Source organism: Actinomycetospora aurantiaca (assembly GCF_037401875.1).
GTDB lineage: Bacteria > Actinomycetota > Actinomycetes > Mycobacteriales > Pseudonocardiaceae > Actinomycetospora > Actinomycetospora aurantiaca.
Genome location: NZ_JBBEGN010000019.1, coordinates 1 through 55991 on the forward strand (window position 1 = coordinate 1; position 55991 = coordinate 55991).

54 protein-coding genes, 1 tRNA gene and 1 pseudogene (1 of these 56 running past the window's edge) are annotated in these 55991 nt (G+C 75.1%); 26 read left to right on the forward strand and 30 right to left on the reverse strand.

Annotated elements, in window-relative coordinates:
* Positions 1-1485, reverse strand: coding sequence for a HAMP domain-containing sensor histidine kinase (locus WCD74_RS25295; RefSeq protein ID WP_337697674.1), 1485 nt, complete (start codon positions 1483-1485; stop codon positions 1-3).
* An 86-nt stretch (positions 1486-1571) separates the two neighbouring features.
* Between WCD74_RS25295 and WCD74_RS25300 the strand changes: the two genes are divergently transcribed.
* Entirely contained in the window at positions 1572-3026 is a 1455-nt protein-coding gene (locus WCD74_RS25300; protein ID WP_337697675.1) for a S1C family serine protease, read from the forward strand.
* Here WCD74_RS25300 and WCD74_RS25305 read toward each other — a convergent pair.
* From WCD74_RS25305 to WCD74_RS25315, 3 genes are read right to left on the reverse strand one after another with little or no spacing between them, the layout of a single operon-like run.
* Positions 3023-3784, reverse strand: a complete 762-nt coding sequence (locus WCD74_RS25305; protein WP_337697676.1) for a class I SAM-dependent methyltransferase — start codon at positions 3782-3784, stop codon at positions 3023-3025. The two genes, WCD74_RS25300 and WCD74_RS25305, sit on opposite strands and share 4 nt — an antisense overlap.
* Complete coding sequence (locus WCD74_RS25310; RefSeq protein ID WP_337697677.1) at positions 3781-4545, reverse strand: TIGR04282 family arsenosugar biosynthesis glycosyltransferase; 765 nt, start codon at positions 4543-4545, stop codon at positions 3781-3783. The genes WCD74_RS25305 and WCD74_RS25310 overlap by 4 nt, the downstream gene beginning before the upstream one ends.
* Entirely contained in the window at positions 4542-5213 is a 672-nt protein-coding gene (locus tag WCD74_RS25315) for a glycosyltransferase family 2 protein (protein WP_373696132.1), read from the reverse strand. The genes WCD74_RS25310 and WCD74_RS25315 overlap by 4 nt, the downstream gene beginning before the upstream one ends.
* Before the next feature lie 172 nt (positions 5214-5385).
* On the opposite strand from WCD74_RS25315, the gene WCD74_RS25320 reads away from it, so the two are divergent.
* On the forward strand, positions 5386-6822 hold the full coding sequence (locus WCD74_RS25320) for a hypothetical protein (protein ID WP_337697679.1): 1437 nt from the start codon (positions 5386-5388) through the stop codon (positions 6820-6822).
* A 117-nt stretch (positions 6823-6939) separates the two neighbouring features.
* Here WCD74_RS25320 and WCD74_RS25325 read toward each other — a convergent pair whose 3' ends face one another.
* Positions 6940-8010: an NAD-dependent epimerase/dehydratase family protein gene (locus WCD74_RS25325; RefSeq protein WP_337697680.1), complete on the reverse strand. Its 1071-nt coding sequence runs from the start codon at positions 8008-8010 to the stop codon at positions 6940-6942.
* 46 nt (positions 8011-8056) lie between these two features.
* On the opposite strand from WCD74_RS25325, the gene WCD74_RS25330 reads away from it, so the two are divergent.
* Positions 8057-8599 (forward strand): MogA/MoaB family molybdenum cofactor biosynthesis protein, encoded by a 543-nt coding sequence (locus WCD74_RS25330; RefSeq protein WP_337697681.1) that lies wholly within the window; start codon positions 8057-8059, stop codon positions 8597-8599.
* A gap of 167 nt (positions 8600-8766) precedes the next feature.
* On the opposite strand, the gene WCD74_RS25335 is transcribed toward WCD74_RS25330, so the two are convergent.
* Positions 8767-9420, reverse strand: a complete 654-nt coding sequence (locus WCD74_RS25335) for an SAF domain-containing protein (protein ID WP_337697682.1) — start codon at positions 9418-9420, stop codon at positions 8767-8769.
* A 136-nt stretch (positions 9421-9556) separates the two neighbouring features.
* On the opposite strand from WCD74_RS25335, the gene WCD74_RS25340 reads away from it, so the two are divergent.
* A complete protein-coding gene (locus WCD74_RS25340; RefSeq protein WP_337697683.1) occupies positions 9557-10459 on the forward strand; it encodes a DMT family transporter in 903 nt (300 codons plus the stop codon).
* Positions 10460-10632: 173 nt separating this feature from the next.
* Here the strand turns inward: WCD74_RS25340 and WCD74_RS25345 are convergent, their stop codons facing one another.
* The 3 genes from WCD74_RS25345 to WCD74_RS25355 all read right to left on the reverse strand — a co-directional run bounded on the left by WCD74_RS25345 (position 10633) and on the right by WCD74_RS25355 (position 13109).
* Complete coding sequence (locus WCD74_RS25345) at positions 10633-11046, reverse strand: FmdB family zinc ribbon protein (RefSeq protein WP_337697684.1); 414 nt, start codon at positions 11044-11046, stop codon at positions 10633-10635.
* Positions 11047-11127: 81 nt separating this feature from the next.
* The gene (locus WCD74_RS25350; protein WP_337697685.1) at positions 11128-11754 is read right to left on the reverse strand and encodes a 5-formyltetrahydrofolate cyclo-ligase; all 627 of its coding nucleotides are present in this window, start codon (positions 11752-11754) and stop codon (positions 11128-11130) included.
* Positions 11754-13109 carry a UTP--glucose-1-phosphate uridylyltransferase gene (locus WCD74_RS25355; RefSeq protein WP_337697686.1) on the reverse strand — a complete coding sequence of 452 codons (1356 nt, stop codon included), beginning with the start codon at positions 13107-13109 and terminating at the stop codon, positions 11754-11756. The genes WCD74_RS25350 and WCD74_RS25355 overlap by 1 nt, the downstream gene beginning before the upstream one ends.
* A gap of 135 nt (positions 13110-13244) precedes the next feature.
* Between WCD74_RS25355 and glp the strand changes: the two genes are divergently transcribed.
* The 5 genes from glp to WCD74_RS25380 all read left to right on the forward strand — a co-directional run bounded on the left by glp (position 13245) and on the right by WCD74_RS25380 (position 17572).
* The gene (gene glp, locus WCD74_RS25360) at positions 13245-14477 is read left to right on the forward strand and encodes a molybdotransferase-like divisome protein Glp (protein WP_337697687.1); all 1233 of its coding nucleotides are present in this window, start codon (positions 13245-13247) and stop codon (positions 14475-14477) included.
* 14 nt (positions 14478-14491) lie between these two features.
* The gene (locus tag WCD74_RS25365; RefSeq protein ID WP_337697688.1) at positions 14492-15163 is read left to right on the forward strand and encodes a GNAT family N-acetyltransferase; all 672 of its coding nucleotides are present in this window, start codon (positions 14492-14494) and stop codon (positions 15161-15163) included.
* A 242-nt stretch (positions 15164-15405) separates the two neighbouring features.
* Positions 15406-16401 (forward strand): divisome protein SepX/GlpR, encoded by a 996-nt coding sequence (gene sepX, locus WCD74_RS25370; protein WP_337697689.1) that lies wholly within the window; start codon positions 15406-15408, stop codon positions 16399-16401.
* 84 nt (positions 16402-16485) lie between these two features.
* Positions 16486-17460: an NAD-dependent epimerase/dehydratase family protein gene (locus WCD74_RS25375; protein ID WP_337697690.1), complete on the forward strand. Its 975-nt coding sequence runs from the start codon at positions 16486-16488 to the stop codon at positions 17458-17460.
* A 39-nt stretch (positions 17461-17499) separates the two neighbouring features.
* A tRNA-Ala gene (locus WCD74_RS25380) sits at positions 17500-17572 on the forward strand.
* Positions 17573-17579: 7 nt separating this feature from the next.
* Here the strand turns inward: WCD74_RS25380 and WCD74_RS25385 are convergent.
* Positions 17580-18194, reverse strand: a complete 615-nt coding sequence (locus WCD74_RS25385; RefSeq protein ID WP_337697691.1) for a TetR/AcrR family transcriptional regulator — start codon at positions 18192-18194, stop codon at positions 17580-17582.
* 3 nt (positions 18195-18197) lie between these two features.
* A complete protein-coding gene (locus WCD74_RS25390; protein ID WP_337697692.1) occupies positions 18198-19097 on the reverse strand; it encodes an alpha/beta hydrolase family protein in 900 nt (299 codons plus the stop codon).
* A 92-nt stretch (positions 19098-19189) separates the two neighbouring features.
* On the opposite strand from WCD74_RS25390, the gene WCD74_RS25395 reads away from it, so the two are divergent.
* Positions 19190-19891: a VOC family protein gene (locus WCD74_RS25395; protein WP_337697693.1), complete on the forward strand. Its 702-nt coding sequence runs from the start codon at positions 19190-19192 to the stop codon at positions 19889-19891.
* On the opposite strand, the gene WCD74_RS25400 is transcribed toward WCD74_RS25395, so the two are convergent.
* Positions 19842-21437, reverse strand: coding sequence for a dolichyl-phosphate-mannose--protein mannosyltransferase (locus WCD74_RS25400; protein ID WP_373696127.1), 1596 nt, complete (start codon positions 21435-21437; stop codon positions 19842-19844). The genes WCD74_RS25395 and WCD74_RS25400 overlap by 50 nt on opposite strands.
* An 86-nt stretch (positions 21438-21523) precedes the next feature.
* On the opposite strand from WCD74_RS25400, the gene WCD74_RS25405 reads away from it, so the two are divergent.
* Both WCD74_RS25405 and rsmI read left to right on the forward strand, forming a co-directional pair.
* Positions 21524-22087 (forward strand): Uma2 family endonuclease, encoded by a 564-nt coding sequence (locus tag WCD74_RS25405; protein WP_337697694.1) that lies wholly within the window; start codon positions 21524-21526, stop codon positions 22085-22087.
* A gap of 27 nt (positions 22088-22114) precedes the next feature.
* A complete protein-coding gene (gene rsmI / locus WCD74_RS25410) occupies positions 22115-22954 on the forward strand; it encodes a 16S rRNA (cytidine(1402)-2'-O)-methyltransferase (RefSeq protein ID WP_337697695.1) in 840 nt (279 codons plus the stop codon).
* Here rsmI and WCD74_RS25415 read toward each other — a convergent pair.
* Genes WCD74_RS25415 through WCD74_RS25430 form a run of 4 tightly spaced genes read right to left on the reverse strand, consistent with a single transcriptional unit; the run spans position 22944 to position 28042 of the window.
* On the reverse strand, positions 22944-23864 hold the full coding sequence (locus WCD74_RS25415; RefSeq protein ID WP_337697696.1) for an NADP-dependent oxidoreductase: 921 nt from the start codon (positions 23862-23864) through the stop codon (positions 22944-22946). The two genes, rsmI and WCD74_RS25415, sit on opposite strands and share 11 nt — an antisense overlap.
* Before the next feature lie 29 nt (positions 23865-23893).
* Entirely contained in the window at positions 23894-24355 is a 462-nt protein-coding gene (locus WCD74_RS25420; RefSeq protein ID WP_337697697.1) for a flavodoxin family protein, read from the reverse strand.
* Positions 24352-25140 (reverse strand): purine-nucleoside phosphorylase, encoded by a 789-nt coding sequence (locus WCD74_RS25425; protein ID WP_337697698.1) that lies wholly within the window; start codon positions 25138-25140, stop codon positions 24352-24354. The genes WCD74_RS25420 and WCD74_RS25425 overlap by 4 nt, the downstream gene beginning before the upstream one ends.
* 13 nt (positions 25141-25153) lie before the next feature.
* Positions 25154-28042: a serine/threonine-protein kinase gene (locus WCD74_RS25430; protein WP_337697699.1), complete on the reverse strand. Its 2889-nt coding sequence runs from the start codon at positions 28040-28042 to the stop codon at positions 25154-25156.
* Between the two features lie 223 nt (positions 28043-28265).
* Here WCD74_RS25430 and WCD74_RS25435 point away from each other — a divergent pair, with 223 nt between their 5' ends.
* On the forward strand, positions 28266-29549 hold the full coding sequence (locus WCD74_RS25435) for an amidohydrolase (RefSeq protein ID WP_373696128.1): 1284 nt from the start codon (positions 28266-28268) through the stop codon (positions 29547-29549).
* A 6-nt stretch (positions 29550-29555) separates the two neighbouring features.
* Here WCD74_RS25435 and WCD74_RS25440 read toward each other — a convergent pair whose 3' ends face one another.
* Positions 29556-29753, reverse strand: coding sequence for a hypothetical protein (locus tag WCD74_RS25440; RefSeq protein ID WP_337697701.1), 198 nt, complete (start codon positions 29751-29753; stop codon positions 29556-29558).
* Between the two features lie 136 nt (positions 29754-29889).
* Here WCD74_RS25440 and WCD74_RS25445 point away from each other — a divergent pair, with 136 nt between their 5' ends.
* The gene (locus tag WCD74_RS25445; RefSeq protein WP_337697702.1) at positions 29890-30954 is read left to right on the forward strand and encodes a LacI family DNA-binding transcriptional regulator; all 1065 of its coding nucleotides are present in this window, start codon (positions 29890-29892) and stop codon (positions 30952-30954) included.
* Positions 30955-31024: 70 nt separating this feature from the next.
* A complete protein-coding gene (locus WCD74_RS25450; RefSeq protein WP_373696129.1) occupies positions 31025-33433 on the forward strand; it encodes a Tex family protein in 2409 nt (802 codons plus the stop codon).
* Positions 33434-33620: 187 nt separating this feature from the next.
* Here the strand turns inward: WCD74_RS25450 and WCD74_RS25455 are convergent, their stop codons facing one another.
* Positions 33621-34088 carry a gamma-glutamylcyclotransferase family protein gene (locus tag WCD74_RS25455; RefSeq protein WP_337697704.1) on the reverse strand — a complete coding sequence of 156 codons (468 nt, stop codon included), beginning with the start codon at positions 34086-34088 and terminating at the stop codon, positions 33621-33623.
* Positions 34089-34267: 179 nt separating this feature from the next.
* On the opposite strand from WCD74_RS25455, the gene WCD74_RS25460 reads away from it, so the two are divergent.
* Positions 34268-35671 carry an NAD(P)H-quinone dehydrogenase gene (locus WCD74_RS25460; RefSeq protein ID WP_337697705.1) on the forward strand — a complete coding sequence of 468 codons (1404 nt, stop codon included), beginning with the start codon at positions 34268-34270 and terminating at the stop codon, positions 35669-35671.
* A gap of 70 nt (positions 35672-35741) precedes the next feature.
* On the opposite strand, the gene glpK is transcribed toward WCD74_RS25460, so the two are convergent.
* Together glpK and WCD74_RS25470 are read right to left on the reverse strand one after the other, a co-directional pair.
* Complete coding sequence (gene glpK, locus WCD74_RS25465) at positions 35742-37244, reverse strand: glycerol kinase GlpK (RefSeq protein ID WP_337697706.1); 1503 nt, start codon at positions 37242-37244, stop codon at positions 35742-35744.
* A gap of 43 nt (positions 37245-37287) precedes the next feature.
* On the reverse strand, positions 37288-38019 hold the full coding sequence (locus WCD74_RS25470; protein WP_337697707.1) for an MIP/aquaporin family protein: 732 nt from the start codon (positions 38017-38019) through the stop codon (positions 37288-37290).
* 280 nt (positions 38020-38299) lie between these two features.
* On the opposite strand from WCD74_RS25470, the gene WCD74_RS25475 reads away from it, so the two are divergent.
* Positions 38300-40075, forward strand: coding sequence for a glycerol-3-phosphate dehydrogenase/oxidase (locus WCD74_RS25475; RefSeq protein ID WP_373696130.1), 1776 nt, complete (start codon positions 38300-38302; stop codon positions 40073-40075).
* A gap of 456 nt (positions 40076-40531) precedes the next feature.
* On the opposite strand, the pseudogene WCD74_RS25480 reads toward WCD74_RS25475, so the two are convergent.
* The 3 genes and pseudogenes from WCD74_RS25480 to WCD74_RS25490 form a co-directional block, all read right to left on the reverse strand.
* Positions 40532-42034: pseudogene (locus WCD74_RS25480) on the reverse strand (DHA2 family efflux MFS transporter permease subunit); the annotation flags it as partial.
* A 127-nt stretch (positions 42035-42161) separates the two neighbouring features.
* A complete protein-coding gene (locus tag WCD74_RS25485; RefSeq protein ID WP_337697708.1) occupies positions 42162-42614 on the reverse strand; it encodes a DUF1707 SHOCT-like domain-containing protein in 453 nt (150 codons plus the stop codon).
* A gap of 27 nt (positions 42615-42641) precedes the next feature.
* Positions 42642-44447: an acetyl/propionyl/methylcrotonyl-CoA carboxylase subunit alpha gene (locus WCD74_RS25490; RefSeq protein ID WP_337697709.1), complete on the reverse strand. Its 1806-nt coding sequence runs from the start codon at positions 44445-44447 to the stop codon at positions 42642-42644.
* Positions 44448-44680: 233 nt separating this feature from the next.
* On the opposite strand from WCD74_RS25490, the gene WCD74_RS25495 reads away from it, so the two are divergent.
* Entirely contained in the window at positions 44681-45439 is a 759-nt protein-coding gene (locus WCD74_RS25495) for a hypothetical protein (protein ID WP_337697710.1), read from the forward strand.
* Here the strand turns inward: WCD74_RS25495 and WCD74_RS25500 are convergent.
* From WCD74_RS25500 to WCD74_RS25510, 3 genes are read right to left on the reverse strand one after another with little or no spacing between them, the layout of a single operon-like run.
* Complete coding sequence (locus WCD74_RS25500; RefSeq protein WP_337697711.1) at positions 45405-46037, reverse strand: Maf family protein; 633 nt, start codon at positions 46035-46037, stop codon at positions 45405-45407. The two genes, WCD74_RS25495 and WCD74_RS25500, sit on opposite strands and share 35 nt — an antisense overlap.
* Before the next feature lie 25 nt (positions 46038-46062).
* Positions 46063-46296: an acyl-CoA carboxylase subunit epsilon gene (locus tag WCD74_RS25505; protein WP_337697712.1), complete on the reverse strand. Its 234-nt coding sequence runs from the start codon at positions 46294-46296 to the stop codon at positions 46063-46065.
* A gap of 34 nt (positions 46297-46330) precedes the next feature.
* Entirely contained in the window at positions 46331-47974 is a 1644-nt protein-coding gene (locus tag WCD74_RS25510) for an acyl-CoA carboxylase subunit beta (protein ID WP_337697713.1), read from the reverse strand.
* 80 nt (positions 47975-48054) lie between these two features.
* Between WCD74_RS25510 and WCD74_RS25515 the strand changes: the two genes are divergently transcribed.
* The 3 genes from WCD74_RS25515 to WCD74_RS25525 all read left to right on the forward strand — a co-directional run bounded on the left by WCD74_RS25515 (position 48055) and on the right by WCD74_RS25525 (position 49993).
* Entirely contained in the window at positions 48055-48897 is an 843-nt protein-coding gene (locus WCD74_RS25515) for a biotin--[acetyl-CoA-carboxylase] ligase (RefSeq protein WP_337697714.1), read from the forward strand.
* An 87-nt stretch (positions 48898-48984) separates the two neighbouring features.
* Entirely contained in the window at positions 48985-49695 is a 711-nt protein-coding gene (locus WCD74_RS25520; RefSeq protein ID WP_337697715.1) for a PH domain-containing protein, read from the forward strand.
* 37 nt (positions 49696-49732) lie between these two features.
* Positions 49733-49993: a hypothetical protein gene (locus tag WCD74_RS25525; protein WP_337697716.1), complete on the forward strand. Its 261-nt coding sequence runs from the start codon at positions 49733-49735 to the stop codon at positions 49991-49993.
* Here the strand turns inward: WCD74_RS25525 and WCD74_RS25530 are convergent.
* Positions 49980-50771: an inositol monophosphatase family protein gene (locus WCD74_RS25530; RefSeq protein WP_337697717.1), complete on the reverse strand. Its 792-nt coding sequence runs from the start codon at positions 50769-50771 to the stop codon at positions 49980-49982. The genes WCD74_RS25525 and WCD74_RS25530 overlap by 14 nt on opposite strands.
* Positions 50772-50809: 38 nt before the next feature.
* On the opposite strand from WCD74_RS25530, the gene WCD74_RS25535 reads away from it, so the two are divergent.
* The gene (locus tag WCD74_RS25535; RefSeq protein WP_337697718.1) at positions 50810-51484 is read left to right on the forward strand and encodes a response regulator transcription factor; all 675 of its coding nucleotides are present in this window, start codon (positions 50810-50812) and stop codon (positions 51482-51484) included.
* Positions 51485-51491: 7 nt separating this feature from the next.
* Entirely contained in the window at positions 51492-52772 is a 1281-nt protein-coding gene (locus WCD74_RS25540) for a sensor histidine kinase (protein WP_337697719.1), read from the forward strand.
* A 64-nt stretch (positions 52773-52836) separates the two neighbouring features.
* Here WCD74_RS25540 and WCD74_RS25545 read toward each other — a convergent pair whose 3' ends face one another.
* The gene (locus WCD74_RS25545; RefSeq protein WP_337697720.1) at positions 52837-53310 is read right to left on the reverse strand and encodes a GtrA family protein; all 474 of its coding nucleotides are present in this window, start codon (positions 53308-53310) and stop codon (positions 52837-52839) included.
* 95 nt (positions 53311-53405) lie between these two features.
* Between WCD74_RS25545 and WCD74_RS25550 the strand changes: the two genes are divergently transcribed.
* Positions 53406-53807, forward strand: coding sequence for a hypothetical protein (locus WCD74_RS25550; protein WP_337697721.1), 402 nt, complete (start codon positions 53406-53408; stop codon positions 53805-53807).
* Here WCD74_RS25550 and WCD74_RS25555 read toward each other — a convergent pair.
* Positions 53792-54079: a DUF1540 domain-containing protein gene (locus WCD74_RS25555; RefSeq protein ID WP_337697722.1), complete on the reverse strand. Its 288-nt coding sequence runs from the start codon at positions 54077-54079 to the stop codon at positions 53792-53794. The two genes, WCD74_RS25550 and WCD74_RS25555, sit on opposite strands and share 16 nt — an antisense overlap.
* A 297-nt stretch (positions 54080-54376) precedes the next feature.
* Here WCD74_RS25555 and WCD74_RS25560 point away from each other — a divergent pair, with 297 nt between their 5' ends.
* Both WCD74_RS25560 and WCD74_RS25565 read left to right on the forward strand, forming a co-directional pair.
* Positions 54377-54838 carry a hypothetical protein gene (locus WCD74_RS25560; protein ID WP_337697723.1) on the forward strand — a complete coding sequence of 154 codons (462 nt, stop codon included), beginning with the start codon at positions 54377-54379 and terminating at the stop codon, positions 54836-54838.
* The gene (locus WCD74_RS25565) at positions 54835-55164 is read left to right on the forward strand and encodes a winged helix-turn-helix domain-containing protein (RefSeq protein WP_337697724.1); all 330 of its coding nucleotides are present in this window, start codon (positions 54835-54837) and stop codon (positions 55162-55164) included. Before WCD74_RS25560 ends, WCD74_RS25565 begins: the two co-directional genes overlap by 4 nt.
* On the opposite strand, the gene WCD74_RS25570 is transcribed toward WCD74_RS25565, so the two are convergent.
* Positions 55127-55991 carry the 3' portion of a class I SAM-dependent methyltransferase gene (locus WCD74_RS25570; protein ID WP_337697725.1) on the reverse strand. The gene runs 17 nt beyond the window's last position, so 865 of the gene's 882 nt are visible here — the last part of the coding sequence; the start codon falls outside the window, past its right edge — the gene reads right to left on this strand; it ends in the stop codon at positions 55127-55129. The genes WCD74_RS25565 and WCD74_RS25570 overlap by 38 nt on opposite strands.

A 55991-nucleotide genomic window follows, 5' to 3' on the forward strand; every position in this document is an offset into this window, starting at 1 on the left:
CTAGGCCCGGGGGAGCCAGAGCCGCAGCAGCGCCCCGCCCGAGGGTGCCTCGTGGGCCGAGACGCCGCCGTGGTGCCGCGCGACGGTCTGCGCGACGATCGACAGGCCGAGCCCGGAGCCCGGCATGGTGCGCGCGTCGGCGGACCGGAAGAAGCGGTCGAACACCAGCGCCCGCTCCTCCGGGGCGATGCCCGGCCCCTCGTCGGCGATCTCGAGCACGGCGGTCCCGGGCCGCTCCGGGGCGACGCCCTCGCGCAGGACCACCGTCACCGTGGCGTCCGACGGGCTCCACTTCGCGGCGTTGTCGAGCAGGTTGAGCACGGCGCGCTCGAGGGCGCTCGCGTCGCCGACGACCTCCAGGGGGACCAGCTCGACGGCGAAGGTCACGCCGGGCGCGCGGGGCCGGGCGCGGTCGAGGGCCCGCTCGACGACCTCGGAGAGGTCCAGGTGCTCCGCGGCGACCTCGGGCGGGTCGTCGCGCGCCAGCTCCACGACGTCGCCGACCAGCGTGGCCAGCTCGTCGATCTGCGCGCGCAGGTCCGCGGTGAGCTCGGCCCGGTCCTCGGCCGACAGGCGGGGCGCGTCCGGACGTCCCGACGCGGCACCCTCCTCGGCGGCCACCAGCAGCTCGAGGTTGGTGCGCAGCGAGGTCAGCGGGGTGCGCAGCTCGTGCCCGGCGTCGGCGACGAGGCGCCGCTGGCGGTCGATGGACGAGGCGAGGGCCGCGAGCATGGCGTTGAAGCTGCGGGTCAGCCGGGCGATCTCGTCCCCGCCGGTGACCGTGATGGGCTGCAGGTCTCCGGTCCGGGCGACCCGCTCGGTCGCCGAGATCAGCCGCTCCACGGGGCGCAGGCCCGCCCGGGCGATCGCGACCCCGACCAGCGCGGCCAGCACCACCCCGATCATGCCCACGACGACGAGCACGATCGCCAGGCGGGACAGCGTGCGGCGGGTCGGCTCCAGCTCCTGGGCGAGCACCAGCGCGCGGCCGTTCCCGGACTGCACCGCGACCACGCGGTACGGGGCGCCGTCGACGAACCCGGTGCGCGGCGCCTGCGGGGTGCCGGTGGCCACCGCGTACTCCGGGGCGCCCACCGGGGGTTCGTTGCCCTGGATGAACAGTGCCCGGTTCGTCGTGGCCGACACGATCGCCACCCGGAAGTCGCCGGCGGCGAGCGCGTCGGAGGAGACCACCCGGAACAGCAGGGCCGGGTCGGCGAGGTCGCTGGACGACGCCGCGGTGGCCCGCTCGACGAGGCTCTCGTCGAGCTGGTCGTACAGCGCGCGGTACGCGGTGAAGAACACCGCGACCGCGATCAGGGCGACGAGCAGCCCGGCCCCGACCGACACCAGGATCGCCACCCGGCGCCGCAGCGGGATCTCGAGCAGGACGTGCCATCCCGACGGCGGGGCGGGCCGGTCGGGCTGCTCGGGCTGCTCGGGCTGGCCGGACTGCTCGGTCCCGGCCGGTACGGACGTGCTCATCACCCCCGATCCTCCCCGACGCCGGGCGGGGCCACCGTGACCTCCCCGGCGGGCCCGCGCCCCGGCGATGAGGAAGGCTGGTGCCCATGAGCGAGACGCCCCGTCGGGACGACGAGCCGGGCCGCGTCGGGGACCCGGGGGCCGCCGGGGATCCCGCGACGGTGGAGCGCCCGGGGCTCGGCACCGGCTACGGGCGCGGCGGGGTGCGGTGGGCCGACGAGCAGCAGGCGGCGCCCGCGCCGCGTTCCTGGTCCGGGGCGCCGTTCGGCGGGTCGGGGTCGGGAGCTCAGGGGGCGGGCGAGCAGGCCGACTACGGCTGGGGTCGCGGCCCCGACCCGTCGTCGGGAACGGCCATGACCCCGACCCCGCCCGGCGGGTTCCCCGCGGACAGCGGTGCCGGGTGGAGCACGCCCGGGCCGGGGCAGCCGCCGGCGCCCGACGAGGGCCGGCGCGGGGGGCTGCGCGGGGCCGCGGGGTCCGTCACCCGGACCGGCCTCGTCCTCGTCGCGGTGATCGCGCTCGTCGCCGGGCTCGTCGGCGGGGGGATCGCCGGGGCGCTGTTCTCGTCGTCGTCCTCGACGACGTCGCTCGGGTCCCTCGGCGACTCCGAGCCGCTGCCGCCCGCGCCCGCGGGGTCGGTGGAGGCGATCGCGGCGACCGTGCTGCCCAGCACCGTGCAGATCATCGGCGCCACCGGTGCGGGCTCCGGGGTCGTGATCTCGGCCGACGGCCTGATCATGACGAACAACCACGTGCTCGCCGCGGGCGCCCGCAGCGGGCTGCAGGCGGTGTTCGCGGACGGGACGGCCGCCCCGGTGACCCTGGTGGGGGCGGCGCCGGCGGCCGACATCGCCGTCGTGCGGGCGAGCGGGGTGTCGAACCTGCGCCCGGCCGCGCTCGGCGACTCGACGCAGCTGCGCCAGGGCCAGGCCGTGGTGGCGGTCGGCTCGCCGCTGGGGCTCTCGGGGACCGTGACCACGGGCATCGTCTCGGCCCTGCGCCGGCCGGTCGCCGCGGGCGGCTCCGGCGCGGGCCAGGAGAGCACCCTCGACGCGATCCAGACCGACGCCGCCATCAACCCCGGCAACTCCGGCGGGCCGCTGGCCGACGCGGCCGGGCGGGTGGTCGGGATCAACACCGCGATCGCGAGCGTGACCGGCGGCGGAGCCGGCCAGGAGGGCGGGTCGATCGGCCTGGGCTTCGCGATCCCGATGAACCACGCGCGCCGGATCGCGACCGAGCTCGTCGAGACCGGGCGGGCGACCCAGGCCATCATCGGGGTGCAGGTCACCGACGGCGGGGCCCGCGGCGCCACCGTCGCCAGCGTGACGCCGGGCTCACCGGCCGGCTCGGCGGGCCTGCAGGCCGGCGACCTGGTCACCCGCGTCGACGACCGGGCCATCGAGGACGCGAACGCGCTGGTGGCCGCGGTCCAGTCCAGCGCGCCGGGTCAGGTCGTGACGCTGACCGTCAGCTCCGGCGGCGGGGCACCGCGACAGGTCCAGGTGACGCTGGGCGGCCGGGTGATCGGGGGCCGCTAGGAGCGGGTCAGCACCGCGAAGGCGCGGTCGGGGAGGATCCGCTCGACGGCCGGGCCGCGCGCCCCGTCGTCGTCCCCGGAGCGCTCCACCACCCGCAACCCGGCTGCGGCGGCGACCTCGTCGACCGCGTCCGGTCCGAGCACGGCCCAGGGGAAGCGCGTGGGTGGGGTGTCGGCGGCGTCGTCGTCGATGTCCTCGCGCTCGAGGTGCGCCGCCCCCTGCCAGAGACCCGCCCCGGGCTCCAGCTCGAGCAGCACCGTGCCGGTGTCGGTGAGCAGGTCGCGGCACCGGCGCAGCAGGGCCACCGGGTCCCCGCCGATGCCGATGTTGCCGTCCGCGAGCACCACGTGCTGCCACCGGCCCTCGCCGGGCAGCCGCTCGAAGGCGTCCCGATGGAGCACGGCCGCCCCGCGCTGCAGGCAGCGCTGGATGGCCTGCACGGAGACGTCCACGCCGAGGGCGGGGACCCCGCGGTCGGCGAGGGCGACGACGAGCCGTCCGGGCCCGCAGCCGAGGTCCAGCGTGGCGCCGGTGCACCGCTCGAGCAGCCACCCGTCGCGGTCGTCGGCGTCGTCCTGCCAGCGCTGCACGGCGAGGGGCAGCACGACGCCGTCGGTGCGCACCAGGCGGTGCGAGAAGCCGGCCAGTGCGGCGTCGAAGACGGTCGCGGTGAGGGTGAACCCCCCGGCTCCGAGGCGTTCGCGCGCGGCGTCCACGACGGCGAACGGCTCGGTCATGGGGCTGTCGAGCGACGTCACGGGCGGGCACCTCCGAGAGCACCGAGGGGTCGGGTCCGTTCCCGGGTGAGGAGGTGGTCCTCGACCGCGCGGGCGAAGCGTCCGTGGGGCACCACGGCGGCGACCTCGACGGCGTCGTCGGCCGTGTCCACGTCCGACAGCGGCTCCAGCTCGGCCACGGCGTCGTCGCCGAGGGCCTGGCGCAGGGCGTCGAGCGTCCGGGCGCCGGTGTCATCGCGGGAGGTGGGAACGCCGGCGATGATGGCGGCCCGGCGGGGGTCGCGGAGGCCCATGGCCCACCAACCACCGTCGTGGGCGACCCCGATCGCGGCGTGCGCGGTCGTCTCCACCCGCCGGAACGCCGCGTCCAGCAGGTCCGCGTCGAGCTGCGGGGTGTCCATGCCGATCTGCACGGTCGCCGCTCCCGGGTACAGCGCGGCGACGTCGGCGTGGGCGGCCTCGATGCGCTCGCCGAGCGCGTCCCCCCGCTGCCGGACGACCGTGTGACCGGCGATGGCGGCGGCGATCTCGTCACCGCGCACCGCGTCGGCGAGGTCGCCCTCGAGGGCGACGACGACGCGGGCCCCGGCGACCCCCGCGGCGGCGTCGAGCGTGTCCAGGAGCGCCGCGGCCGCGATGCCCGCCGCCCCCTCGGGGGTCGCGGGCGGGGTCAGCCGGGTCTTCGCGCGCCCGGGCACCGGTGCCTTCGCCAGCACCACGACCACCCGGTCGACCACCTGATCGGACTGCATGATCGGCGCGTTCGCAGCGGAGTCGGTCATCGGTTCACCCGGTCCAGGCCTCGGCTCCGGGCCAGGGCCTTCGTCATGTCGCGTACCGCGCGGGCGGTGCCCCGCACCGAGCCCGACACCTTCGACCGGCCCCCGCCCCGCGGCCGGTAGGCGACGTCCACCTCGCGGATCGTCCAGCCCGCCGCCCCGGCCCGGATCAGCAGCTCGAGCGGGTAGCCGAAGGCGCGGTCGGTGATCCCGAGGTCGAGCAGCGCCTGGCGCCGGGCCACCCGCACCGGCGCGATGTCGCGCACCCCCACGCCCTGCACCCGCATCAGCCCGGACAGCACGAGGTTGCTCAGCCGGGCGTGCCAGGGCCAGACGCCGCGCGCCGCCGGGACCCGCCGTCCCACCACCAGGTCGGCGTCGGTGTCGAGCAGCAGCCGCACCATGGCCGGGAGCTCGGCCGGGTCGAGCGAGCCGTCCGCGTCGATCGTCGCCACCACCTCCGTGCGGCTGGCCTCGAGGCCGGCGTGCACGGCGGCGCCGTAGCCCTTGCGGGCCTCGTGGACGACGAGGGCCCCGCGCCGCTGCGCCAGGTCGGGCGTGCCGTCGGTGGACCCGTTGTCCGCGACGACGGCGTCGAACCCGTCGGGGAGCGCGTCGAGCACGGCCGGCAGTGCCTCGACCTCGTCGAGGCACGGGAGCACGACATCCACACGACCGCTCACCGTGGTCACGCTATGAGGTCGGCTTCGGACGCGCACAACGGGGTTGCCATGAGAGGTGCCCCGTGAAGCCGTCGTGAGTTTCCGCCGTTCGGCGGGGTCGGGACGCCCGGGTGGGCCCTGCTCACTGCGCCGTGACGCTCGCTTCGTACTGTGCGTGGCGATGAGCACGCTGCTCGGGCCGCCGCGCCCGCAGGACGACGAGGCCCCGGGGACGTCCGCGCGGCCGGGCCCCCGGCTGCGGGGCGACCTCCTCGCGGCCCTGCTGGGCTGCGCCCTGGTGGCGGCCGCCGCGCTCTACGGGTGGAACCGCATCGAGGCCGGCGTCCCGATCCTCGTGGGCTGGCCCCCGGTCCTCGCCGAGTGGATGCCGCACTTCAGGCGGGGCGGGGTGGCGGCGGTCGTCGTCGCGGTCCTGGTCGTGACGGCGGGGCCGGCGGTGGCGGCCCGGCTGCGGTGGGGGGCGCTGCTCGCGGTCACCTTCGTGGCCTCCGTGGCCTGGACGTTCTCGCTGGCCCTGATCGACGGCTACCAGGCCGGGATCGTCGACCGGCTGACCACGCCGACCGAGTACCTGGTCGAGGTCGACCGGTACCCCGGGCTGGTCCCCTTCCTGACGACCTTCGCCGACCGGATCGTCGGGATGACACCCGACACCCTGGTCACGCACTCGTCGGGCCACCCGCCGCTCGCGACGCTGGTCTACGTCTGGATCGCGGACGTGCTCGGTCCCGGGGGCGAGTACGCGGGCCTGGTGACGCTGGTGGTCGGCGCGTCGGCCTCGACAGCGGTCGCGGTCACCGTGGGCGCGCTCGGCGGGCTCCGGTGGGGTCGGGTCGAGCTGCCGCTGTCGCCCTCGACGGTGGAGGCCGGGCGGGCCCTCGCACGGCGCTACGTCCCGTTCGGGGTGCTGTTCCCGGGTGCGGTCTGGGTCGGCGTGTCCGCGGACGGGATGTTCGCGGCGGTGTTCGCCTGGGCGGTCGCGCTGCTGGCCCTGGGCGCGGTGCGGCGCGGGGTGCTCGGTTCGGTGCTGAGCCTGCTCGCCGGTGTCGGGCTCGGGGCCGGACTCTTCCTGTCCTACGGCCTGGCCGCCGCGGGGCTGCTCCCGGTCGCGGTGGCGGTGCTGGTGCGGCGCTGGTGGCCCCTGGCGGTGGCGGCCGTCGGCGTGCTCGCCGTGGTCGGGCTGTTCCACCTCGGCGGCTTCTTCTGGTTCGACGGCTACACGCAGGTCAAGCTGCGCTACTACCAGCCCGGCGAGTACGGACTGCTCCGCCCGTACTCCTACTGGGTGTGGGCCAACCTCGCGGCGGTGGCGCTGGCGCTGGGGCCGGCGACCGTCGCCGGGCTGCGGCGGGTGGCGTGGTGGCCGCGACGAGCTCCGGTCGCGGTGCTCGCGCTGGTGGCCGCGGCCGTGATCGCGGTCGCCGTCGCCGACCTGTCCGGGCTGTCCAAGTCCGAGGTCGAACGCATCTGGCTGCCGTTCGCGACGTGGATGGTGCTCGCCTGCGCCCTGCTCCCCGTCCGGTCGGCCCGCTGGTGGCTGGGCGCCCAGGCGGTCCTGGCGCTGCTGGTCAACAGCCTGCTGTTCACCGTCTGGTAGGGGCGCCGGGTCGGTCAGCAATGGTCCGTTGCTGACGCCTGACGTCAGAACGGCGCCACTCGCACGTGGTGGGCCGGGCCCGGCGCGCGCCGACCCGACCCCGACCCCGACCCGCCGTCAGGAACGGATCGCGGCGCGCAGCGGGTCGGTGGCGAAGCGGGTGATGCCCTCGGCGAAGCCGACGCGGGCGCGGAAGCCGAGGAGCTCGGCGGCGCGGGCGGGGTCGGCGGTGACGTGCCGGACGTCGCCGGGCCGGGCGCCCCCGACGACCTGCGGCGCCGGGCCGTCCATGGCCTCGGCGAGCTGGGCCGCGAGGTCGGCGATCGTCCGGACCTCCCCGGAGCAGACGTTCAGCGGGGTGCACGTGCCGGCGGGCGTGGTGTCCTCGGCGGCCTCGAGCGCGGCGACGTTGACCGCGGCCACGTCGCTGACGTGCACGAAGTCCCGGCGCTGCCGACCGTCCTCCATCACCCGCGGGGCCTCGCCGCGCTCCAGCGACGACCGGAAGATCGACGCGACCCCGGCGTAGGGCGTGTTCTGCGGCATCCGCGGCCCGTACACGTTGTGGTAGCGCATCGCGTAGACGCGGCCGCCGGTCGCGCGGGCCCAGGCGACCGCGAGGTGCTCCTGGGCGAGCTTCGTGGCGGCGTAGGTCGAGCGCGGTTCGAGGGCGGCGTCCTCGGGGATGAGCTCGCCCTGCAGGTCGCGCCCGCACACCGGGCACGGGAGGTCGTAGCGCCCGGCGTCGACGTCGGCCTGCGTGCGCGCCGGCGGCGGCTGGACGCCGTGCTCCGGGCAGGAGTAGCGGCCCTCGCCGTAGACGACCATCGAGCTCGCCATGACCAGGTTCCGGTGCCCGGAGCGGTACATCGCGGCGAGCAGGACCGCGGTCGCGACGTCGTTGTTCTCGGCGAAGGCGGGCGCGTCGTTGGGGTCGACGCCGTGCCCGACCATCGCGGCCTGGTGGCAGACGGCGTCCACGTCGGGCAGGAGGCGGTCGAGCAGGGCGGCGTCCCGGACGTCGCCCCGGACCAGCTCGTAGCGGTCCGCCCACTCCGGTGCCTTGCCCTCGGCGTGGGCCTGCGGCAGCAGGGCGTCGAGCAGCACGGGGGTGTGCCCGTGGTCGACGAGCAGGTCGGCGATCGCGGAGCCGATGAAGCCGGCACCGCCGGTGAGGAGGACGCGCACGGCGGTCACGGTAGGCGGCCCGGGGCACCGGACTAAGGTCTGGGGTATGGAGCACCCGCAGGCGACGGTGTCGATCGAGAACGGCCCCCTGGGCGGCGGCGACGACCTGCTGGGTCGCGCGCTCGTCGTCATCGTGGACGACCGCATCTCCACGGGCGAGGTCACCGACACGACCGGCCCGCTGGTGACCGAGCTGCTCGGCGAGGCCGGGCTGGTGGTGGACGGCACGATCGTGGTGCCCGGCGAGTCCGTCGCCATCCGCAACGCGCTGAACACCGCCGTCATCGGCGGGGTGGACGTCGTGATCACCGTCGGCGGCACCGGGGTGTCCCCGCGGGCGGTCACCGCGGACGCCACCGCGGGCGTGCTCGACCGCCCGATCCCGGGCATCGCCGAGGCCATCCGCGCCTCCGGGCTGGCCGCCGGGGCCGTCGACGCCGGGCTCTCCCGCGGGCTGGTGGGGGTCTCCGGGTCGACGCTCGTCGTCAACCTCGCCTCGTCGCGCGCCGCCGTGCGCGACGGCATGGCGACCCTCACCCCGCTCATCGCGCACGTGATCGCCGAGCTCTCCGGCCTGGAGGAGAACTGACCGGGCCCGACCGCGCCGAGGCGGCCCGCCGTCGGGCCCGTGAGGCCCTGTCCGGTCCGTCGACGACGGCGAGCTCCGACGAGCGCGACGACGCCGACCGGGCGCGCGAGATCCCGCGGGACGCCTACGAGGACGAGCGCCCGCCGCACCACGACCGGGCCTGAGCCTCACCGCAGCGTCAACGTCACCTCCTGACCGATCGTCGCCGCCGCCACGCGCGCCGCGACCGGGCCGGGCAGGGCCACCACGACGACGGGGCTGCTCGAGCGGTCGGCACCGGGCAGGACCGCCAGGACCCGGGCGCCCGCCGCGAGCACGGCGCCCGGCTCGCGGGCGGACCGGCTGCCGCCCACCACGTCCACGACGGTGCCCGGCCGCACCAGGTCGGCGATCGCGGGATCGGCCGGGCGCAGGGGCACGCCGGCGGCGTCGGGCGAGCCCGCGGACGTGCGCGCCGCCGCGGGGCCCAGCATCCGCACGTCGGTGAGGACCTCCCCGGACCGGACCCCGCCGACGAGCCGGCCGCCCACCGCCGCCTCCGGCGCGGCGAGGGCCCCGGCCGGCACCGTGTCGGGTGGTCGGCTCACCACCGTCACGTCGCCGGCGGCGAGGACCGGGCCGGGCGCCAGGTCACGGGCCGCCACCACCACCGGGGCGCCCGCGACCTCCGGGGACGCCGCCCCGAGAACCCCGATCACCACCGCGAGCCCGGCCAGCCCGCCGGCCGCCACCCGCCGCAGCAGCACCGCCCGGCGCCACCCGACCGGCAGGCGCCGGCGAGCCCGCCCGCGCGTGCTCACGTCCCGCCGTCCGACCCTCACGAATCCGACGGTAGGGCCACGGACGCACCCACCCGGCATCGCGATCACGACCTGTGGACAATGGAGTCCGAGGACGCCGGATGTGGATGGCCGGGGTCAAGGTCAACCGCCGGACGCGCGAAGGGGCTGCACCCGAATGGCCGTGGTGCTCGTCCTGATGGCCTGTCTGGGCAACGCGCTGGCCCTGACGCTGCAGCGCAAGGCCGCCCAGGACAGTGCCCGCCAGCGGGGCCGCTCGGCCGGGTCGTTCCGCGACATGGTGCGCCGCCCGCCGTGGCTGTTCGGGATCGTGATCTTCGGCGCCGCCGTCGTGTGCCAGGTGCTCGCGCTGCAGATCGGGTCGATCTCGCTGGTCCAGCCGGTCCTGGTGATGGAATTGCCGTTCACCCTGCTCGTCGGGTGGTGGATCCTCGGAGGGGCGCTGCGCCCCTACGAGTGGTCGGCGGTGGGGCTGATGAGCATCGGCCTGGTCGTCCTGCTCGTGTCGCTGCGCCCGCACGGCGGGGACGCGCTCGCCGCCGGCAACCTGCGGTGGATCCTCGGCACGCTGGTCACCCTGGTGGCCCTCGCGGCGTGCACCTGGATCGCGGTGACGTCGCGGGCGGTCGGCAAGGCCGCGTTCTTCGGCATCGCCGCGGGGATCGGGTCCGGCTTCGTCGCGGTCATCATCAAGGCGATGGCCGACGCGCTGGCCCTCGGCGGGCTCGGCGCCGTGTTGACGACCTGGCAGAGCTACCTGCTGATCCCGGTGGGGCCGGTGGCGTTCTGGACCCTGCAGAGCGGGCTGCGGGCCGGACGCCTGCTGGCGAGCCAGCCCGGCCTGACCCTCGGCAACCCCATCCTCGCGTTCCTGTGGGGCACCGGGCTGCTCGGCGAGGAGGTCGCGGGCGGCTGGTGGCTGCTCGGCGGCCTGGTCGGGGCCGGACTGCTCACCGTCGGTGTCTTCCTGCTCGCCCGCTCGCCGGTCCTGGCCGCCCAGGAGGGCACGCCCTCCGCGACCCGCACCTCGAAGGACACGGGGAGTCGACGCGTGCTCTGAGCGTTAGCTCGTTCGTGTGAGACCTCGGCGTCAAACATGTTTCGAGGCAACGCGCGACGAACGGACGCGTCTCTCGTTGTACGAGGCACGAGGCCATCGACCGCTGGGGAGCGGGTCGCGCTTCGTGTGGGGTCCGGGTCGGCGACTCGGGGTTGCCGACCCGGACCGTTCTCTCAGGCGCTGCTCTTCGCCGGCGTCGAGGACGATCCCGACGAGGATCCCGAGCCGGACGACGACGTGCCCGACCCGCTCGACGAGGATCCGGAGGACCCGGAGTCGGAGGACTTCGACCCGCCGGACGTCGACTCCGACGCTCCGGAGGACTTCGACTCGGACGCGGAGGACTTCGACTCCGACGACGCCGACTCGGAGGACTTCGACTCGGACGAGGACTCCGAGGACGACGACCCGGAGCGGCTGTCGTTGCGGTAGAAGCCGCTGCCCTTGAACACGATGCCGACCGACGAGAACACCTTGCGGAGCCGCCCGCCGCACACCGGGCACTCGGTCAGCGACGGGTCGGTGAACGCCTGGACCTGCTCGAACCGGTGGTCGCACTCGGTGCAGGCGTAGGGGTAGGTGGGCACGAACGCTCCTGTCTTCACCCGAGGGGTCGCGGGGGAGTGTAACTGGCACTCGCCGCGTGCGAGTGCCAACAACGCCACAGCTCAGGCTGTTCCGACCAGACCCGCGGTCGGCCGCCACACCGCGTGCACCCGCACGTCGTGCGGCTCGACGGGCAGCTCGGGCAGCAGCTCGGTGTCCCCGACGACGGCGACGACGACCGTGGAGGGCGAGATCAGCGGCAGCGAGCGGTCGTAGTGCCCCCCGCCGCGCCCGAGGCGCACCCCGTCCGGCGAGGCGGCGAGCGCCGGCACCACCACGACCGCCGCGTCCGCGACCGCCCCCGGCCCGACCCGCCGTCCGGACGGCTCCAGCAGGCCGTGCGGGCCGTCGCGCAGGTCGCCGCGGTCGCGGAACCCGGCCCAGTCCAGGGGTGCGTCCCCGCTCACGACCGGCAGCAGCACCCGGCGCCCGATCGCCACCGCCGCGTCCAGCACCGGCAGCGCCCCGTTCGGCGTCGCGCCCGGCTCGGAGCGGACCGGCACGTACAGGCAGACCGGCCGGGCCGGGTCGGCCCGCAGCGACTCCAGGACGTCCGGCAGGGCGGCGGCCAGGTTCGCGGCGTCCTGCCAGCGCTCGGCCTCGGACCGCGCACGGCGGCGGGCGAGGAGCTCGGTACGCAGCTCGGACTTGCTCCGCGCCGTCCCCGGTCGCTCCGCGGGTCCGGCCATCACCGGACCGTCCCGGACACCTCCGCCGGGCCCTCGAGCACCACCGAGCCGCGCACCGTCGTCGGGCCGGTGAACGTGACGTCGCCGCGCACCTCCAGGCGCTCGGCGTCGACGAGCGAGGGTGCACCGGCTGGGAAGCGGGCCTCGAAGTCGGCGAGCATCCCGAAGTGGGCCTTGTCCAGAGACACCACCGGCGGCTGGGTGTCGAAGCGCGGCTCCATCGTCCCGTCGTCGCGCAGCTCCCAGAGATCGGAGCGGGCTACGAGCAGGTCGTCGGTGGTCTTGACCGGCGCGAAGCGGGTGCGCGGCACCTCCAGGGCCGCAGCCCCGGCGATCGACGACACCGCCGCGCCCATCGCCGTCTCCAGCTGGAGCACCTTGGTGGAGCCCTTATCGGTGGGGTCGACGGTCTTGCGGTTGACGATCAGCGGCAGCTCCGGGGCCGCCGGGTCGGCCTCCTGCAGGGCGGTGATCGCCTGCAGGTCGAACCAGATGTTGTTGGTGTTGAAGTAGTGCCAGCGCGTCAGATCCCCGAACGAGGGGTCGCCGTCGGGCACCTGCGCGGACTCGCGGAGCACGAGCTCGCCCCCGCGCATCGCCAGGTGCCCGCCCTTGCGGTCGGACTCCGTGCCGCGCACCACCTCGAGCAGGAACGGCACCTCCCGCTCGGCGAGCCAGGCGGCGATCCTCGGGTCGGGCCGGGCGCCGAGGTTGTCCGCGTTGGAGACGAAGCACCACCGCACGCCCGCCTCGAGCAGCGCGGCGGCGATCCCGCTCGCGGCCAGGGCGGTGTAGATGTCGCCGTGCCCGGGCGGGCACCACTCCAGCTCCGGGTTCGCCGGCCACTCGACCGGCTGCCACGTCTCGGCGTCCAGCTTCGGCTCGATCCCCTGCAGGAAGTCCAGCGGGAGCCCCTGGTCGGCCAGGCCCTCGTGCGCCGCGAGCCGCTCGAGCGAGGGCGGGCGGGTGGTGGGGGAGTCCATGAGCAGCAGCGGCAGCCGCGCGCCGGTGGACGCGCGCAGCGCGAGGGTCTGGCGCGCGATGACGTCGAGGAAGCTCTGCCCGGGCTTGATCTCGAGCGTGGACTTCGGCCCGTCCAGGCCCATCGACGTGCCCAGCCCGCCGTTGAGCTTCACGACGGCGAGCCGGTCCAGCACCGCGCGGGTGGTCTCCGCGTCCGGGTCGGGCAGGTCGGCCAGCCGCGGCAGCGGGTCGACCGGGGACAGCTCGTCGCCGGGCACCTTGCCCGCGTCCGGGTCGGCCAGCTGCTCGAGGCGGCGGCGGAAGGCCGCGACCTCCATCGGGTGCGCCCCGGCCTTCTCCAGCTTCTCGACGGCGGGATGCTCGCTGGTCATGCGCTCTCCGGTACTCGGGGGGTGGTTCACGGTGGCGGTCCGAGGGGTGGCGCCGAGGCTAGCGAAGGGGTCCGACACGCCGGTGAGGGTGCGTCGTTACCCTGCTCCGGCCCTCCTCCGGGGCACGATGGACCCGTGAGGACCGTGGATGCCCAGCTGCGACGGGTGCTCGACGCCGCGGTGCGCCCCTCCCCGATCCGGGTCGCCATCTCGGAGGCCCAGGGTCTGCTCTGCGCCGAGGAGGTCGTGGCCGACCGTGCCCTGCCCGGGTTCGACCAGGCCGCCGTCGACGGGTTCGCCGTGCGCGCGGTCGACGTGCGCGCCGCGGACGTCGAGCCGGTCGAGCTGCCGGTGGTCGGCGAGGTGGCGGCCGGGTCGCGCCAGGCGCACCGGCTGAGCCCCCAGCAGGCGGTCCGCGTCGCGACCGGCGCCCCGCTGCCCACCCTCGCCGACGCGGTCGCCCCGCACGACCACACCGACGACGCCGGGCCCTCGAGCCGGGCACGGGTGACCGTCAAGCGGCCGGTCGCGTCGGCCGAGTTCGTCCGCCGCACCGGCGAGGACGTCGCGCCGGGCGACGTGGCCGTGCGGCGCGGGGTCGTGGTCGGTCCGGCGCAGGTCGGGCTGCTGGCGGCGGTCGGGCGGACCAAGGTCCTGGTCCACCCGCGGCCGCGCGTGTCCGTGATCGCCGTGGGCGACGAGCTGGTCGACGCCGACCGCACCCCCGGACCGGGCCAGATCGTGGACGTGAACTCCTACGCGCTCGCCGCGGCCGCCCGGGACGCCGGTGCGGAGGTGACGCGGGTCGGCATCGTCGGCGCGGACGCCGCGACCGTCCGGGAGGCGGTCGAGGCGCGCCTCGGGATGGCCGAGGTGGTGCTCGTGGCGGGAGCGGTCGGCGGGGCCCACGGCGAGGCGGTCGCCGCCGAGCTCGCCGAGCTCGGCCCGGTGGACACCAGCCGGGTCGCGATGCACCCGGGCAGCGTCCAGGGCTTCGGGCGGCTCGGCCCGGACGAGATCCCGACCTTCCTGCTGCCCGCGAACCCGACGTCGGGACTGGTGGTCTTCGAGATCCTGGTCCGGCCGCTGATCCGGCTCGCGCTGGGCCGCCCGGAGCTGCACCGTCGCGAGGTCACGGCCCGGCTGCTCTCCCCGGTCGCCTCCCGGCCGGGACGGCGCAGCTACGTGCGCGGGCGCCTGCTGCGTGACCGCACGAGCGGCGACTACCTCGCGCAGCCCCTGGGCACGGCGGGCTCGCACCTGCTGTCCTCGCTCGCCGAGGCCAACGCGCTGATCGTGCTCGACGAGGACACCACCGAGGCCGACCTGGACACCCCGGTGCGGGTCGCCTTCCTGTCACCCCGCTAGCGCACACTGACGGCGTGGGATCGCCGATCTGGGGAGGGGCCCGGCCCACCGGCCGCCACCCCGGGTGGCCCGACCGGTTGCGCGCGTTGCGGGTGCCCGCCGGCGTGGTGACCCTGCGCCCGGTGCGGTTCACCGACGGGCGGGAGTGGTCGCGGCTGCGGCTGCGCGACGAGGCCTACCTGACGCCGTGGGAGCCGATGCCGCCCGGCCGCTGGTCCGACCACAACGCGCTCGTCGAGTGGCCGGGGCGCTGGGGCACGTTGCGGGCGATGGGGCGTGCCGGCACCGCGCTGCCCTACGCGCTGACCGTCGACGGGCGCTTCGCCGGCCAGGTGGTCGTCGGCAACATCGTCCGGGAACCGCTGCTGTCGGCCTACGTCGGCTACTGGGTCGCCGAGCAGTACGCGGGCCGGGGGGCGACGACGGCGGCGGTGGCCCTCGCGGTCGACCACTGCTTCTCCCGCGTGGGGCTGCACCGCGTCGAGGCGACGGTGCGGCCGGAGAACGTCGCCAGCCTGCGTGTGCTCGCGAAGCTCGGCTTCCGCGAGGAGGGGCTGCTCAAGCGCTACCTCGAGGTCGACGGCGACTGGCGCGACCACGTGGTGCTCGCGGTGACCGCCGAGGACGTCCTCCCGGACGGTCTCGTGGGCCGGCTGCTGCGCGCCGGGCGGGCCGAGCGCGCCTGACCTGCGCCCCTGACGGCCGGTCACGACGCTCGACCGGCACTTGACCACCCACATGGCCGAGCAGGTGTCGGGTTTCGCCATCCCGTCGAGTGGTCACCGGGGTGTCGGCCCGGCGCGGCGCGTCCCTCACTGGAGGGTGATGGTCACGGTTCGCACACGACACGCCGTCGGAACTGCGAGGCGGATGGGACGCGTGTGACTAGCGTGGCGATCGGCTGGAGGACGGGTCGGGGAGGTGGACGGTGCCGAGTTCGTTGGTCTTCGCCGCGCTGGTGGTCGCGTGGCTCGCGGTGCTCGTGCCCGTCGTGGCCCGGCGGCGGCAGATGGTGCCGCGCCCGGCCGACGCCGATCTGAGCGCGCGGGTGCTCACCCGGCCGGAGCGGACGTCGGGCGCCGGGGCGGGCGGGGCGACGGGGGATGAGGAGGTCACGATGACCAGCACCACGGACGAGGTCGTGCCCGGGGCAGCGGAGGACGTGGAGGACGTGGAGGTCGCGCCGGAGGGCCGCGTCCTCGACCGCGCCCGCCGCGCCCCGGACGCGACCGACGACGAGTACGACGACGAGTACGACGACGGGTACGACGACCGCGACGACGACGGGTACGACGACGAGCTCGCGGACGCCGAGCCGGAGCCCGGGCACCGCCCGCGGACCTACCGGCCCGGGCGCGGCGGGTTCGACGCCGAGGCGGCCGAGGCGGCGGCGCACGCTCGCTACGCGTTCCGGCAGCGGGTCGCGCTCGGGCTGATCGCCGTGGCGGTGCTCGCCGCGCTGGCCGCGATCGTGGTCTCGCCGTCGCTGTGGTGGCTGTTCGCCGCCACCGTCGTCGGCCTCGGCGGCTACCTGGTCTTCCTGCGCCGCCAGACCCGCATCGAGGACGAGCTCCGCCGTCGCCGGGCCGCCCGCCTCTCCGGGGAGCGCCGGGCGATCGAGGCCCGCCGCGAGCGGCAGGCCGAGCACGAGGAGCGCCTCGCCGCCGTGCAGGCGTGGGGTCGCTACGAGTCCGGCGAGCACGAGGTCCCGGACCTGCCGGAGGCCCGGCGCGGCGACGAGGACGACGACCTCGACGACGCCCCGGACGTCCCCGAGCCCCGCTGGATCGCCCCCCGGACGCCGGCGCCCGCGGTGCCCGAGGGCACCGAGCTCGTCGGCGACACGGAGGACGACCCCGCGTTCTGCGACCTGGCCGACCTCGAGGACGCCCGGCGCGTCCACGCCTACCGCCGGGGCGCCTGAGACCCGCCGCCGGGCGGACGTCCGACGCTGCTGCTCTCCCCCGACGGCAGCGGCGGGCGCCGCCCGGCGGCAGGATTCGCGACCGTGACCCGCTTCCTCGTCACCGGCGCCGCCGGCCACCTCGGAGAGGCCCTGGTCCGGGTCCTGCGCGAGCAGGGGGACGAGGTCGTCGGCCTCGACCTCCTCGCGTCCCCGTGGACCGACGTCCGCGCCTCGATCACCGACCGGGCCGCGCTCGGCGCGGCGTGCGCCGGGGTCGACCACGTGCTGCACACCGCGACGCTGCACAAGCCGCACGTCGGCTCGCACCCCCGCCAGGCCTTCGTCGACACCAACGTCAGCGGGACGCTCGCGGTCCTCGAGGCCGCGCGCGACGCCGGGGCCCGCAGCGTCGTCGTCACGTCCTCGACGAGCGCCTTCGGGCGGGTGCTGTCGCCGGAGCCGGGCGGGCCGGCGGTCTGGGTCACCGAGGACGTGCCGCACCGGGTCCGCAACGTCTACGGCGCCACCAAGACCGCGGCCGAGGACCTCGCCGAGCTCGCGGCGGGCGACGGGCTGCCGGTGGTGGTGCTGCGCACCTCCCGCTTCTTCCCCGAGGCCGACGACGACGCCGACCGCCGGGCCGGGTTCGTCGACGCGGCGCTCAAGGCGCAGGAGTACCTGTACCGGCGGGTGGACGTCGAGGACGTGGTCGACGTCCACCTCCGGGCCGCCGCGCAGGCCCCGCGTCTCGGGTTCGCGCGGTACGTCGTCAGCGCGACCACGCCGTTCACCCCCGACGAGGCCGCGGCCCTGGGCGCCGACGCACCCGCCGTCGTCCGGGCACACTTCCCCGACGAGACCCGGGCCTTCGACGAGCGCGGCTGGGCCCTGCTGCCCCGGCTGGACCGGGTCTACGACAACACCCGCGCCCGCGCCGAGCTCGGCTGGGTCCCGCGGCACGACTTCGTGACGGCGGCCCGGCGGGCCCTCGACGACGGTGACCCCCGCTCCGACCTCGCCCGGACGATCGGTGCGAAGGGGTATCACGCGGTCCCCACCGGGGTGTACACCCGCTGATCGCACACCGGGAGCCGTGGCGTAGAGTTCACGGTCGTTGGGGCTGTGGCGCAGTTGGTAGCGCGACTCGTTCGCATCGAGTAGGTCAGGGGTTCGATTCCCCTCAGCTCCACGCAGGATCACCGACCCCCGCCGGGCCTCCCGGCGGGGGTCGTCCCGTCTCCGGGGTCGAGGGTCGCCACGAACGCCAGGAACGTCTCCGCCGCGGCCTCCACGCGCTCCCGCTCGTCGGTGGCGAGGACGTCGAGCAGCAGCCCGCGGATCGTGGCGACGACGACGGTCGCGCGGCCGCTCGCGACGGTCGGATCGACGGCGGGCCCCTGCGCCGCGACGAGCACCCCGATCCAGTCGGCGCCCACCGTCTCCAGGAACCCGCCGTAGGTCCCGGGCGACTGGACGGCGTGCCCGTAGACCGCGAAGAAGAGCCGCAGCGACGGCCACTGCGCGTCGTCGGAGCTCCAGGCCCAGAACGCCCGGGCCGCCGTCGCCAGGTCCGGGTGCTCGCCGGCGATCTGCTCCGACGCCGCCACGAGCCGTTCGCGGAGGCGCTCGAGGATGCTCTCCAGCAGCCGGTCCTTCGTCCCGAAATGGTGCACGAGGGTCGTCGTCGAGACCCCGAGGGCGGCCGCCACCGAGCGGAACGAGAGCTCGGCGAACACCTCCCGCGACGCGTGGTCGACGGCGGCGTCGAGCAGCTCCGCCCGCCGGCGGTGGTCGACGGGGCGCCCGACCACCGGCTACGCCCGCTCCGGGACGCGGGACTCGAGCCGGACGAGCGCCGGGTCGACGGACTGTCGGGTCCTCGCCCACGCGTCGTCGCCCGGCACGAGCGCGCTACGCAGGTACGCCCCCGTCAGCCGCTGGACGACGGCCACCCGGGCCGGGTCCTCGTCGGTCGTCTCGGCCGCCTCGTAGCCGGGGACGCCGCCGAGCGAGTGCTCGCCGCCGACGACCGTGAGCAGGTCCGTCGCCCCCGGGCTCAGCCGATAGGGATCCGTCATCCACTCCGGCCCGCGGACGGTCAACGGGCTGCGGTCCGCGTCCCCGACGACGACCAGCGTCGGCGTCGTCAGCCCCTCGAACGTCGGGTTCAGCCACGGCATGCGCTCGATCATCCCGGGCGCGAGGGAGTCGCCGCCGCGCCCGGCGGTCGCGAGGAGGACCCCGACCTGCACCCGGGCGTCGGAGAGGTCCGGGCCCGGGACGCCGTCGGGGTCGGAGACGCGCAGCCCGAGCAGGAGCCCGGCGGTCTGCCCGCCGAAGGAGTGCCCGGCGACGCCGATCCGGCCCGTGTCGACCCGGTCCTCGAGGCCGGGCACGGCGCGCACGAGGACGGCGAGGTCGTCGAGGATCCGGCGCAGGTCGTCGGCCCGCGAGCGCCACGGCGAGGCCGACGAGGTGACGGCGAGGGCGCGCGAGTCGAGGTGGGTCGGTTGCACGACGACGAACCCGTGCGCCGCCCAGGAGTCGGTCAGGGGGCCGTAGCCCCGCAGCGACGATCCGAAGCCGTGCGAGAACAGGACCACCGGCAGGTCCGTGCCGATCACGGGCGCGGACACACGGACGTCGAGGTCGTGGCCTCGGTCGGGCGCCGGCAGGGATACCGGGGCCACCGAGACGACGGGGGCAGCGTTCACGTCGATCTCCGTTCCTAGAACGTCCGTTACTATAACGAGTGTTCTAACAAGGCAGCCTGCAGCGCCTCGTGTCGTGGGTCACACTCGAGGACATGACCGACGGGCTGCCGCGCTGGGCGGACCTCACCGCGGGCGCCGGGCGGGGCTTCTACGCCGCGGTGTGCGGGTGGACGTTCACCGACGACGGCGCCGCGCACCACGAGGCCGTCGCGCTCTCCGACGGCCGCCGGGTGGCGGGGCTCGGCGGGCCGGAGGGCGCTCCGCCGGGGTGGACGACGTACGTGGCCGTCGACGACGCGGCCGGGACGGCCGAGGCGATCGAGGAGGCCGGCGGACAGGTCCTGCACGGTCCCGACGACGACGGGCGGGGCGGCCTGGTCGTCGTCGCGATCGACGCGGGCGGCGCACCGTTCGGTGTCTGGGAGTCCGACGAGCACGCGGCACCCGTGCCCTGGGTGGAGGCCGCCTCCGCGGAGCCCGGTCAGACGAAGACCTTCTACGGCACCGTCCTCGGCTGGACCCACGAGCCCACCGACGAGCCGGGCACCACCACGCTGCACCGCGGAGGCGACGCGTTCGGTGCCGTGGTGTTCGCCGGCCACGCGCTGCCGCACTGGCTCGTGCACTTCCCGGTCGCCGACGTCGCCGCGGCCGCGGCGGCTACCGAGGCCGCGGGAGGACTCGTCGTCGGGAAGGAGGACGGGAAGGCCGTGCTGGAGGACCCGACCGGCGCGCGGTTCGCCGTCAGCGCCAGGACGGCAGCCACAGCTCCGCGTTCCACCGCGCCGCGGTGATCGAGGCGCCGACGAGGATCGGCCAGAGCCATGCGAAGTTCGCGACGACGACCCCGACGTAGAGCGCGACGACCATCCGCCCCGTCGAGCGCCGTTCGGGTCCGGCCGTGCGCCGTCCGAGGAGCTCGCCCAGGACGAGCACCAGCGCCAGGACCAGGAACGGGATCACCGGCGTCATGTAGAAGAAGTACATCTGCCGGTCGAGGTCGGTGAACCACGGCAGGATGCCGGCGCCGTACCCGACGAGGACCACCGCGTAGCGCCAGTCGCGCCGCGTGATCACCCGCCAGAGGCTCCAGCCCAGCACCGGGAAGGCGAGCCACCAGATCGCCGGGGTGCCGATCGCCATGACCGCACCGACGCAGTCATCGGAACTGCAGCCCGGCGCGTTCGCCCCCGACTCGTAGTAGTAGAGCATCGGCCGCAGCCCCATCGGCCACGACCAGGGCTTCGACTCCCACGGGTGCGGGTTGCCGCGGGGCGTCGAGAGCGTCGCGTGGAACTCCAGCACCTTGGACGAGTAGTACGCCATGCCGCGGAACCAGTCCGGCGCCCACTCCGGCAGCAGCGCGTAGAGCCCGACCGCGTCGCCCTTGGCCTCCGCCACGTGGCGGTCCGTGCCGGTCTCCGAGGCGATCCACGGCAGCCAGCTCGCGAGGTAGACCAGGATCGGCACGACGGCGAACGCCCAGGCCAGGGGCGGCACGTCGCGCACCAGCGTGCCGACCCACGGCCGCGCGACCCCGGCCGCCCGCCGCGCGGCGACGTCGAGCCCGATCATCAGGGCGCCGAGGAAGACGATGTAGTAGAGGCCCGACCACTTGCTCGCCAGGGCCAGCCCGATGCACAGCCCGGCGACGAACCGCCACCAGCGCACGCCGAGCCGCGGGCCGAACGGCGTGTCGAGGACGCGACCCTCCGCGACCACGGTCGCGAGGCGGGCACGGACGTCGTCGCGGTCGACCAGGATCGCCGCGAAGGCGGCCAGCACGAACAGCGTCGGGTAGACGTCGATCATCCCGACCCGGCTGGAGACCTGGGAGAGCCCGTCGCAGATCAGCAGGACCCCCGCGACCGCCCCGAGCAGGGTCGAGCGCGTCAGGCGCCGCGCGATCCGGACGACGAGCAGCACGCACAGCGTGCCGGCGAGGGCGCTGACCACCCGCCAGCCCACCGGGTCGTACCCGAACACCCACTGCCCGACCGCCATGAGCTGCTTGGACAGCGGCGGGTGCACGACGAGCTCGTAGCCGGGGTTGTCCTCGTAGCCGCCGTTGCGCAGGACCTGCCAGGTCTGCGGCACGTAGTGCTTCTCGTCGAAGACCGGGGTGCCGTTGTCGGTCGGCCAGCCGAGGTTCCAGAACCGCACCACCCCGCCGACCAGCGTGACCACGAGCGCGACCAGCCACCCGCGCAGCCGGTCGGTCGGCATCGGCCGCCCGAGCAGGCTCTCCACACCTCGCGGCCCGGGAGCGAGCACGCCCCGCGGGTCCGCGGTCCCGACGGCGGGCGTGGTCGGCTTCTCGAGCGTGCTGCCGGCCGTCACGGGAGCTGATCGTACGTCGGTGCGAAGCCGATCCGAACTCGTGGGAACCGTGGGACGCTCTGCGTCATCGAAGGAGGTGGGAGCCGATGAGCGCCGAAGCACTCGTCCGTGCGTTGCCGCCGCACCCGATCGGACTCGAGGAGTGGGACGCCCTGCCGGAGGGGCTGCCCGCGAAGGTCGAGCTGCTGGAGGGGGTGCTGATGGTCTGGAGCCGACCCTCGGCCCGCCACCAGCGCGTCGCGGTCCTCGTCATGAACGCTCTGGCGGCCGCCCTCCCGCCCGAGTGGTGCGCGGTCCCGGAACTCGACGTCCTCATCGAGGGTGGGCCCACCCCGACCGTCCGCGCCCCCGACGTCGTCGTCATCCGGACGGCGACCGCCGACCACCGCACGCGCCAGGACCCCGCCGACGTCCTGCTCGCGGTCGAGGTGCAGTCGCCCGGGAGCCGCCGGACGGACCGGGTCGCGAAGCTCGCCGAGTACGCGGAGGTCGGGATCGCGCACTACCTGCTGGTCGAACCCGGGCCGCCCGTCGTCCTCACCGAGCTCGTGCTCGACGGCGGGTCCTACCGCGTGCGGGCGGAGCACCGGGGGACCGCGGAGCTCGCCCTCGGCGCCACGATCGACCTGGACGCCCCGGACCGGACCTGACGCTCGCGGCGCCTACCCTCGGGTCCCGTGCCCGACGGTGTCCTCCTCCTCGCCGCCACGCCGCTCGGCAACCCGGGTGATGCCTCGGAGCGGCTCCGCGAGGCCCTCGCGACCGCGGACGTGGTCGCGAGCGAGGACACCCGGCGACTGGGGCGGCTGGCCTCCGCGCTCGGGGTGACCGTCGCCGGCCACAAGGTCAGCTTCTACGAGGACGTCGAGCAGACGCGCATCCCGCGGCTGGTCGAGGAGCTCCTCGGCGGGGCGACCGTGCTCGTCGTGACCGACGCCGGGATGCCGTCCGTCTCCGACCCCGGGTACCGGCTCGTGGACGCCGCGATCGGGGCCGGGGTGCTCGTGCGCTGCCTGCCCGGGCCGTCCGCGGTGCTCACGGCGCTCGCGGTCTCCGGGCTGCCCACCGACCGCTTCTGCTTCGAGGGGTTCGCCCCCCGGAAGCCCGGCGAACGCCGCTCATGGCTGACCGCGCTCGCGACCGAGCAGCGCACCACCGTCTTCTTCGAGTCCCCGCGGCGGCTCGGGTCGCTCCTCGGGACGGCGGTGGAGGTGCTCGGCGCCGACCGGCGGGCCGCGGTGTGCCGGGAGCTGACCAAGACGCACGAGGAGGTCCTGCGCGGCACGCTCGCGGAGCTCGCGGCGTGGGCGGCGCCCGAGGGCGCGGTGCTGGGCGAGATCACCGTGGTCCTCGCACCCGCCGTCCGGACGGCCCCGGACCCCGACGAGCTCGCCGAGGAGGTGCTCGCCCTCGTCGAGGGCGGGCAGCGCCTCAAGCACGCGGCGCGCGAGGTCGGCGCCGCGTACGGCGTGGCGACGAACGACCTCTACGACGCCGCGCTCCGTCTCAGGGGGTGAGCACGAGCTTCCCGCTGACCGCCCCGGTGCGGTTGTCCTCCTGGGCCTGCGCCGCCTGCTCCAGCGGGTAGGTCGTGACGGCGGGCGCGCGCCAGAACCCGGCGGCGATGCGCCCGGTGGCCTCGGCGAGCGCACCCTCGATCTCGGGGTCGCCGCTGCCGCCGCCGGAGAAGCGGACCCCGTGCGTGCCGGCGTCCGGGTGCGCGATCGTGATCACGCGCTCGGCGGAGCCGGCCAGCTCGACGAGATCGGCCAGCGAGCCCTTGCCCGCGGTGTCGAACACGGCGTCGACCCGGTCGGTCACCGACCGGACCCGCTCCACGAGCCCCTCGCCGTACACGACGGGCGTGACGCCGAGCGAGCGCACGTCGTCCTGGTGGGCCTCGCTCGCGGTGCCGACCACCGTGATGCCGCGGGACGCCGCCACCTGCGCGGCGATCATCCCGACCCCGCCCGACGCGCCGTGGACCACCAGGGTCGCACCCGGCCGGAGGTCGAGGAGCGCGAGCACGCGGTAGGTGGTCGACACGATCACGCCGAGCGATCCCGCGACCTCCCAGCTCATCGAGGCCGGCTTGGCCACGACGGCCGACGCGTCGGCGACGGCCTTCTCCGCGTAGGCGCCGCCGGACGCGCCGCCGAGGACCTCGTCGCCCACCCCCGGCGTCGTCACCCCGGAGCCGACGGCTTCGACGACCCCGGCGACGTCGAAGCCGGGGATGATCGCGTGCTCCGGGGCGTCGGTCCGCGCGAACATGCCGGAGCGCATCTTCCAGTCGGCCGGGTTGACCGAGGCGGCGCGGACCGCCAGGCGGACCTGCCCGACGCCGGGCTGCGGGTTGTCCCGCTCGACGATCTCGAGGACCTCCGGCCCGCCGTAGCGGGAGTACTGCACGGCACGCGACGTCATGCTCCGGGCAACCGCCGGGACGGCGCCGCTCATTCCCCGTCGAGGGAGGCGAGGGCGAGCGTCGCCCCGAGCTCCCACGCGGCCTCACGGTCGGGGGCGGTGAGCCGACCGGTCGTCGTCAGGACCTCCGCCGCCTGCTCCCAGCCCAGGCCGCCGGTGATGCGCAGGACGTCGCGGACCGCGCCCGCGGTGTCGTCGCCGCCGTGCACCCAGAGCCCGAAGTGCAGTCCAGCGGTGTCCTGCATGACGGGGTAGTACACCTGGTCGAAGAAGTGCTTGAGCGCCCCGGACATCGTCCCGATGTTGGCCGGGGTGCCGAGGACCACGGCATCGGCGGTGAGGACGTCCGCGGCGCCCGCGGTGAGGGCCGGCCGCGTCACGACCTCCACGGGACCGGGCAGCTCCTCGGTCCCGGCGCCGGCCAGGACCGCCTCCAGGAGCTCCTGGCACGCCGGTGAGGGCGTGTGGTGGACGACGAGGAGCCGGCTCATGCGAGGGCGGCGGCGACGAGGCCGCGGAGCAGCTCGCCGGTGCGGGCCGCTGCGGCGTGCACGGCGTCGAGGACCGCCAGGTGGTCGACTTTGTCGGTGGTCGTCCCGGCGGCGGGGTTGCTCACGAGGGCGATGCCCGCCACCCGTGCCCCGGCCGCCCGCGCCGCGATCGTCTCCAGCACCGTGGACATGCCGACCAGGTCCGCGCCCAGGGTGCGCAGCATCCGGATCTCGGCCGGGGTCTCGAAGTGCGGGCCGGGCAGGCCGGCGTAGACGCCCTCGACGAGGGTCGGGTCGAGCGCGCGGGCGGCGGCGCGCAGGTCCGGGTCGTAGGCGTCCGTGAGGTCGACGAACGCCGGTCCGACCAGGGGCGAGCGCCCGGTCAGGTTGAGGTGGTCCGAGATCAGCACCGGCTGCCCGACGGCGTAGGACGGGTCGATGCCGCCGGCGGCGTTGGTGAGGACCACCGTGGACGCGCCGGCGGCGCAGGCGGTACGCACCGCGTGCACGGCCTGCGCCTCGCCGTGGCCCTCGTAGAGGTGCGTGCGCCCGAGCAGGACCAGCGCGTGCCCGCCCGCGACCGGCACGGAGCGGGCCATCCCGCGGTGGTCCGGGGCGCCGGGCGGGGTGAAGCCCGGGAGCTCGGCCACCGGGATCTCGGCGAGCGGCTCGCCGATGCCGTCGGCGGCGGGTCCCCAGCCGGAGCCGAGGACGACGGCGACGTCGTGGCGGGCGACGCCCGTCCGGCGGGCGAGTTCTTCGGCGGCGTGCGCGGCGGCGTCCATCGGGAGCAGGAGATCAGACCGGCGGGAGGAAGCTGTCGGCGACCGCCGCGAACTGCTCCGGGGTGCCGCCGGCGGCGAGGCTGGGCGCGGTCATGCGGACCACCCACAGGTCGGCGCCGGACGGGACCAGGCGGGTCCAGGTGGTGCGGTCGTCGGTGGCCCCCGTGCGGGCCCGGTAGACCGTCTGCTGCACCGCCTCGGAGGCGCCGGGCCGGGCGGGGGCGACCGTCGTCAGCGGCTCGACCCGCACCGCGTCCGCGCCCACCCGGGCCGGGTCGGCCAGCAGCCGGGCGTAGTCGGCCGCGTTCTGCGCCGGGTAGAACCGGACCAGCCGGTCGACCCGCAGCTCGCGCTCGGCGTCGTCGGAGACGTAGCGCACGACGATGTCGCCACCCGGCTCCTGCAGCCGGAACTGCTGCCACGTGCTCGGGACCAGCGCGGTGAACCCCATCCCGGTGCCGCTGTAGCGCGCGTTGTCGTCGGAGTGGGTCACCAGCCGCACCCCGTCGACCACCGGGCCCTCCGGCGCCAGGGAGATCGAGAACGGCGCCTGGCCCCCCAGCAGACGCGTCAGTGCGTAGCCGCCGACCAGACCGGCCAGGGCGAGCGCGACCACCAGCGCCACGACCGCGATGCGGCGGCGTCGCTGCTGGTCCGCCGACGGGCCGCCCGGTCGGGACGGCGCGAACGGGAGCGGGCCGGGGTCGGCGGCGAGGGCCTGCGGCCCGCCGCCCGGCCGGGGTCCGCCGGCGGGGAACGGCGGGCGGCGCCCGGGCGGGGCCGGGGTGGGCCACGGCCCGGGCGTCGTCGGCCCGCGGCGCGGCGCGACCCGGGGGTTGACCATGGTGGTCTCGGACGCCGCGGGCGCGGGCACGGGCATCCCGCCCGACGGCGTCGGGCGGGGGCTCCCGCCCGGCGGCGTCGCGCGGGGGGTGCCGCCGCCGGGCGTTCCCCCGGGCGGGGTCGTGGTGCGGACGGGGCCGCTGCCGGCGGCGCTCCCGCCGTCGGCCTTCGCGTCGGCGTCGGGTGGCGCGGCGTCGTCGGGCGACGTGCTCCCGGCGGGCTCGACGTCGCCGTCCGGCTCGGCGGCGCTGTCGGACCGTGCGCCGTCGTCGCCGTCCGGCGTCGCGGCGTCGTCGGGCGTCGTGCTCCCGGCCGGCTCCGCGTCGTCGTCCGACCCGGCGTCCCGCTCGGGCGCCGTGCTGCCGTCGGCCTCGGCGCCCGGGTCCCCGTCGGCCGGCGTCGGCTCGGCGGTTGTTTCCCCTTCGCCGCGGGCGTCGCCGGAGTCGTCGGAGCCGCCGGGGTCGTCGTCAGGGTCGGCGGGGTCGGCGGCCGCCGACCGGTCGTCGTCCGAGGTCGCGGAGCGGGACGCCGCACCCGCCACCGCCGCACCCGCTACCGCCGCACCTGCCACCGCCGCGGCCCCGGCCGCCGCGCTGCCGGCGGCCGGTGAGCCGTCGTCGTCACCCTCGTCGTCGGCCGCCGGCTCCGCGGCCTCGTCGTCCGCGGCCGGGTCGGCCGTCGCACCGGCCGTGCCCGCCCCGCTGCCGAAGGCGGGCGCCTGCGCGCTGCCCCCGGGGGCCTCCTCGGGGGCGTCCCCCTCGTCGAGGGCCGCCGCCTCGTCCGGCCCGACCTCGGGCGCCGCGGCCGCGTCGTCCGAGGCCTCCTCGGGGGCGTCCGGCTCGTCGGCGGTGTCCGTTCCGGCAGACGCCGTGTCCGGGGAGGCGGGCGCGGTGGCCGGCGTACCCGGCGTGTCTGACGCGTCCGGGGTGCCGGGCGTGTCGGGCGTTCCGCGTGCCGGCTCCGCTCCGCTCCCCGGCGTCCCGTCGGCGGGCGGCGCCGGGTCCGCCGACGGCTCCGCCGCGTCGTCGGGGGTGCGTCCGGGTGCCGCCATGGGCGCGGTGCGCGGCGACGGGCCGGGGGCGTCCCCCGCGACCTCGCCGTCGACCAGCGTGCCGCTCCGGCCGACCGGGATGAGCCCGGAGCGGTCGCCCGGAGCGTCGGCACGGGAGGGCGGTGACGGGAGCCGGAACTCCGTGGTGGCCGGCGACGGGGGAGCGGAGAGCAGCGGGCCCTCCGGGTCGGACATGAGCGGGCGCAGGCGGCGCCGGACGGCCGGCAGCGGCATCCGCAGCGTCGGGTCCTTGACCATCAGCCCACGGACGACGTCCTGGACCGGCCCGTGCCCGGACGGCCGCGGGACCTCCCCGTGCACGACCGCGGAGACCGTCGACACCGGGTCGCCCGCGTCGTAGGGCGGCCGGCCCTCCAGGCAGGCGTACAGCGTCGCGCCGAGGCCCCACAGGTCGGCCGGTGGTCCGACCGCGCGACCCATCGCCACCTCGGGCGCGATGTAGGGCGGCGAGCCGAGCACCGTGCCGGTCTGCGTCATCGACGACTCGGCGGCGTTGCGCGCGATGCCGAAGTCGGTCAGCTTGATCTGGCCGTCGGTGCCGATCAGGACGTTGCCGGGCTTCACGTCGCGGTGGGTGATCCCGGCGCGGTGCGCGGTCATCAGGGCGGACGCCACGGCCGACCCGATCTCGGCGGTCTCGGACGGGGTGAGCGTGCCGCGCTCGCCGATGTAGGAGGCGAGGCTGCGCGAGGGCAGCAGCTCCATGACGACGTAGGGCTCGGCGTTGACCTCCACGACGTCGTAGAGGGTCACGACGTTGGGGTGGCTGAGCATCGCGGTCGCGCGGGCCTCGCGCAGCGTGCGCTCACGGACGATCGCCCGCTCGGAGACCGGGACGAGGGAGAGCCGCACCTCCTTGACCGCCACCGGGCGGTGCAGCACCTCGTCGTAGGCCGACCACACCGTGCCCATGGCGCCGCGACCCAGCTCGGAGTCCAGGCGGTACCGCCCGACCAGGCGGCGGGTGTCGGCGGGGCGGGGACTCACCCCTCCATGATGGCGTCCCACCCGACGGTGACCCCCGCCCCACCCACCCCGGCCGGCCCGACCGTTCGTCCGCCGGGACACCCTTCCCGCGTACCGCTGACCCGGTGACCTGCGGGAACCGTCCGTTCGTCTCGCAGCCGCGGGGAGACCTCCGCCACTGACAGCATCGTCGCGACCCCTCGGCGCCACTGCGTCCGAGCGAGCCCGGGGGGCCGTCCGGGCGATGCATGCTGGTGCTCACCAGTCGCGGGCCGTACTGCCCGCGCCCGAGGAGGTGGAGACGGTGACGCTGCTGCAGACCCGGCCGGACGACCCGAGCGCGGTCGACCTCGGGGCCGGTAGCGGCCCGGAGTGGCTGGACACGTGGCTCGCCGACCACACCGCGGACGTGATCGGCTGGCGCCGCGCGATCCACGCCCACCCCGAGCTGGCCCGTGCCGAGCGGATGACCACCGAGCTGTGCGCCGAGGTGCTCCGCTCCGCCGGGCTCCGGCCCCGCCTCCTGCCCGGCACCGGGCTGATCTGCGACGTCGGGTCCGGCTCGCGGACGGTCGCGCTGCGCGCCGACATGGACGCCCTCCCGCTGCACGAGCACTCCGACCTGCCGTTCGCCTCGCGCACCCCGGGCATCGCCCACATGTGCGGGCACGACGCGCACACGGCCGTCCTGCTCGGCGCGGGCGTCGCCCTCGCGTCGGTGGCCGACCGGCTGCCGGGCCGGGTGCGGCTGGTGTTCCAGCCCGCCGAGGAGGTCCAGCCCGGCGGAGCGCTCGAGGTGATCGCCGCGGACGGCCTGACCGACGTCGACCGCATCTTCGCGCTGCACTGCGACCCGCGGCTGGAGGTCGGGCGCGTCGGGACGCGCGTCGGTCCGATCACCTCGGCCTGCGACATGCTCGAGCTGCGCCTCACCTCGCCGGGCGGGCACACCTCGCGCCCGCACCTCACCGCCGATCTGGTGCACGCGCTCGGCACCGTCATCACCGGCCTGCCCGACCTGCTCTCGCGCCGGATCGACCCGCGCTCGGGCACGGTCCTGGTCTGGGGCCAGGTCGACGCGGGGCACGCGGCCAACGCCGTCCCCGAGGTCGGCACCCTCTCCGGGACCCTGCGCACCGCCCAGCACGCGACGTGGAACGAGCTCGAGCCCCTGGTGCGCCAGCTGGTGACGGCGCTGCTCGCGCCCACCGGGGTCGGCTACGTCCTGGAGCACCGCCGCGGGGTGCCGCCGGTCGTCAACGACGCCGTCTCGGCCGACCTGCTGGCCCGGGCCGCCGAGCGGGCGGTCGGGCCCGGCGCCGCGACCGACACCGAGCAGTCCTCCGGCGGCGAGGACTTCGGCTGGTACCTCGAGCACGTCCCCGGCGCGATGGGCCGGCTGGGTGTCTGGTCGGGCGAGGGCCCGCAGTCCGACATCCACCAGCCGACGTTCCGCCTCGACGAGCGGGCGCTGCCGGTCGGCGTGCGGACCATGGTGCAGGCGGCGCTGCTCTCGTTGGAGGGCTGAGCGCGCCTACTCCAGGGCGCCCAGCTCGGCCAGGAGGTCGTCGCGCGCCCCGGTGACGGCGTCCAGCCGGCGCTTGCGTGCCGGGATCCGGTCGTCGGCCAGCAGCTCGCACCGTTCGAGCTCGAGGCACTCGATCCGGGCCCGGATGCGTGTCCGCCGGGCCTCGAGGTCCCGTGCCGCCCGGCGATGGGTCCACCACAGCATGTCCACTCCCTCCGACACGCCTACTAAACCGGTTCAAAGCGAGCGACGGCAAGGGGTTTCGCCGGAGCAGCCCCAGGCTGCTTGAACCGGTTCACTTCGCGGCCGCTCCGGTGTCCGCGGAGAGGACACTGACGACGTGACGACCGACGGCACCCGCCGGGTGACCCTCGCGACGGTGGCCTCGGCCCTGGGGGTCTCGCGGGCCACCGTCTCGAACGCCTACAACCATCCGGAGCGGCTGAGCGCGCAGCTGCGGACGCGCATCCTGGCGACGGCGCGCGACCTCGGGTACGCCGGGCCGGACCCGCTGGCCGCCACGCTCGCGCGCGGTCGTGTCGCCGCGCTCGGCGTCGTGATCGGGGAGCCGGTGTCGTTCGCGTTCAGCGACCCCGCGGCCGCCCTGTTCATGGAGGGCGTCGCCGAGGTCTGCGAGCGCGAGGGACTGGCACTGGTCATGGTCCCCGGCCGACGCAGTGCGGCCGCCCGCGTCGCGCTCGTGGACGGCGTCGTCTGCTACTGCGACTTCCCCGACGACCGGACCTTCGGGGTGATCCGGGAGCGAGGTCTCCCGTTCGTCATCGTCGACGGGCCGCGGTTCGACGGGGCCGGGCACGTGGGCATCGACGACGAGGCCGGGGCGTACGCCGCGGCCCGGCACCTCCTCGACCTCGGGCACACCCGGCTCGGGATCGTGCCGATGCCGATGCTCGGCGACGGGTGGGAGGGCGCGCCCTCCGCGCCACGGCAGGCGGGCGTGCAGTACCACGCGACGCGCAGGCGCCTGGCCGGGTACCGCCGCGCCGTCGAGGAGGCGGGGCTGCCCTGGGAGGACACCGCGATCGAGGAGCGGGCCCCCTACGGGCGGGACGCCGGCCGTCGCGCCACGTCGGCCCTGCTCGCCGGCCGTCCGCGCCCCACCGCCCTGCTCGCGATGAGCGACGAACTCGCCGCCGGGGCGCTCGACGCCCTGGCGGCCGCCGAGCTGTCGGTCCCCGGGGACGTCTCCGTCGTCGGGTTCGACGACGTCCCGGCCGCGGCCACCGGCAGGCCACCCCTGACCACGGTGCGCCAGCCGCACCGGGAGAAGGGACGCCGGGCCGCGGAGATGGTGCTGCGCCCCAGCCTGCCGGTGGAGCCGGTGGTGCTGGGCAGCGACCTGGTCGTCCGCGGGTCGACCGGGCCGTGTCGTCGAGGTCGCTGAGCCGCTGCCACAGAGCGGTCCCGACGACGGCCGCCGGGTCCGGCGGAGGCTGTCGGTCCGGTGTTGCACCATGACTGCCGTGACGACGTCCGTGCCCGCCACGCTCCCGCCCGTCCCGAGCCGCATCGCCTCCGAGCTGGAGGTCGGCGAGGGTCAGGTCCGTGCCGCGATCGAGCTGCTCGACGGCGGGGCGACCGTCCCGTTCGTCGCGCGGTACCGCAAGGAGGCCACCGGCGGCCTCGACGACGCCCAGCTGCGCACGCTCGACGAGCGCCTGGGCTACCTGCGGGAGCTCGAGGACCGGCGCACGGCGGTCGTGGAGTCCGTCCGCGAGCAGGGGAAGCTCACCGAGGAGTTGCACGCGCAGCTGCTCGCGGCGGAGACGAAGAGCCGGCTCGAGGACGTCTACCTGCCCTACAAGCCCAAGCGCCGCACCAAGGCCATGATCGCCCGCGAGGCCGGGCTGGAGCCGCTGGCCGACGGGCTGCTGGGCGACCCCACCGTGTCGCCGCAGGCCGCGGCGGCCGCGTTCGTCGACCCGGAGAAGGGCGTGGCCGACGCCGACGCCGCGCTCGAGGGCGCCCGCGCGATCCTGGTCGAGCGGCTCGCGGAGGACGCCGACCTCGTGGGCGAGCTCCGCGAGCGCATGTGGACCCGCGGCCGGCTCACCGCGGTCGTGCGCGAGGGCAAGGCGGACGACCAGGCCGCGGCGAAGTTCTCCGACTACTTCGCCTTCGACGAGCCGTTCCCCCGGCTCCCCTCCCACCGGATCCTCGCCCTGCTGCGTGGCGAGACCGAGGAGGTCCTGCAGCTCACCTTCGACCCGTGCTCGGCCGACGACGACGGCGACACCTCCGCCTACGAGGGCCGCATCGCGTCCGTGGCGGGCATCGCCGACCACGGACGGCCGGCGGACGCCTGGCTGCTCGGGGTGGCGCGCTGGGCGTGGCGGACCCGCATCTCGTCGCGGCTCGCGGTCGACCTGCGAGTACGGCTCCGCGAGGTGGCGGAGGAGGGCGCTGTCGGGGTCTTCGCCGGCAACCTGCGCGACCTCCTGCTCGCCGCACCCGCCGGCGCCCGCCCGACCATGGGGCTCGACCCGGGCCTGCGCACGGGTGTGAAGGTCGCCGTCGTCGACGGCACGGGCAAGGTCGTCGCGTTCGAGACGATCTACCCGCACGTGCCGCGCAACCAGTGGGACGCCTCGCTGGCCACCCTCGGCCGGCTGGCGCGGGAGCACGGGGTCGAGCTGGTCGCGATCGGCAACGGCACCGCGAGCCGGGAGACCCACAAGCTCGCCGTCGAGCTGGCGAAGGCGCAGCCCGGGCTGATCCCGGCGATGGTCTCCGAGGCCGGGGCGTCGGTGTACTCGGCGTCGGAGGAGGCGTCGAAGGAACTGCCCGATCTCGACGTCTCGATCCGCGGGGCCGTCTCCATCGCCCGCCGCCTGCAGGACCCGCTGGCCGAGCTGGTGAAGATCGACCCGAAGTCGATCGGGGTGGGGCAGTACCAGCACGACGTGTCCGGGACGCTGCTCTCGCGCTCGCTCGACGGCGTGGTGGAGGACTGCGTGAACGCGGTCGGCGTCGACGTGAACACCGCCTCCGCCCCGCTGCTGCGCCGGGTCTCCGGCATCTCGACGGGTCTCGCGACGACGATCGTCGGGTTCCGCGACGAGCACGGGCCGTTCGCGTCCCGTGCGGCGCTGACGAAGGTGCCGCGCCTGGGCGCCAAGGCGTTCGAGCAGTGCGCGGGCTTCCTGCGGATCCCCGACGCCACGGACCCGCTCGACCGCTCCGGCGTCCACCCCGAGGCCTACCCGGTGGTGCGGCGGATCGTGGAGCGGACCGGGACCGACGTGGCGTCCCTGGTCGGCAACTCGTCGCTGCTCGGCCGGCTGGATCCGACTGACTTCACCGACGACACCTTCGGCGTCCCCACCGTCACGGACATCATCGCCGAGCTCGACAAGCCCGGCCGCGACCCCCGCCCGGCCTTCGAGACGGCCACCTTCGCCGAGGGCGTCGAGCAGATCACCGACCTGAGGTCGGGGATGGTGCTCGAGGGCGTCGTCACGAACGTGGCCGCGTTCGGGGCGTTCGTCGACGTCGGCGTCCACCAGGACGGCCTGGTGCACATCTCGGCGATGTCCAAGGACTTCGTGTCCGACCCGCGTGCGGTCGTCGGCCCGGGGGACGTCGTGCGGGTCAAGGTGATGGACGTCGACGTGCCCCGCAAGCGCATCTCGCTGACGCTGCGGCTGGACGACGAGGCGGAGCCCGGCGCCGAGGGTGAGGGCCGCGAGGCCCGTCGCGACGGTGGGTCGCCGCGCGGCGACCGGCAGGGCCGGGGCGGTCGGCAGCAGGGTGGCCAGGGCAAGGGCGGGCAGGGCAAGCGACGCGGTGGTGACCGCGATCGACAGCCGGCGGCGGGCGGCGCGATGGCCGATGCGCTGCGCCGGGCGGGCTTCGACACGTAGGCCCGCGCCGAGTGCGACACGGCGCAGACTCCGGACGCCGGATCCCTGCTCGGCGTCGCACTCACGGTGCCGGGACGGGCCGGGCGCTCCTCGAGTGCGACGTGGCGCAGGTTCCGGGCGCGAGATTCCTGCGTGATGTCGCACTCGGCCGCACCGGGCGGCTCAGCTCCGACGTCAGGGAGCAGGCCTACATCGAGGCGGAGCCGGGGCCCACCGACCGGCAGGGGCGTTCCCGGAGGGCCTGCACGTAGTCGTCGGGGGCCCCGGCGGCCTCGGCGGCGTCGGAGAGCACGCCGATGTAGCGCGCGGAGGGCAGCCCGCCCTCGTAGGCGTCGAGGACGTACACCCACGCGAGCTGCGGGCCGTCCATGGTCTGCACCCGCAGCCGCAGCTTCTTGTGCATGCCGAGCTCGCCGCCCTCCCAGCGGTCCAGCTGGTCGACGTCGAGCGGGCTCACGTCGTAGAGCACCACGAACACCCGCGACGACGGGTCCTCGACGACGGTGGAGAGCGCGCCCTCCCACCCGTAGTCCTCGCCACCGAACGTCAGGCGCCAGCCCTCGAGCCAGCCGGAGCCCGACACCGGCGAGTGGGGCGCGCGTTGCATCATCTGCGCGGGATCCATGTTCGACCCGTACGCGGCGTAGAGCGGCACGGCGCACAGGGTAGCCAGGACAGGGCCGTCCGATACCCGGGAGCTGCAACCGGCTGCCGTGTCGGCCTCCGGGAGGACCCACCGGGGCGACCCACGGCCCCGTCCGGACGGGCAGGATGGAGACCGACCGGGCATCCCGGGCACCACCACCGCAGCACCCGTTGGAGGACCTCCCACCCATGACCCGCATCGTGATCCTCGGCGGCGGTCCCGCCGGGTACGAGGCGGCCCTGGTCGCCGCGCAGCACGAGGCCTCCGTCGTCCTCGTCGAGGAGGACAGCGTCGGCGGCAACTGCGTCGCCTACGACTGCGTGCCCTCCAAGACCTTCATCGCCTCCGCCGGGGTGCGGGCGGGCTTCCGCCGCAACGCCGACATGGGGATCGACGTCGACGACGAGGCCTACGTCGACCTGCCGCGCGTCAACGGCCGGGTGAAGGGCCTCGCGCTCGCCCAGTCCTCCGACATCCGGGCCACCCTGGAACGGGCGGGCGTCCGGGTCGTCGACGGCCGCGGCCGCTTCCGGGCGGCGGCGCAGACCAGCGCCACGCACGACATCGTGATCTCCCCGTCGGACGGCTCCGCCCCCGAGACGGTGACCGCCGACGTCGTCCTCATCGCCACCGGCGCCTCCCCGCGCGTGCTCCCCGACGCGGTCCCGGACGGGCGGCGCATCCTCACCTGGCGCCAGCTCTACGACCTCGAGGAGCTGCCGGAGCACCTCGTCGTCGTCGGGTCCGGGGTCACGGGTGCCGAGTTCGTCTCCGCGTACTCCGAGCTGGGCGTGCCGGTCACGCTGATCTCCAGCCGCGACCGCGTCCTGCCCCACGAGGACCCGGACGCCGCGACCACGCTCGAGGAGGTCTTCACCGAGCGGGGCGTGACGATCGAGCCGCGGTCGCGGGCCGACAAGGTCGTGGCCACCGCCGACGGCGTGCGCGTCACGCTCTCCGACGGCCGGGAGGTCACCGGCTCGCACGCCCTGATGACGGTCGGCTCGGTGCCCAACACGGGCGACCTCGGGTGCGACGAGGTCGGGCTGGAGCTCCGCGAGACCGGCCACATCACCGTCGACCGGGTCTCGCGGACCTCGATCCCGGGCGTCTACGCCGCCGGGGACTGCACCGGGCTGCTCCCGCTCGCCTCGGTCGCGGCGATGCAGGGCCGGATCGCGATGTGGCACTCGCTGGGCGAGGGGGTCTCGCCGCTGCGGCTCAAGACGGTCGCCTCGGCGGTGTTCACCCGTCCCGAGGTCGCTACGGTCGGGATCGGGCACCAGCAGGTCGAGTCCGGCGAGTTCGCGGCCCGCGAGGTGCTGCTCCCGCTGGGCACCAACCCGCGCGCCAAGATGCAGGCCGTCGACCGCGGCTTCGTCAAGGTCTTCTGCCGGCCGGCGACCGGCGTCGTCATCGGCGGGGTGATCGTGGCCCCGGTCGCGAGCGAGTTGGTGCTCCCGCTCGCCATGGCGGTGCAGAACAACCTCACGGTGGACGACCTCGCCCACACGTTCTCGATCTACCCGTCGCTCTCGGGCTCGGTCACCGAGGCGGGCCGCCGCCTGATGCAGCACGACGACCTGGACTAGGTGCGCTCCGCGCTGTGAGCACTTTTCCGTGTCACAGCACGGAAAAGTGCTCACGAGCGCGAAGCGCACATCATGCCCAGTCGAACGTCCGCGTGACGGCCTTCTTCCACTGCTCGTAGGTGCGGTCGCGCTCGGTCGGGTCCATCGAGGGCTCCCAGACCTTGTCCTGCGCCCAGTTGTCGCGGATGTCCTGCTCGGAGGACCAGAACCCGACGGCGAGGCCCGCGGCGTAGGCGGCGCCCAGGGCGGTCGTCTCCGAGACCACCGGGCGGACCACCTCCACGCCGAGCAGGTCGGCCTGGAACTGCATGAGCACCTCGTTGCCGACCATGCCGCCGTCGACCTTGAGCGTCGTCAGCGGCACGCCGGAGTCGGCGTTCATGGCGTCGATGACCTCGCGGGTCTGGAACGCGGTCGCCTCCAGCACCGCGCGGGCGATGTGGCCCTTGTTGACGTAGCGGGTGAGCCCGACGATCGCGCCGCGGGCGTCCGCGCGCCAGTACGGGGCGAACAGCCCGGAGAAGGCCGGCACGATGTAGGCGCCACCGTTGTCGTCGACCGACTTCGCGAGCTCCTCCACCTCGGGCGCCGACGAGATCAGGCCCAGGTTGTCGCGGAGCCACTGCACCAGCGACCCGGTGACGGCGATGGACCCCTCGAGCGCGTACACCTGCGGCTGGTCGCCGATCTTGTAGCAGACCGTGGTCAGCAGCCCGTTCTTCGACTCGACCTTCTCCGTGCCCGTGTTGAGCAGGACGAAGTTGCCGGTGCCGTAGGTGTTCTTGGCCTCGCCCACCTCGAGGCAGGCCTGGCCGAACGTCGCGGCCTGCTGGTCGCCGAGGATGCCGGAGACCGGGACGTCGCGGAACGTGCCGCGGGCGCGGATCTGGCCGTAGGTCTCCGACGACGAGCGGATCTCCGGGAGCATCGACATCGGGACGCCGATCTCCTCGCAGAGCTCCGGGTCCCACTGCAGGGTGTCGATGTTCATCAGCAGGGTGCGCGAGGCGTTCGTCGGGTCGGTGACGTGCAGGCCGCCCTCGTTGCCGCCGGTCGCGTTCCACAGCACCCAGGTGTCCATCGTCCCGAACGCCAGCTCGCCGCGCTCGGCCCGCTCGCGCGCGCCCTCGACGTTGTCGAGGATCCAGCGCGCCTTCGGGCCGGCGAAGTAGGTGGCCAGCGGCAGGCCGGTCTTGGCCCGGTACCGCTCCGCCCCGCCGCCGAGCGCCCCGAGCTCGTCGCAGATCGCCTGGGTGCGGGTGTCCTGCCAGACGATGGCGTTGTGGATCGGCTCGCCGGTGGCCCGGTCCCAGACGACGGTCGTCTCGCGCTGGTTGGTGATCCCGACGGCGGCGATGCTCGAGGCGTCGAGGTCGGCCCGCGCGAGCGCGCCACCGCACACCTGCCGGGTGTTGCCCCAGATCTCGGCGGCGTCGTGCTCGACCCAGCCGGCCCGCGGGAAGATCTGCTGGTGCTCGAGCTGGTCGACGGCGACGACCCGCCCGGAGTGGTCGAAGATCATGCACCGCGTCGACGTGGTGCCCTGGTCGATCGCCGCGACGTACTGGGTCATCGAGCCTGCTCTCCTGTTCGAGTCGGTGGGGAACGCGATCGTGTCAGCTGTACGCGGGCACGACGAGATTGACGAGGGCCGCGAGCGCGGCGCCGATGAACGGCCCGAGGATCGGCACCCAGGCGTAGCCCCACTGCGCGCTGCCCTTGCCGGGGATCGGGAGGACCGCGTACGCGGCGCGGGGCCCGAGGTCGCGGGCCGGGTTGATGGCGTAGCCGGTCGGTCCGCCGAGGGCCGCGCCGATCCCGACGACGAGCGCGGTCACGGCCGCGTAGTTGGCGGGGGAGTCGTAGGGGGCCTGGAGCAGGAAGAGCAGCAGCACGAACGTCGCGATGGTCTCGCTGACCAGGTTCCACACCGGCTTCTTGATCGGCGGGTTGGTGGCGAAGATGCCCACCGTCTCGGTGTTCTGCTCCCGGTTGTGGTCGAACTGCAGCTTGTAGACCAACCACGCGAGGGAGGCACCGACGAAGGCGCCCAGGAACTGGCCGATCAGGTAGAACGGCACGTTCGCCCACGGGGTCTGGCCGGCGATCGCGAGGCCGAGCGTCACGGCGGGGTTGATGTGCCCGCCGCTGGGGTTCGCGATGCTCGCGCCGGCGAAGACGCCGACGCCCCAGCCGATGACGATCAGCACCCAGGGAGCGGTGTCACCGTCCTGGGTCGACCGCGGCAGGATCACGTTCGCGACCACGCCGACACCGAACAACAGCAGCACGGCCGTGCCGAGGAACTCCCACAGGATGATCTCGCCGCCGCTGAGGACCGGTGTCACGTCATCTCCCCTGGTCGCGCTCTCGAGAGCGGGCCCGGTCCGCACCGACGAGCGCGGCGGACGCTAGTCGCGCGCGTCACATGTGTCTATGCCCTTCACCCGCTGACGGAAGCGCTTCCGGTGACGGCGGGTCGATCTCGGCCCCGGAGGTCCGCCCGCGGGTAGCGTGGACAGTGCCGTCGCGGGAACCCCCGGGCATCGCCGCTGGTGGTGGACGTCCTCGGGGCGTTGCGCCGCACGGAGCACCGGCGAGGACACCGAACGTACGAGGAGGTTCGAGGTGGCTGCGAAGTCCGCCGACACCGGTTCGCCGGAGGCCGAGTCGCTCGACGCCGTGACCGAGCCCTCCCGGCTCGGCCCCGCCGAGCGCGCACGGTCCTGGGAACGCCTGCAGAACGAGCAGTTCGACGTCGTCGTGGTCGGCGGGGGCGTGGTCGGGGTCGGCGCGGCCCTGGACGCCGCCACCCGGGGCCTCACGGTCGCCCTGGTCGAGGCCCGCGACCTCGCGGCCGGCACGTCCAGCCGCTCGTCCAAGCTCTTCCACGGCGGCCTGCGCTACCTGGAGCAGCTGGACTTCGGCCTGGTGCGCGAGGCGCTGTTCGAGCGCGAGCTCAACATGACCCGACTCGCGCCGCACCTGATCAAGCCGGTGCCGTTCCTGTACCCGCTGACTCACCACGGCTGGGAGCGGCCGTACGTGACGGCCGGGATCACGCTCTACGACACGATGGGCGGCAAGAGCTCGCTGCCCAAGCAGAAGCAGCTCACCCGCTCCGGCGCCCTGCGGATGGCGCCGGCGCTCAAGCGCGACGCACTGGTCGGCGCGGTCCGCTACTACGACGCGCAGGCCGACGACGCCCGGCACACGATGATGGTCGGGCGCACGGCCGCGCAGTACGGCGCCGTGGTGCGGACCTCGACCCAGGTCGTGGACTTCCTGCACGAGGTCGACCGGGTCGCCGGCGTCCGTGTCCGCGACGTCGAGACGGGCCGGGAGACCGACGTGCGGGCGCACGTGGTGGTCAACTGCACCGGGGTGTGGACCGACCAGATGCAGCGGGCCGCGGGCACCCGCGGGCGGTTCAAGGTGAACGCCTCGAAGGGCGTGCACTTCCTGGTCGCGCGGGACAAGATCCCCTCGGACGTCGGGATGATCTTGCGGACCGAGAAGTCGGTGCTGTTCGTGATCCCGTGGCGCAACCACTGGATCGTCGGGACCACCGACACCACCTGGCGGCTCGACCTCGCCCACCCGGCCGCGACGCGGCACGACATCGACTACCTGCTCGAGCACATCAACGCCGTCCTGGTCACGCCGCTGAGCCACGACGACATCGAGGGCGTCTACGCGGGCCTGCGGCCCCTGCTCGCCGGCGAGAGCGAGGAGACCTCCAAGCTCTCCCGCGAGCACGCCGTGTCGCGCGTGATGCCGGGGATGGTCTCGATCGCGGGCGGCAAGTACACGACCTATCGGGTCATGGCCAAGGACGCCCTGGACCTCGCGGTGCAGGACATCCCGGCGCGCGTGGCCCCGTCGATCACCGACCGGGTGCCGCTGATCGGGGCCGACGGCTATTTCGCGCTGGTGAACCAGGCCGAGCACCTCGGGCGGCAGTTCGACCTGCACCCGCACCGCATCCGGCACCTGCTCGACCGGTACGGCTCCCTGCTGCACGGCCTGCTCGCGATGACCGAGGACGACCCGTCCCTGCGCGAGCCGGTCCCCGGGTCCCCGGACTACCTGCGGGTGGAGATCGCCTACGCGGTCGCCTACGAGGGAGCCCTGCACCTCGACGACGTGCTCACCCGCCGCACGCGGATCTCCATCGAGTACGCCCACCGCGGCGTCGACTCGGCGGAGTCGGTGGCCGACCAGATGGCCACGCTGCTGGGCTGGTCGGCCGAGACCCGCGACGAGGAGGTCCGCTCCTACGTCGAGCGGGTCGAGGCCGAGCGCCGCTCGCAGTCGGTCGAGAGCGACGAGGAGGCCGACAAGCTCCGCCTCGCCGCCCCCGACCCGCGCCGCGAGCAACTCGAGCCGCTCGGCACGGGCTGAGTCCGACCGCCCACGCAGCGACGAACGGCCCCACCCCGGTTCGGGAGTGGGGCCGTTCGTCGTCGTGCCGGATCAGCCGCGCTGCGGTGCCAGCGGCTCCGGGTCACGGGCGTCGTCGGCCAGGGGCTCGGAGCCGACGAGGGTGACGTCGTGGCGCAGCTCGCTCGCGTGCCCGCCGGCGACCACCCGGTCGGCGTGCGGGGCGTGCCCCGGCGCCGAGATCACGACCAGCCAGGCCCCGGAGCCCGGCAGAGGCAGGTCGTACGACCCGCCCCGGGTCTCGACCCGGCCGTTCTGGACGCCGTGCTCGTCCACCAGCGTCACGAACGCCTCGCCCGCCCGGGCGAGCTCGACCCGCCCGGTGACCCGCGGCGCGGCCCGGTCGGGCGTCGTCACGTCCTCCGAGGGGGCGTCCGCGGGCGCATCGACGGGCTCCACGGCTTCGTCGGGTGCCCCGTGCGGCGCGTCCGCGGCCGTCTCGAGGTCGCCCGAGCCGGCGACCCGGCGCGGCAGGAAGAACGACACGACCAGGGCGAGCACGCCGACCACGCCGGCGGCCATGAACCCGGTCCGCAGCCCCTGGGCGTCCGGCGACCCGCCCGCGACCGCCGAGCCGAGCGCCGCGATCGTCACGAAGGCCGCCGTGCCGAACGCCCCGGCCACCTGCTGCAGCGTCGCCAGGATCGCACTCCCGTGCGAGTACAGCGGGCCCGGCAGCGAGGACAGCGCCGAGGTCATCAGCGGGGTCATCATCAGCCCGAGGCCGGCCATGAGCACCACGTGAATCGCGATCACGGCCCACAGCGGCGACGTCTCCCCGAGGGACGCGAACAGCCACAGCGAGACCGCCATCATGGCCGCGCCCGGGATCACCAGCGGCCGGGCGCCGAACCGGTCGAACATCGCCCCCACCGGCCGGCCGAGCAGACCGAGCACGAGACCGCCGGGCAGCACCGCCAGCCCGGTGACGAACGTGCCCTGGCGCAGCACGGACTGCAGGTAGAGCGGCAGGAGGATCGCGGCGGCCCCGAGCAGCGCCATGAACAGCAGCGCCGCGAGGATCAGCGAGACGACGTAGGAGCGGTAGGTGAACGGCCGCAGGTCGAGCAGGGCGGCGTCGCGGCGCTGCAGGACGAGCTGGCGCCACACGAACAGCACCAGGGCGACCGCGCCGATCGCGAGCGGCACCCACGGCGGCAGGTGCCCCCCGCCGGACTCCCCGATGGTGGAGAAGCCGTACAGGATGCCGCCGAAGCCGAGCGCGGAGAGCACCACCGAGGTGAGGCTCAGCGGCACCGACCGGGTCTGCGACGGCAACCGCATGAGCACCGCGCCCAGCACGAGCGCCGCGATCGACAGCGGCAGCACGATCCAGAACATCCAGCGCCAGCCCAGCGACGCGAGCACCGCGCCGCCGATCGTCGGGCCGATCGCGGGGGCCACGGCGATGACGATGGAGATCGTGCCCATCATCGAGCCGCGCCGCTCGTCCGGGACGAGCCGCATGATCGAGGTCATCAGCAGCGGGATCATCACCGCGGTGCCGCAGGCCTGCACGACGCGGCCGGCCAGCAGCACCTCGAAGCCGGGCGCGACGGCGCTGACCAGCGTGCCCAGGCTGAACATCGTCAGCGACGCGAGGAACACCTGCCGCGGGGTGAACCGCTCGAGCAGGTACCCCGTGGTGGGGATGACCACGGCCATCGTCAGGAGGAAGCCGCTGGTCAGCCACTGCACGGTGGTGGTGGAGACGCCGAGGTCGCGCGTGAGCTCGTTCAGCGCGACCGACAGGATCGTCTCGTTAAGGATCATGACGAACGCGGAGACGACGAGGACCGCGATCACCACGCCGGCCCGGGTGCTGCCCGGATCGGGCGCGGACGCGTCGTCGGCCGCCGTCGGGGCGTCCGGAGTGGTCGGAGCCGTCGGAGCCGTCGGGGCCGTCGGGGCCGTGGCCATGGGGTGACGCACCTTTCGCGGTGGAGCGGGGAGCGGTCGGCGTCGCTGCCGTGTCTCCAGAGAACCACGGACCCCCGACAACCTCCGACCGCTTTACGCCCGGACGTGACCAGGATCCGCCGGCCGGTCAGCCGCCGTGCTTGTGCCCGAGATAGGCGAGGAGCCCGATCGCGACCGGGACCAGCAGGAACACCTGCGGGAAGCGGAGGCCGGTGACGACGAGCAGCACCACCGCGAACACCGGCGCCAGGGCCGAGAGCAGGCCCGCGTGCCGGCCCAGCCGGGCCCCGATCGGGGTCACCAGCTCGGGGAGCTCCTCCCGGGCGGGCGACGCCGGGGCAGCGGTGGAGGTCCCGCTCCCCGGGCCCGGCTCCTCGTCGGGACGGGCCCGCGGGAAGACCGGGTGCGGCGCGGGGAGGTCGGCGAACAGCGCGTCGATCTCCGAGCGGACCCGCGCCGTCGACGCGATCGCCGACCGCTCCGCGTACTCCGAGGCCTCGAGCCGGCCCTCGCGCCGGTGCTCGTCGAGCGCGGCCATCGCGAGCTCGCGCTCCCGGTCGCCGATCCGCAGCTCACCCACCCCGTCCAGGGTAGGTGAGCGGACGGCCTACGCGTCCGCGATCTCGCAGATGACCGCACCCTGGTTGACCGACCCGCCGGCCTCGACCGAGAGCCCGGTGACGGTGCCGTCCTTGTGGGCGGTGACCGGGTTCTCCATCTTCATGGCCTCGACGACGACGATCTGGTCGCCCGTCGACACGGTGTCGCCCTCGGAGACGGCGACCTTGACGACGGTGCCCTGCATCGGCGAGGTCACGGCGTCGCCGGAGACCTTCGCGCCGCCGCCGGAGCGCTTGCGCGACTTCTTCCTGGCCGCGGGCGCGGCGCCGCCGCCCCCACCACCGCCGATCGCCAGGTCACCCGGCAGCGACACCTCCAGCCGCTTGCCGCCGACCTCGACGACGACCGTCTGCCGCGGCGCGGCCTCGTCCTCGTCGTCCCCCGCACCCTCGGCCACGTACGGCTCGACCGTGTTCTCCCACTCGGTCTCGATCCACCGTGTGTGCACCGTGAACGAGGACGCGCCGTCGGGGGCGGTGAAGGCCGGGTCGGTGACGACCAGGCGGTGGAACGGGATCACCGTCGGCAGGCCCTCGACGACGATCTCGGCCAGGGCGCGGCGCGAGCGCTCCAGCGCCTGCTGCCGGTCCTCACCGGTGACGATCAGCTTGCCGACCATCGAGTCGAACTGGCCGCCGATGACCGACCCGGACTCGACGCCCGCGTCCACGCGCACCCCCGGCCCGGACGGCGCCTCGAAGCGCGTGACGGTGCCCGGGGCGGGCAGGAAGCCGCGGCCGGCGTCCTCGCCGTTGAGCCGGAACTCGATGGAGTGCCCGCGCGGCTCCGGGTCCTCCGTGAGCCGCAGTTCCTCGCCGTTCGCGATGCGGAACTGCTCGCGCACCAGGTCGAGGCCGCTGGTCTCCTCGGAGACCGGGTGCTCGACCTGCAGGCGGGTGTTGACCTCGAGGAACGAGATCGTCCCGTCCTCGCCGACCAGGAACTCGACGGTGCCGGCCCCGGAGTAGCCGGCCTCCAGGCAGATGTCGCGGGCGGAGGTGTGGATGCGCTTGCGCTGCTCGTCGGAGAGGAACGGCGCGGGGGCCTCCTCGACGAGCTTCTGGTGGCGGCGCTGCAGCGAGCAGTCGCGGGTGCCGACGACGATGCAGTTGCCGTGCTGGTCGGCGAGGACCTGCGCCTCGACGTGGCGCGGCCGGTCGAGGTAGCGCTCGACGAACGACTCGCCACGGCCGAACGCGGAGACGGCCTCGCGGACCGCGGCGTCGAACATCTCGGAGATCTCGTCGCGTTCGCGGGCGACGCGCATGCCGCGTCCGCCGCCACCGAACGCGGCCTTGATGGCCACCGGCAGGCCGTGCTCGTCGGCGAACGCGATCACCTCGTCGGCGTCGGCGACCGGGTCCTTCGTGCCCGGGACCAGCGGCGCGCCGGCGCGCTCGGCGATCTTGCGGGCGGTGACCTTGTCGCCCAGGTCTCGGATGGCCTGCGGGGACGGGCCGATCCAGATGAGCCCGGCGTCGATCACGGCCTGGGCGAAGTCGGAGTTCTCCGAGAGGAAGCCGTAGCCGGGGTGGATGCCGTTGGCCCCCGACTGCTTCGCGGCGTCGATGATCTTCTCGATGTTCAGGTACGAGTCCGCCGCGGTCTCCCCGCCGAGGCCGAAGGCCTGGTCCGCGACCCGCACGTGCGGGGCGTCGCGGTCGGGGTCGGCGTACACCGCGACGCTCGTCAGGCCCGCGTCCCGGCACGCGCGCGCCACCCGCACGGCGATCTCGCCGCGGTTGGCGATGAGCACGGTGTGCAGGGCGTCCTGCTGAGCCTGCGGAGCCATGTCGAGGAGCCTCCTGGACGAACGCGTCGGTGCGGGCGAGGTGGAGTCGGGCGCAGTGTAGGGCCGGGGTCCGTCACCGTCCGCTCGAGACGGTCGGGCGTGACCGTTCCGGCGACTCTCCCGCACTCCGACGACCTCGCGACACCTCGTCGTACGTGGTCATGACCACAGCGGCCCCGGTGACGCCGGGCGGTGCCGGGGCACGGCCGCCCGCTCGCTACCGTCGTGTCCCGATGAGCGCTTCGGACTCCCGTCGATGGTGGGGCCCCGCGGTGGCCGTGTGCGCGTCCGTCGCGGCCCTGGCCGGCACCGTCGCGGCCGTGGCGACCGCGGCCGGCGCCGACGGCGCGTCCGCGCGCCGCGCGGACGCCCGGACGCTCGCGGACGCGGGCCCGGCGCCGCAGGCGTCGCCGGTCGCGGCCCCGACCACCCCGACCACCTCGGCGCCGCCGGTGACGACGCGCCCGGACCGGGTCGGCGACCCGACCCTCGCCGCGACGGTGGCCCCGGAGCCCGGGTGGGAGCCGGCCCGCGACCAGGCGCTCGTCCCGGTCACGCCCGGCCGGTTCCCGACCGTGCTCTCCCTGGACGACCGCGCCACCGTCCTCGTCGGTCGCCTCGACCCGGCGCGCGGCTTCGGCGCGGACGCCCTCGCCGACGAGGCACGACGGCTGGTCGGCGCGTTCTCCGACGGCGTGCGGGGTGACGACGACGGACGCGTGACGACCGTGTCCGACGAGGCGGGCCCGCTCGCCGGTCGTGACGCGTTCACCTCGGTCAGGCGCGCGCCGGACGGGACGATCGTGCGCGTGACGACGGTCGCGGGGGCGCGCGGCGAGCCCGGGCTCGTGCTGCTCGCGGTCGCGGCCCCGGGCCGGACCCAGGCCGCCGACGCCGGGTCGGCCGACCGCGTCGTGCGGTCGCTCGCCCCGACGTCCGGGACCTCGGCCGCGCGGGTCAGCCCGTCGTCGGCGCCCGCCACAGGTCGCTGACCTCGACGCCCAGCTCGGCCAGCAGCCGGCGGGTCAGCGGCAGGCTGATCCCGATGACGTTGGACGGGTCGCCCTGGATGCCCTCGACCAGCCAGCCGCCCAGGCCGTCGAGCGTGAACGCGCCCGCGACCGCCAGCGGCTCGCCCGACGCCAGGTACGCCTCCAGCTGGGCGGGCGTGGGCTCGGCGAAGGTGACGAACGTGGTCGCGTGGCCGGAGACCTCGGCCTGCGCCACCCCGTCGCGCAGCTGCACCACGGCGTGCCCGGTCACCAGCTCGCCGTGCCGGCCGGCCATCCGCTCCCAGCGCGCCCGGGCGTTCTCGGCGGTGTGCGGCTTGCCGACCAGCTCGCCGTCGATGTCGAGCATGGAGTCGCAGCCGATCACCAGGACGTCGCCGTCCTCGGTCGGCACCTGACCGGCCACCGCCCGGGCCTTCGCGATGGCCAGGGCGGTGACCTTGTCGGCCGCCGTCGCCTCGCCCAGCTCCGTGAGCAGGGCGTCCTCGTCCACGTCGGAGACGATGACGTCGGGGTCCACCCCCGCGGAACGCAGGACGCCGAGACGGGCGGGGGACGCGGAGCCGAGCACGAGTCGCACGGCCCGCGACCCTAGGGGCCGGGTGTCAGCGCGGCAGCGCCGAGGCCCGCCAGGCGCCCGGGCCCGGCGTGAGCGGACGCCGCACCAGGGCCTCCCGCTCGGTCCACACCGAGCGCGGGCCGGTGTCCGCCGGCTCGCCCTCGCCGCCACCGGCGGCCGCGAGCACGACGGTCAGCGCGGCCACCTCCTCGGGCGAGGGGTCGCCGCGGACGATGCGCAGCACCGGGCGGGCCGGTGCCTCCTCCTCCGGGCCGGTCACAGCGTCCTCCGTTCGGGCTCCGCTCCGCTGCGCCTCACAGCGGAATGTTCCCGTGCTTCTTGGGCGGGAGGGTCTCCCGCTTGCCCGCGAACGACCGCAGCGCGCGGGCCACGTAGCCCCGGGTCCACGACGGCGGGACGACCGCGTCCACGTAGCCGCGCTCGGCCGCGACGTAGGGGTTGGCGAGGGTGTCCTCGTACTCCTGCTGCAGCTCGGCCCGGCGCGCCTCGACGTCGCCGCCCTCGTCCTCGACCTTCTTGAGCTCCTTGCGGTACAGAATGCTCACCGCGCCGGACGCGCCGGTGACGGCGATCTGCGCGGTCGGCCAGGCGAGGTTGAGGTCGGCGCCGAGGTGCTTGGACCCCATGACGTCGTACGCGCCCCCGTAGGCCTTGCGGCAGATGACCGTGATCAGCGGGACGGTCGCCTCGGCGTAGGCGTAGATCAGCTTCGCGCCGCGCCGGATGATGCCGTTGTACTCCTGGTCGGTGCCGGGCAGGAATCCCGGCACGTCGACGAAGGTCAGCACGGGGATGTTGAACGCGTCGCAGGTGCGCACGAACCGCGCCGCCTTCTCGCTGGCGCCGATGTCCAGGCAGCCCGCGAGCTGCGTCGGCTGGTTCGCGACGACGCCGACCGCGCGGCCCTCGACCCGCCCGTAGCCCACCACCATGTTCGACGCGTACAGCTCCTGGACCTCCAGGAACTCCTCGTCGTCGACGACCCGCCGGATCACCTCGCGGATGTCGTAGGGCTGGTTCGGGGAGTCCGGGACGAGCCCGTCGAGCTCGAGGTCGACCTCGGAGAGGTTGTCCTCGACCGCGCCGGACTCCTCGTCGGCCGGCAGGCGCGGCGGCTCGGAGAGGTTGTTCGAGGGCAGGTAGCCCAGGAGCTCCTGCACGTAGGCGATCGCGTCGTCCTCGTCGGAGGCGAGGTAGTGCGCGTTGCCGGAGGTGGTGTTGTGGGTGCGGGCCCCGCCGAGGGTCTCGAACTCGACGTCCTCGCCGGTGACGGTCTTGATGACGTCGGGTCCGGTGATGAACATGAACGACGTCTCGTCGACCATGACCGTGAAGTCGGTGAGGGCGGGGGAGTAGACGGCGCCGCCGGCGGCCGGGCCCATCACCAGCGAGATCTGGGGGACGACCCCGGAGGCGTGCGAGTTGCGGCGGAAGATCTCGCCGTAGAGCCCGAGCGCGACCACGCCCTCCTGGATGCGCGCGCCGCCGCCGTCGTTGATGCCGACGACCGGGCAGCCGATCTTCATGGCCACGTCCATGACCTTGACGATCTTCTCGCCGTAGACCTCGCCGAGCGCGCCGCCGAAGACGGTGGCGTCCTGGGAGAACACGCAGACGGGGCGGCCGTCGACGGTGCCCTGGCCGGTGACGACGCCGTCGCCGTAGGGCCGGTTCGCGTCGAGGCCGAAGTTCGTGGAGCGGTGCCGCGCCATCGCGTCGAACTCGAGGAAGCTGCCCTCGTCGAGCAGGAGGTCGATGCGCTCCCGGGCGGTCTTGCGGCCCTTCGCGTGCTGCCGCTCGACGGCCCGCTCGGAGCCGGCGTGCACGACGTCGTCCTGGCGCCGGTGCCAGTCCGCCAGCTTCCCGGCGGACGTGTGGACGTCGGGTTCGTCCGCGGCCTCGTCGGGCTCGGGCGGCGGCTGCGTCGCGGCGGTCATGGTCGCGGACCATATCCACCAGCGGACGCGCGCACCCGCGTGATGCCGGGCACGTCGGTGATCGGGGATACGGTCGGGCGGTGCAGCCGGGACTTCGCGACGCCGCCGCCTGGGCGGCCCTGCAGACCACCGCCGTGGCGCCCACCGGCCCCTGGGCGCGGCTCGACGTGGTCGACGCCACGGGGTCCACGAACGCGGACCTCGCCGCCGCGGCCGCGGACGGGGCGCCCGACCGCACCGTGCTCGTCACCCACCACCAGCAGGCGGGGCGCGGGCGCCGGGAACGCACGTGGGAGTCCGGGCCGGGGGAGGGCCTGACCTTCTCCGTGCTGCTGCGGCCCACGCAGGTCCCGGTCGAGCAGTGGGGCTGGGCGCCGCTGCTGGCCGGGCTCGCCCTGGTCCTCGCCCTCGAGGACTACCGCGCCCCGGCCTCCGTCGCGACCCTCGAGACCGCCCTGAAGTGGCCGAACGACCTGCTGCTGGGCCCGGACCAGCGCAAGGGCGCCGGCATCCTGTCGGAGGTGGTGCCGGGTGGGGAACGCGGCAGCGCGCTCGTCGTCGGGATCGGGCTGAACGTGTCGACGCCGGAGGCGGAGCTGCCCGAGGGCGGCACGTCGCTGCTGGCCCAGAGCGTGCGGCGCACCCGGCCCGACGTGCTCGGCGACGTCCTCGCGGTGCTCGCCTCGCTGGACGACGACTGGCGCGCCGCGCGCGGTGACGCGGCCCGGGCGGGCCTGCTCTCCGGCTACCGGCGCCGGTGCGCGACGCTCGGGCGCGAGGTGCGGGTGTCGCTGCCCGGCGACCGCGAGCTGGTCGGTACCGCCGAGGACGTCGACGACGACGGGCGGCTGGTCGTCCGCGACGCCACCGGGAGCACCACCACGGTCACCGCCGGCGACGTGGTGCACGTCCGGGCGGTCTGACGGGCTCCTCCCGGCGCGGCACTCGGATCCGGCCCCCCGCGCGGATACCCTCGATCGGCGGAGCGGGGGCGGGAGGGGGTCTCGACGGTGGCGTACCCGGAGCGTCTCCTCGTCGCCGGTGAGCGCGTCGGGGTCCACGTCCGGCCGCACTGGCGGATGCTGGTGCTGCCCGCGGTGCTGCCGCCGGTCGTCGCGTTCGTGGGGGCGTGGCTGGCGGCCGTGGCCCGCCCGACGTCGTGGTCGCTCGCCGTGCTGATCGCGGTCGGCGTCGTCGCGGTCGGGGTGCTGGGCTGGTTCTCCGTCGCGCCCGTGGTCCGGTGGCGGGCCACCCACTTCGTCGTCACCGACCGCCGCATCCTGGTGCGCGAGGGGGTCCTCACCCGCACCGGCATCGTCGTCGTGGGCCGGTCGATCACCTCGGTGCGCACCGTGCGCTCCGGGCTCGACCGGCTGGTGGGCGCGGGCACGCTCGTCGTCGGGGTGGACGACGCCCGCGAGCCGTGGCGCTTCGACGGGCTGGCGCGCGTCACGCGGGTCGCGGCCGAGGTCGAGCGCATGGCCGAGCGCCGGGGCGGGCTGGCCCCGGACCGCTGGGGGACCTACGGCGACGACGACGAGGATCCCGACGACGAGGACCCGTACGAGGACGACGACCTCGACGACCTCGACGACCTCGACGACCCGGACGAGGACGACGACGTCGTCGACGCCGAGTGGGAGGTCTCCCCCGAGACCGGCCGGTTCCCGCGCCTGCGCCGCCTGTCCACCCGGCGCCGGGAACTCCCCGCGGGACGCTGAGCGGAACCGATCGCCGCGCGCCGGCGTCAGCACCGGTGTGGGAGTCGACGCGTTGCCGGGGTGGATCGAGGCGCTGGGGCTGCCCCCGGCGACGCTCGTCGTCGGGGAGCCGCCCGAGGACGCCGACCGGACGTGGTGCGTGCACCCCGGTCCGGAGGCGACGTGGGAGGTCTACTGGCTCGAGGGCGGTGAGCGGTACTCGTGGACGCGGTACGAGGAGGAGTCCGCGGCGTGCTTCGGGCTCTTCGGCCGACTCGCGTGGACCCAGATGATGCGCGGCGCGCTCAGGGCCGGATGACGCCGAGCACGGCGTCGTGCAGAACGCCGTTGGAGGACAGCGCCTCGCCGCCGTCGATGCGGTCGGTGCCGGCCAGGTCGGTCAGGCGTCCCCCGGCCTCCCGGACGACGACGGCGGGTGCGGCCAGGTCCCAGGCGCTCGCGCCGGGCTCGACCGCGGCGTCGAGGAGCCCCTCCGCGACGAGCACGTGGTGGTGGAAGTCGCCGAACGCCCGGCTCTCCCAGGTGGCCTCGGTGAGGGCGAGCCAGCGGTCGCGGGCGCCGATCTCGCGCCAGTAGTCGAGGTCGGTGGTGGAGACGTAGGCGTCGGCGAGGTCCGCGACCCCGGACACCGAGATCTGCGCTGACGCGATCCCGCGCGCGACGTCGGAGGTGAACGCCCCCTGGCCGCGGGCGGCCCACCAGCGGCGGCCCAGGGCGGGCGCGCTGACCACCCCCACCACCGGCTCGCCGTCGACGACCAGGGCGAGCAGCGTCGCGAAGACCGGGACGCCGCGGGAGTAGTTCTTGGTGCCGTCGATGGGGTCGACGATCCAGTGCCTCGCGGCCGTGGTGTCGCCCCCGCGCTCCTCGCCGAGCACGGCGTCGTCGGGACGCTCCGCGGCGAGGATCCGGCGCACCTCGTCCTCGGTGGCGACGTCGGCGTCGGTCACCGGGGTGCGGTCGGGCTTGCGGTCGACCCGCAGGTCGCTCGCGCGGAACCGGGACAGCGTGATCCGGTCGGCGGCGTCGGCGATGCGGAGGGCGAGGTCGAGGTCCGGCTGCGGATCGCTGCTCACGCGCCTCATCCTGCCGGGGCGGTCTACGCTGGTCGTTCATGACCACCGTGCTGCTCGTCGAGGACGACGCGGCGATCGCCGGCCCCCTGTCCCGCGCCCTGAGCCGCGAGGGCTACGAGGTGGACGTGATCGACGACGGGCCGACCGCGGTGTCGCGCGCCGGGGACGGCGAGGTCGACCTCATGGTGCTCGACCTGGGCCTGCCGGGCATGGACGGCCTCGAGGTCTGCCGGCGGGTGCGCGCCGGCAAGCCGGACCTGCCGGTGCTGATGCTGACGGCCCGCACCGACGAGGTCGACTTCGTGGTGGGCCTGGACGCCGGCGCGGACGACTACGTCGGCAAGCCGTTCCGGCTCGCGGAGCTGCTGGCGCGGGTGCGGGCGCTGCTGCGGCGGCGGGCGCCGGAGATCCTGGACGCGGGCGGGGTGAAGATGGAGCCGTCCGCCCGCCGGGTCCTGGTCGACGGCGTCGAGGTGGGGCTGGCCAACAAGGAGTTCGAGCTGCTCCGGGTCCTGCTCGCGCACGCCGGGCAGGTCGTCTCGCGCGAGGAGATCCTCCGCGAGGTGTGGAACGACCCGGAGATGAAGACCTCGAAGACCCTGGACATGCACATGTCGTGGCTGCGTCGCAAGCTCGGCGACACCGACGGCGGGCCGTCCGGGGGCAAGCGGATCTCGACGGTGCGCGGGGTCGGGTTCCGCTTCAACACCTGAGTCCCCCGTGCGCCGCCGGATCCTGCTCTCGACGCTGCTCGTCGTCGCGATCACCGTCACCGTGCTGGGCGGCCCGCTGGCCCTGACCACGTGGCGGCTCGTCGAGGACTTCACCCACGCCGAGCTGGCCGGGCGGCTGCGGCAGGTGGTGAACACCCTGGACTCGCAGATCCAGTCCGACCGTCCGGTGGACCTCTCGGCGGTGGCGATCGCGGTGCCGCCCGGCGGGTCGCTGGTGGTCCGGACCCCGCGCGGCACCAGCGCGATCGGCGACCCGACGAACGCCGACCAGGTCTCCGAGACCGCGCTGTTCGGCATCAACGGGTCCGCGATCCTCGCCGAGCCGTCCGCCGAGATGCGGGCGCGGCAGCTGCAGGCGACCGCCCTCGTCCTCGCCGCCATCGTGCTGTCGGTGGCCGTCGGCGCCGTCGTCGCGACCCTGACCGCGCGCCGTCTCGCCGACCCGCTCCAACAGGTCGCGGGCCGCGCGGCCCGGCTCGGCGCGGGCGACTTCCGGCAGGCCCCGCTGCGCCACGGCATCCCCGAGCTGGACCGGGTGGCCGAGGTCCTCGACTCCTCCGCCGTGGCCCTCGCCGAGCTGGTGCAGCGCGAGCGGGACCTCGTCGGCGACGTGTCCCACCAGCTGCGCAGCCGGCTGACCGCCCTCCAGCTGCGGCTGGACGAGCTGGCCGGCCACCCCGACCCGGAGGTGTCCGCCGAGGGCGGCGCCGCGCTGGAGCAGGCCGAGCGGCTCGCCGAGGTCCTGGACGAGCTGCTCAGCTCCGCGCGCGCCGCCCGCGCGGCGAGCGCCTCCCCGCTGGAGCTCGACGGGGAGCTCACCGCCGTCGCGGACGAGTGGCACGACCTGGCGAAGGGGCAGGGCCGGACGCTGCGGGTGCGGGTCGCCGACGGGCTCGTCGCGCGGGCCACCTCCGCCCGGCTGCGCGAGGCCCTCGGCGTCCTCGTGGACAACGCGCTCCGCCACGGGGCGGGGCCGATCACGATGGCCGCGCGGCATTCCGACCACGACTCGATCGTCGTGGAGGTGTCGGACAACGGCGACGGGGTGCCGTCCGAGCTGGCGCCGCACGTCTTCGACCGCGGCGTGTCCGGCTCCGCGTCCACGGGCGTCGGGCTGGCCCTCGCCCGGGCGCTCGTCGAGGCCGACGGCGGGCGGCTCGAACTGGCGCGGACGAAGCCCGCGGTGTTCGCGCTGTTCCTGCCGGTGCCGCGGACCGACCAGGTGGTGGCCTCGCCGCGGCCGCTGCCGGCGACGGGGCCGCGCTGACGTTGCGGCTTTTCTGCCGTCCGACGTCAGCATGGCCGCAGTGCTGACACCCCGGAGGGGTGTCTCAGCCCGCCAGTGCCGCCGGGAACACCCAGCGTCGGAACGCCCACCAGCGGAACGCCATGGCGAGCAGGGTCCCGACGACCTGCGCGCTGACGAGGTCCGCGACCTGCTCGGTGACCGCCGAGACGGCCGGTGTCGCGAGGTCCAGGACGTAGCGCGACACCCCCAGGGGCGCCGCGTTGACCGCGAGCGCCGCGCCGGAGACCACGAAGTACAGGACCGCTTCCCGACGGCGGGCCAGGCCGCCCCGGGCGCGGAATGACCACTCGCGGTTCGCGACGTAGCCCACGAACGTCGCGACCAGCACCGCCAGGATCTTCGCGGTGACCGGCTTCGGCTCGAGCACCGTCGTCTTGAGGAGCAGGAAGACCGCGGTGTCGACGACGAAGGTGCTCGCCCCGACGATCGCGAAGCGCACCAGCTCGCCGTGGCGGTGCCATGCCGACACGAGGCGCGTCGCGGCATTCGGCTCCATCGGCGAGGAGTCTAGGACGAGTGGATCCGGGGGATCGACAGCAGGAGAAGCCAAGCTTAGGCTCACCTCATTCACGAACGAGGGAGGCCCGGCTGATGTCGGTTCGGTTGCCGGTCGGTGAGGTCACCGCGCTGCTGGGTCCGGGACTCGTGCGGCGCCGGGTGATGGCGGCCCTCGACGACGGGTCGGCCCCCGGCGTGCTGCGCCTGACGGCCGGGAAGCACGAGACGGTGGCCACCCGATGCGCGGCGGTCGCCGCCGCGGGCGAGGCGGGCGCGGCCATCGTGCTGGCCGACCGGATGACCGACGGGCTCGACGCGGCGGGACGCCGCGCGGTGCTGGCCGGCCTCCGCGACGTCGCGACGTCGGGCGCGGCCGTCCTGGTGGACGACGTGGACCCGGTCGCGACGGTCGCGGTGGCGGACGAGGTCCTGCGGGCCGACCGGACCGGCGGCCTCGTCCTGGAGCGTCTGTCCGAGATCTACTTGGCCTCGTAGGTCAGGCAGTCGGCGACGTCGGCGCCCTGGCCGCCGATCTCCACCGACGAGGCCGTGCACTCGAGCTTGTCGTTGAACTTGCACTCGGAGCGGTGGCAGGCGCCGACGAGCCCGCCCTGGTCCACCCCGCCGCGGAACGAGATCTCGACGAACGTGCCGCAGGCGGACCCGCCGACGGTGATCGCCCCGGCGTGGCAGCTGGAGCCCTCGTTGTACGAACAGCTGGTGGCGGCGCAGGACTGGACGGTCGGCAACTCGCGCATCGAAGTCATGGCACGAGGATGTCCGGTTCCGCCCGGCCCCAACAGCAAGCGAAGGCTCGGCTCACCCCGACCCGTCGTCGGGAACGCAACGCTCTGACCTGCGGTGATACCGCCGGGCGCGTCGGAGCGACCACTCGATGTGCCCATGATCGGGACCCATGTCACCGGAATGGGCGCCCCCGACGGACTTGGCCGCGAAGGTGTGCCTGACCTTCGCCCGATCGGCCCTTGCCGCGACGCGGGGTTGCCCCACGCCGTCTCCAGCATGTACTTTCCGATCGGAAAGTCGATGCCGGAGGGGGAGCCATGACGCACGAGGCGTTGGCCCGGGTGGCCGAGCAGCGGGACCGACTCGCCGAGCGGGCGCGGCTGCCGTGGTGGTTCTGGGTGCTGTTCACCCTGGCCACGGTCGGGCTGGTGGGGTGCACGCTCATCCAGGAGCAGCTCTCCGCCGGGGTGGGGACGTGGCTCGTCGTGGTGCCGTCGATCCTGGTCTACCTCCTGGCGGAGTGGCTGGTCCGCCGCACGCGGGGCATCAGCCTCTCCCGGCGGACGTTCCGCGACTACCCGTCAGCCCGCCTGCCGAGCGTGCTGTTCCTCCTCGCCGCCCTGGCCGGGATGTTCGTCGTCATGGTGACGGCACACGTCCGCCCGGACGTCGCGGTCGTCGCGCTGGTGATCGCGGCTCCGCTCGCGATCGCGGCCATGGTGTGGGTGCAGCACGCGATGCTGGCCGACATCCGCGCCGGGCGGGTCCGGAGCTCGTGACGCCCACCCGTGACCCGGTGTTCGAGGTCGGCCCACGCCTGGCGATGGGTGCCCTGTTGCAGGGGGCCGTGTGGGCGGACTTCGCGACCGTCCGCGACGCCGTCGGGGCCGGCGACTCCGTGATCTCCAAGCACGCCCGGTCCCTCGAGGACGCCGGCTACCTGGAGGTGTCCAAGGGCGCCGTGGGGCGCCGGCCCCGCACGTGGTTCCGGCTGACCGACGCGGGTCGCACGGCGCTGGAGAGTCACCTGGCGTGGCTGACCTCGCTGTCGGACGCGCTCCGCGCGCCTACCGGTGCGCCACCACCAGCGAGCTCTGACCGTTGAGGCGCTGGGTGAGCGGGTCGAGGGTGCGGCCGTAGGACTTCGCCACCTCGATCGCCTGGTACGCGTCGGTCTCCCACCCGCGCGAGCGCAGGGTCGCGGCGACGTCGGGTCGGGTGTCGGTGTGGATCAGCTCGCCCATGTCGACGCCCATCCGCCCGGCGATGCGCCGGAACGACGGGTCGGAGAGCTGCTGGCCGAGGTTCGTGAAGTCCTCGATCGCCCACTCCGAGCCCGGCGCGGAGCGCTCGTCGATCGCGTCCACCAGGGCGGTCTGCGCCTCGGCGGGGAGGTAGGGCAGGAGACCTTCGGTGAGCCACGCGGTCGGGAGCGCGCGGTCGAAGCCGGCGGCCTCGAGGGCGGCCGGCCAGTCGTCGCGCAGGTCCACGCGGACGGTGCGGCGGTCGCAGTGCGCGGTGGCGCCCTCCTCGTCGAGCACGGCGTCCTTGAACTCGATCATCGCGTCCTGGTCGACCTCGAAGAGCGTCGTGCCCGCGGGCCAGTCCAGGCGCTGCGCGCGGGTGTCGAGGCCGGCCGCGAGCACCACCACCTGCCGGATCCCGCGCTCGCCCGCGCCCGCGAAGAACTCGTCGAAGAACCGGGTTCGCGTCCCCATATAGCCCGACATCATCTGCCAGAGCTCGTCCTCGGTGTCGTCCGCCGGCTCGGTCGGCCGGGTGGCGAGCGGCTGCGCCGGGTTCGCGACGCGGACGAACGCCTCGGCGTACGGGTCGGAGATCAGCCCGTCCGGCCGATGGGTGTCGACCGCCCGACCGGCGGCCACGATCAGCGCCGTCAGGCCCACGCTCGACACGACGTCCCACTGCTCG

Excerpts from the sequence above, each read along its gene's own strand:
- WCD74_RS25295 (WP_337697674.1), bottom strand. The coding sequence starts at position 1,485 with ATGAGCACGTCCGTACCGGCCGGGACCGAGCAGTCCGGCCAGCCCGAG.
- WCD74_RS25300 (WP_337697675.1), top strand. The coding sequence starts at position 1,572 with ATGAGCGAGACGCCCCGTCGGGACGACGAGCCGGGCCGCGTCGGGGAC.
- WCD74_RS25310 (WP_337697677.1), bottom strand. The coding sequence starts at position 4,545 with ATGACCGACTCCGCTGCGAACGCGCCGATCATGCAGTCCGATCAGGTG.
- WCD74_RS25320 (WP_337697679.1), top strand. The coding sequence starts at position 5,386 with ATGAGCACGCTGCTCGGGCCGCCGCGCCCGCAGGACGACGAGGCCCCG.
- WCD74_RS25330 (WP_337697681.1), top strand. The coding sequence starts at position 8,057 with ATGGAGCACCCGCAGGCGACGGTGTCGATCGAGAACGGCCCCCTGGGC.
- WCD74_RS25340 (WP_337697683.1), top strand. The coding sequence starts at position 9,557 with ATGGCCGTGGTGCTCGTCCTGATGGCCTGTCTGGGCAACGCGCTGGCC.
- WCD74_RS25350 (WP_337697685.1), bottom strand. The coding sequence starts at position 11,754 with ATGGCCGGACCCGCGGAGCGACCGGGGACGGCGCGGAGCAAGTCCGAG.
- WCD74_RS25355 (WP_337697686.1), bottom strand. The coding sequence starts at position 13,109 with ATGACCAGCGAGCATCCCGCCGTCGAGAAGCTGGAGAAGGCCGGGGCG.
- WCD74_RS25395 (WP_337697693.1), top strand. The coding sequence starts at position 19,190 with ATGACCGACGGGCTGCCGCGCTGGGCGGACCTCACCGCGGGCGCCGGG.
- WCD74_RS25405 (WP_337697694.1), top strand. The coding sequence starts at position 21,524 with ATGAGCGCCGAAGCACTCGTCCGTGCGTTGCCGCCGCACCCGATCGGA.
- WCD74_RS25415 (WP_337697696.1), bottom strand. The coding sequence starts at position 23,864 with ATGACGTCGCGTGCCGTGCAGTACTCCCGCTACGGCGGGCCGGAGGTC.
- WCD74_RS25420 (WP_337697697.1), bottom strand. The coding sequence starts at position 24,355 with ATGAGCCGGCTCCTCGTCGTCCACCACACGCCCTCACCGGCGTGCCAG.
- WCD74_RS25425 (WP_337697698.1), bottom strand. The coding sequence starts at position 25,140 with ATGGACGCCGCCGCGCACGCCGCCGAAGAACTCGCCCGCCGGACGGGC.
- WCD74_RS25435 (WP_373696128.1), top strand. The coding sequence starts at position 28,266 with ATGCATGCTGGTGCTCACCAGTCGCGGGCCGTACTGCCCGCGCCCGAG.
- WCD74_RS25440 (WP_337697701.1), bottom strand. The coding sequence starts at position 29,753 with ATGCTGTGGTGGACCCATCGCCGGGCGGCACGGGACCTCGAGGCCCGG.
- WCD74_RS25450 (WP_373696129.1), top strand. The coding sequence starts at position 31,025 with ATGACTGCCGTGACGACGTCCGTGCCCGCCACGCTCCCGCCCGTCCCG.
- WCD74_RS25460 (WP_337697705.1), top strand. The coding sequence starts at position 34,268 with ATGACCCGCATCGTGATCCTCGGCGGCGGTCCCGCCGGGTACGAGGCG.
- glpK (WP_337697706.1), bottom strand. The coding sequence starts at position 37,244 with ATGACCCAGTACGTCGCGGCGATCGACCAGGGCACCACGTCGACGCGG.
- WCD74_RS25490 (WP_337697709.1), bottom strand. The coding sequence starts at position 44,447 with ATGGCTCCGCAGGCTCAGCAGGACGCCCTGCACACCGTGCTCATCGCC.
- WCD74_RS25495 (WP_337697710.1), top strand. The coding sequence starts at position 44,681 with ATGAGCGCTTCGGACTCCCGTCGATGGTGGGGCCCCGCGGTGGCCGTG.
- WCD74_RS25510 (WP_337697713.1), bottom strand. The coding sequence starts at position 47,974 with ATGACCGCCGCGACGCAGCCGCCGCCCGAGCCCGACGAGGCCGCGGAC.
- WCD74_RS25535 (WP_337697718.1), top strand. The coding sequence starts at position 50,810 with ATGACCACCGTGCTGCTCGTCGAGGACGACGCGGCGATCGCCGGCCCC.
- WCD74_RS25545 (WP_337697720.1), bottom strand. The coding sequence starts at position 53,310 with ATGGAGCCGAATGCCGCGACGCGCCTCGTGTCGGCATGGCACCGCCAC.
- WCD74_RS25550 (WP_337697721.1), top strand. The coding sequence starts at position 53,406 with ATGTCGGTTCGGTTGCCGGTCGGTGAGGTCACCGCGCTGCTGGGTCCG.
- WCD74_RS25555 (WP_337697722.1), bottom strand. The coding sequence starts at position 54,079 with ATGACTTCGATGCGCGAGTTGCCGACCGTCCAGTCCTGCGCCGCCACC.
- WCD74_RS25560 (WP_337697723.1), top strand. The coding sequence starts at position 54,377 with ATGACGCACGAGGCGTTGGCCCGGGTGGCCGAGCAGCGGGACCGACTC.